General features: G+C 74.3%; 48 protein-coding genes, 1 tRNA gene and 1 riboswitch (1 of these 50 cut by a window edge). Of the genes, 16 read left to right on the forward strand and 33 right to left on the reverse strand.

What is annotated here, in order from left to right; all coding sequences use genetic code 11:
- Positions 1–123: 123 nt before the first annotated feature.
- The 3 genes from AB0442_RS25245 to ilvA form a co-directional block, all read right to left on the reverse strand.
- A complete protein-coding gene (locus AB0442_RS25245) occupies positions 124–984 on the reverse strand; it encodes an ABC transporter permease (RefSeq protein ID WP_366165517.1) in 861 nt (286 codons plus the stop codon).
- Between the two features lies 1 nt (position 985).
- Positions 986–1,996: an ATP-binding cassette domain-containing protein gene (locus tag AB0442_RS25250; protein WP_366165518.1), complete on the reverse strand. Its 1,011-nt coding sequence runs from the start codon at positions 1,994–1,996 to the stop codon at positions 986–988.
- A 161-nt stretch (positions 1,997–2,157) separates the two neighbouring features.
- Positions 2,158–3,369, reverse strand: a complete 1,212-nt coding sequence (gene ilvA, locus AB0442_RS25255) for a threonine ammonia-lyase (RefSeq protein ID WP_366165520.1) — start codon at positions 3,367–3,369, stop codon at positions 2,158–2,160.
- Positions 3,370–3,502: 133 nt separating this feature from the next.
- Between ilvA and AB0442_RS25260 the strand changes: the two genes are divergently transcribed.
- A complete protein-coding gene (locus AB0442_RS25260) occupies positions 3,503–3,976 on the forward strand; it encodes a MarR family winged helix-turn-helix transcriptional regulator (RefSeq protein WP_366165521.1) in 474 nt (157 codons plus the stop codon).
- 16 nt (positions 3,977–3,992) lie between these two features.
- Here AB0442_RS25260 and AB0442_RS25265 read toward each other — a convergent pair whose 3' ends face one another.
- The gene (locus tag AB0442_RS25265; RefSeq protein ID WP_030273652.1) at positions 3,993–5,147 is read right to left on the reverse strand and encodes a cystathionine gamma-synthase; all 1,155 of its coding nucleotides are present in this window, start codon (positions 5,145–5,147) and stop codon (positions 3,993–3,995) included.
- A gap of 304 nt (positions 5,148–5,451) precedes the next feature.
- Between AB0442_RS25265 and AB0442_RS25270 the strand changes: the two genes are divergently transcribed.
- The 3 genes from AB0442_RS25270 (at position 5,452) to AB0442_RS25280 (ending at position 7,993) form a co-directional block, all read left to right on the forward strand.
- Positions 5,452–6,141 (forward strand): hypothetical protein, encoded by a 690-nt coding sequence (locus tag AB0442_RS25270; protein ID WP_366165523.1) that lies wholly within the window; start codon positions 5,452–5,454, stop codon positions 6,139–6,141.
- The gene (locus tag AB0442_RS25275; protein ID WP_366165524.1) at positions 6,138–7,211 is read left to right on the forward strand and encodes a nucleotidyl transferase AbiEii/AbiGii toxin family protein; all 1,074 of its coding nucleotides are present in this window, start codon (positions 6,138–6,140) and stop codon (positions 7,209–7,211) included. The genes AB0442_RS25270 and AB0442_RS25275 overlap by 4 nt, the downstream gene beginning before the upstream one ends.
- A 416-nt stretch (positions 7,212–7,627) precedes the next feature.
- The gene (locus AB0442_RS25280; protein ID WP_344625791.1) at positions 7,628–7,993 is read left to right on the forward strand and encodes a cupin domain-containing protein; all 366 of its coding nucleotides are present in this window, start codon (positions 7,628–7,630) and stop codon (positions 7,991–7,993) included.
- Positions 7,994–8,053: 60 nt separating this feature from the next.
- On the opposite strand, the gene AB0442_RS25285 is transcribed toward AB0442_RS25280, so the two are convergent.
- From AB0442_RS25285 to AB0442_RS25295, 3 genes are all read right to left on the reverse strand, one after another.
- Entirely contained in the window at positions 8,054–9,337 is a 1,284-nt protein-coding gene (locus AB0442_RS25285) for an Ig-like domain-containing protein (RefSeq protein ID WP_366165525.1), read from the reverse strand.
- Between the two features lie 209 nt (positions 9,338–9,546).
- Positions 9,547–9,873: a hypothetical protein gene (locus AB0442_RS25290; RefSeq protein ID WP_366165526.1), complete on the reverse strand. Its 327-nt coding sequence runs from the start codon at positions 9,871–9,873 to the stop codon at positions 9,547–9,549.
- Positions 9,874–10,373: 500 nt separating this feature from the next.
- Positions 10,374–11,774, reverse strand: a complete 1,401-nt coding sequence (locus AB0442_RS25295) for a cystathionine beta-synthase (protein WP_366165528.1) — start codon at positions 11,772–11,774, stop codon at positions 10,374–10,376.
- 145 nt (positions 11,775–11,919) lie between these two features.
- Between AB0442_RS25295 and AB0442_RS25300 the strand changes: the two genes are divergently transcribed.
- The 3 genes from AB0442_RS25300 (at position 11,920) to AB0442_RS25310 (ending at position 15,548) form a co-directional block, all read left to right on the forward strand.
- Positions 11,920–12,999, forward strand: coding sequence for an SGNH/GDSL hydrolase family protein (locus AB0442_RS25300; RefSeq protein ID WP_366165530.1), 1,080 nt, complete (start codon positions 11,920–11,922; stop codon positions 12,997–12,999).
- A gap of 82 nt (positions 13,000–13,081) precedes the next feature.
- The gene (locus AB0442_RS25305; protein ID WP_366165532.1) at positions 13,082–14,302 is read left to right on the forward strand and encodes an acetyl-CoA C-acetyltransferase; all 1,221 of its coding nucleotides are present in this window, start codon (positions 13,082–13,084) and stop codon (positions 14,300–14,302) included.
- A 331-nt stretch (positions 14,303–14,633) separates the two neighbouring features.
- On the forward strand, positions 14,634–15,548 hold the full coding sequence (locus AB0442_RS25310) for a hypothetical protein (protein ID WP_363541349.1): 915 nt from the start codon (positions 14,634–14,636) through the stop codon (positions 15,546–15,548).
- An 80-nt stretch (positions 15,549–15,628) separates the two neighbouring features.
- On the opposite strand, the gene AB0442_RS25315 is transcribed toward AB0442_RS25310, so the two are convergent.
- From AB0442_RS25315 to AB0442_RS25330, 4 genes are all read right to left on the reverse strand, one after another.
- Positions 15,629–15,967 (reverse strand): hypothetical protein, encoded by a 339-nt coding sequence (locus tag AB0442_RS25315; RefSeq protein ID WP_366165533.1) that lies wholly within the window; start codon positions 15,965–15,967, stop codon positions 15,629–15,631.
- Between the two features lie 110 nt (positions 15,968–16,077).
- On the reverse strand, positions 16,078–16,965 hold the full coding sequence (locus tag AB0442_RS25320) for a Bax inhibitor-1/YccA family protein (protein WP_366165535.1): 888 nt from the start codon (positions 16,963–16,965) through the stop codon (positions 16,078–16,080).
- Positions 16,966–17,123: 158 nt separating this feature from the next.
- Positions 17,124–17,208 (reverse strand) — tRNA-Leu (locus AB0442_RS25325).
- 83 nt (positions 17,209–17,291) lie between these two features.
- On the reverse strand, positions 17,292–17,465 hold the full coding sequence (locus tag AB0442_RS25330) for a hypothetical protein (RefSeq protein WP_366165537.1): 174 nt from the start codon (positions 17,463–17,465) through the stop codon (positions 17,292–17,294).
- Positions 17,466–17,516: 51 nt separating this feature from the next.
- On the opposite strand from AB0442_RS25330, the gene AB0442_RS25335 reads away from it, so the two are divergent.
- Both AB0442_RS25335 and AB0442_RS25340 read left to right on the forward strand, forming a co-directional pair.
- Positions 17,517–18,290 (forward strand): ABC transporter ATP-binding protein, encoded by a 774-nt coding sequence (locus AB0442_RS25335; protein WP_344626818.1) that lies wholly within the window; start codon positions 17,517–17,519, stop codon positions 18,288–18,290.
- A gap of 50 nt (positions 18,291–18,340) precedes the next feature.
- Entirely contained in the window at positions 18,341–20,899 is a 2,559-nt protein-coding gene (locus AB0442_RS25340; RefSeq protein ID WP_366165539.1) for an FtsX-like permease family protein, read from the forward strand.
- A gap of 274 nt (positions 20,900–21,173) precedes the next feature.
- Here the strand turns inward: AB0442_RS25340 and AB0442_RS25345 are convergent, their stop codons facing one another.
- From AB0442_RS25345 to AB0442_RS25375, 7 genes are all read right to left on the reverse strand, one after another.
- Positions 21,174–22,547 (reverse strand): FAD-dependent oxidoreductase, encoded by a 1,374-nt coding sequence (locus AB0442_RS25345; RefSeq protein WP_366165541.1) that lies wholly within the window; start codon positions 22,545–22,547, stop codon positions 21,174–21,176.
- Positions 22,548–22,985: 438 nt separating this feature from the next.
- Positions 22,986–23,927 carry a Ppx/GppA phosphatase family protein gene (locus AB0442_RS25350; protein WP_366165542.1) on the reverse strand — a complete coding sequence of 314 codons (942 nt, stop codon included), beginning with the start codon at positions 23,925–23,927 and terminating at the stop codon, positions 22,986–22,988.
- Positions 23,924–24,574, reverse strand: a complete 651-nt coding sequence (locus AB0442_RS25355; RefSeq protein WP_366165544.1) for a DUF501 domain-containing protein — start codon at positions 24,572–24,574, stop codon at positions 23,924–23,926. The genes AB0442_RS25350 and AB0442_RS25355 overlap by 4 nt, the downstream gene beginning before the upstream one ends.
- Positions 24,571–25,005, reverse strand: a complete 435-nt coding sequence (locus AB0442_RS25360; protein WP_366165545.1) for a septum formation initiator family protein — start codon at positions 25,003–25,005, stop codon at positions 24,571–24,573. The genes AB0442_RS25355 and AB0442_RS25360 overlap by 4 nt, the downstream gene beginning before the upstream one ends.
- A gap of 105 nt (positions 25,006–25,110) precedes the next feature.
- Entirely contained in the window at positions 25,111–26,397 is a 1,287-nt protein-coding gene (eno, locus tag AB0442_RS25365) for a phosphopyruvate hydratase (protein ID WP_363495883.1), read from the reverse strand.
- A 204-nt stretch (positions 26,398–26,601) separates the two neighbouring features.
- The gene (locus AB0442_RS25370; RefSeq protein WP_366165547.1) at positions 26,602–27,432 is read right to left on the reverse strand and encodes a transglycosylase family protein; all 831 of its coding nucleotides are present in this window, start codon (positions 27,430–27,432) and stop codon (positions 26,602–26,604) included.
- Between the two features lie 4 nt (positions 27,433–27,436).
- A riboswitch (cyclic di-AMP (ydaO/yuaA leader) is annotated at positions 27,437–27,602 on the reverse strand.
- A 212-nt stretch (positions 27,603–27,814) separates the two neighbouring features.
- Entirely contained in the window at positions 27,815–29,104 is a 1,290-nt protein-coding gene (locus tag AB0442_RS25375; protein ID WP_366165549.1) for a cytochrome P450, read from the reverse strand.
- Positions 29,105–29,375: 271 nt separating this feature from the next.
- Between AB0442_RS25375 and AB0442_RS25380 the strand changes: the two genes are divergently transcribed.
- Positions 29,376–29,804, forward strand: coding sequence for an SDR family NAD(P)-dependent oxidoreductase (locus AB0442_RS25380; protein ID WP_263103896.1), 429 nt, complete (start codon positions 29,376–29,378; stop codon positions 29,802–29,804).
- Here the strand turns inward: AB0442_RS25380 and AB0442_RS25385 are convergent.
- The 5 genes from AB0442_RS25385 to AB0442_RS25405 form a co-directional block, all read right to left on the reverse strand.
- Positions 29,762–30,754, reverse strand: coding sequence for a MazG family protein (locus tag AB0442_RS25385; protein WP_363541364.1), 993 nt, complete (start codon positions 30,752–30,754; stop codon positions 29,762–29,764). The two genes, AB0442_RS25380 and AB0442_RS25385, sit on opposite strands and share 43 nt — an antisense overlap.
- A 65-nt stretch (positions 30,755–30,819) precedes the next feature.
- Positions 30,820–31,458 (reverse strand): SurA N-terminal domain-containing protein, encoded by a 639-nt coding sequence (locus AB0442_RS25390; RefSeq protein WP_366165550.1) that lies wholly within the window; start codon positions 31,456–31,458, stop codon positions 30,820–30,822.
- 153 nt (positions 31,459–31,611) lie between these two features.
- Positions 31,612–33,363, reverse strand: coding sequence for a protein kinase (locus AB0442_RS25395; protein WP_366165552.1), 1,752 nt, complete (start codon positions 33,361–33,363; stop codon positions 31,612–31,614).
- Positions 33,360–33,980 (reverse strand): hypothetical protein, encoded by a 621-nt coding sequence (locus AB0442_RS25400; RefSeq protein WP_366165553.1) that lies wholly within the window; start codon positions 33,978–33,980, stop codon positions 33,360–33,362. Before AB0442_RS25400 ends, AB0442_RS25395 begins: the two co-directional genes overlap by 4 nt.
- A gap of 108 nt (positions 33,981–34,088) precedes the next feature.
- Complete coding sequence (locus AB0442_RS25405; RefSeq protein WP_366165554.1) at positions 34,089–36,251, reverse strand: N-6 DNA methylase; 2,163 nt, start codon at positions 36,249–36,251, stop codon at positions 34,089–34,091.
- A gap of 231 nt (positions 36,252–36,482) precedes the next feature.
- On the opposite strand from AB0442_RS25405, the gene AB0442_RS25410 reads away from it, so the two are divergent.
- The 4 genes from AB0442_RS25410 (at position 36,483) to AB0442_RS25425 (ending at position 38,585) form a co-directional block, all read left to right on the forward strand.
- Positions 36,483–37,070 (forward strand): DUF4352 domain-containing protein, encoded by a 588-nt coding sequence (locus AB0442_RS25410; RefSeq protein ID WP_366165556.1) that lies wholly within the window; start codon positions 36,483–36,485, stop codon positions 37,068–37,070.
- Positions 37,071–37,295: 225 nt separating this feature from the next.
- Positions 37,296–37,709: a hypothetical protein gene (locus tag AB0442_RS25415; RefSeq protein WP_366165557.1), complete on the forward strand. Its 414-nt coding sequence runs from the start codon at positions 37,296–37,298 to the stop codon at positions 37,707–37,709.
- Between the two features lie 64 nt (positions 37,710–37,773).
- On the forward strand, positions 37,774–38,172 hold the full coding sequence (locus tag AB0442_RS25420) for a hypothetical protein (protein WP_366165558.1): 399 nt from the start codon (positions 37,774–37,776) through the stop codon (positions 38,170–38,172).
- Positions 38,169–38,585 carry a hypothetical protein gene (locus tag AB0442_RS25425; RefSeq protein WP_366165560.1) on the forward strand — a complete coding sequence of 139 codons (417 nt, stop codon included), beginning with the start codon at positions 38,169–38,171 and terminating at the stop codon, positions 38,583–38,585. Before AB0442_RS25420 ends, AB0442_RS25425 begins: the two co-directional genes overlap by 4 nt.
- Positions 38,586–38,634: 49 nt before the next feature.
- On the opposite strand, the gene mfd is transcribed toward AB0442_RS25425, so the two are convergent.
- A complete protein-coding gene (mfd, locus tag AB0442_RS25430) occupies positions 38,635–42,249 on the reverse strand; it encodes a transcription-repair coupling factor (protein ID WP_366165561.1) in 3,615 nt (1,204 codons plus the stop codon).
- A gap of 643 nt (positions 42,250–42,892) precedes the next feature.
- On the opposite strand from mfd, the gene AB0442_RS25435 reads away from it, so the two are divergent.
- Positions 42,893–44,869 carry a hypothetical protein gene (locus AB0442_RS25435; protein WP_366165563.1) on the forward strand — a complete coding sequence of 659 codons (1,977 nt, stop codon included), beginning with the start codon at positions 42,893–42,895 and terminating at the stop codon, positions 44,867–44,869.
- A 125-nt stretch (positions 44,870–44,994) separates the two neighbouring features.
- On the opposite strand, the gene AB0442_RS25440 is transcribed toward AB0442_RS25435, so the two are convergent.
- A complete protein-coding gene (locus tag AB0442_RS25440; protein ID WP_366165565.1) occupies positions 44,995–45,339 on the reverse strand; it encodes a hypothetical protein in 345 nt (114 codons plus the stop codon).
- Between the two features lie 187 nt (positions 45,340–45,526).
- Between AB0442_RS25440 and AB0442_RS25445 the strand changes: the two genes are divergently transcribed.
- Positions 45,527–46,840, forward strand: a complete 1,314-nt coding sequence (locus AB0442_RS25445) for a nucleotide sugar dehydrogenase (protein WP_366165566.1) — start codon at positions 45,527–45,529, stop codon at positions 46,838–46,840.
- Positions 46,841–46,855: 15 nt separating this feature from the next.
- On the opposite strand, the gene AB0442_RS25450 is transcribed toward AB0442_RS25445, so the two are convergent.
- From AB0442_RS25450 to AB0442_RS25485, 8 genes are all read right to left on the reverse strand, one after another.
- Positions 46,856–48,046, reverse strand: coding sequence for a hypothetical protein (locus AB0442_RS25450; RefSeq protein WP_366165567.1), 1,191 nt, complete (start codon positions 48,044–48,046; stop codon positions 46,856–46,858).
- A gap of 142 nt (positions 48,047–48,188) precedes the next feature.
- Positions 48,189–50,681 carry an SUKH-4 family immunity protein gene (locus AB0442_RS25455; RefSeq protein ID WP_366165568.1) on the reverse strand — a complete coding sequence of 831 codons (2,493 nt, stop codon included), beginning with the start codon at positions 50,679–50,681 and terminating at the stop codon, positions 48,189–48,191.
- Between the two features lie 22 nt (positions 50,682–50,703).
- A complete protein-coding gene (locus AB0442_RS25460; protein WP_344628083.1) occupies positions 50,704–51,705 on the reverse strand; it encodes an SMI1/KNR4 family protein in 1,002 nt (333 codons plus the stop codon).
- 101 nt (positions 51,706–51,806) lie between these two features.
- Positions 51,807–52,910, reverse strand: coding sequence for a DegT/DnrJ/EryC1/StrS family aminotransferase (locus AB0442_RS25465; RefSeq protein WP_366165570.1), 1,104 nt, complete (start codon positions 52,908–52,910; stop codon positions 51,807–51,809).
- Positions 52,907–54,460 (reverse strand): Rieske 2Fe-2S domain-containing protein, encoded by a 1,554-nt coding sequence (locus tag AB0442_RS25470; protein WP_366165572.1) that lies wholly within the window; start codon positions 54,458–54,460, stop codon positions 52,907–52,909. The genes AB0442_RS25465 and AB0442_RS25470 overlap by 4 nt, the downstream gene beginning before the upstream one ends.
- Positions 54,457–55,602: a DegT/DnrJ/EryC1/StrS family aminotransferase gene (locus AB0442_RS25475; RefSeq protein WP_366165574.1), complete on the reverse strand. Its 1,146-nt coding sequence runs from the start codon at positions 55,600–55,602 to the stop codon at positions 54,457–54,459. Before AB0442_RS25475 ends, AB0442_RS25470 begins: the two co-directional genes overlap by 4 nt.
- A gap of 35 nt (positions 55,603–55,637) precedes the next feature.
- Positions 55,638–56,618 carry an NAD-dependent epimerase/dehydratase family protein gene (locus tag AB0442_RS25480; protein WP_366165575.1) on the reverse strand — a complete coding sequence of 327 codons (981 nt, stop codon included), beginning with the start codon at positions 56,616–56,618 and terminating at the stop codon, positions 55,638–55,640.
- Positions 56,615–56,905: the end of a Gfo/Idh/MocA family oxidoreductase gene (locus tag AB0442_RS25485; protein WP_366165577.1), read on the reverse strand. The gene runs 939 nt beyond the window's last position; 291 of the gene's 1,230 nt are visible here — the last part of the coding sequence; its start codon lies off the right edge, out of view — the gene reads right to left on this strand; it ends in the stop codon at positions 56,615–56,617. The genes AB0442_RS25480 and AB0442_RS25485 overlap by 4 nt, the downstream gene beginning before the upstream one ends.

Consider the following 56,905-nt stretch of genomic DNA (forward strand, 5'->3'; position numbering starts at 1 on the left):
CTCTGGGGGCCCGGCTTTATTACTAGGGCTCCACCCCGCACGGGGGCTTGCCCCCGCCCCCCCCGGGGGGGGGGCCCCGGGGGCGGGGCGGGCCCCGCCCCTCGTGGTGCACCTGCCGCCCGGTCAGCCGGCCGCGGAGCGGTACTTGCGGACCGACAGCCAGGAGAACAGCGCCGTGATCACCAGCGACCAGACGATCGACACCGGCACCGCGTGCTGCATCGGCCAGGCGTCGTCGACCGGGCCGACCTGGTTGCCGAACAGGTCGCGGCAGGCCTGGACGGTCGCCGAGAACGGGTTCCAGTAGGCGATCGGCTGCAGCCAGCCCGGCATCGAGCTGATCGGCACGAAGGCGTTGGAGACGAAGGTCAGCGGGAAGAGCCAGATCAGGCCGGCCGAGGTGGCCGCCTCCGGGCTGCGCACGGACAGGCCGATCAGCGCGCCGATCCAGGAGAAGGCGTAGCCGAGCAGGAGCAGCAGCCCGAAGGCCGCCATCGCCTTCCAGAAGCCCTCGTGGATGCGCCAGCCGACCAGCAGGGCGACCAGGGCGAGCACCATCAGGATGAAGGCGGTCTGCACCAGGTCGGCGAGGGTCCGGCCGACCAGGACGGCCGAGCGGGTCATCGGCAGCGAGCGGAAGCGGTCGACCAGGCCCTTGGTCATGTCCTCCGCGATGCCGGCCGAGGCACCGGCGGTCGCGAAGGTGACGGTCTGCGCGAAGATGCCGGCCATCAGGAACTGGATGTAGGCGTCGTGGCTGGCCTGCGTCCCGGGGATCTGGATCGCGCCGCCCATCACGTACGAGAAGAGCAGCACGAACATCACGGGCTGGAGCAGCCCGAAGACCACGATCTCGGGGATGCGGAGCATCCGGCGCAGGTTGCGGCGGGCGACGACCCAGGAGTCGTGCAGCATCGCGGCGAGCCCGGTGCGCCGGCGCGGGACGGCGTGGCCGATGGCGTGCTCGGTGGCGGTGGTCGCCATCTCAGGACTCCTTTCCGTGGCCGTGGCGGCCCCGGGCCTGCTTCTGCGGTCCGTTCCCGCCGTTCTCCTCGGCCTCGGTGGCGTGGCCGGTGAGGGAGAGGAAGACGTCGTCGAGGGTGGGGCGGCGCAGGCCGATGTCGTCGATCTCGATCGAGCGGGCGTCGAGCTCGCGGATGACGTCGGCGAGCACCTTGGAGCCGCCGCTGACCGGGACGGTGATCCGGCGGGTGTTGCGTTCCACGGCCGGCTCGCCCTTGGCGTAGGGGGTGAGGGCGGCAACGGCCCCGGCGACCTCGTCCGGGCGGTGCACCACCAGTTCGATGCGTTCGCCGCCGATCGTCGCCTTGAGCTCGTCGGCGGTGCCGCGGGCGATCACCCGGCCGTGGTCGACCACCGCGATGTCGTGGGCGAGGCGGTCGGCCTCCTCCAGGTACTGGGTGGTGAGCAGCAGGGTGGTGCCCTGGTCGACGAGGTTCTCGATGACCTCCCACAGGGCGAGGCGGTTGCGCGGGTCGAGGCCGGTGGTGGGCTCGTCCATGAACATCACCGGGGGGCGGACGACCAGGGCGGCGGCGAGGTCGAGGCGGCGGCGCATGCCTCCGGAGTAGGTCTTGGCGGTGCGGTCGGCGGCCTCGGCGAGGTTGAACCACTCCAGCAGTTCCAGGGCGCGGGCCTTCGCGTCGCGGGCGCTCATCTGGTACAGCTCGCCGACCATCTGGAGGTTCTCGCGACCGGTGAGGTACTCGTCGACGGCGGCGTACTGGCCGGAGAGGCCGATCAGGCCGCGCACCTCGTTGGGGTGCCGGAGCACGTCCAGTCCGGCCACCGCGGCTCGGCCGGAGTCGGGTCGGAGCAGGGTGGTGAGCACCCGCACGGCGGTGGTCTTGCCGGCGCCGTTCGGGCCGAGCAGGCCCAGCACGGTGCCTTCGGGCACGTCGAGGCTGACGCCGTCGAGGGCGCGGACGTCACCGAAGGTCTTGACCAGGTCCTCGGCTTGGATGGCTGGCGCCATGGCCTGCCTCATCTCCTGTTTGTCCGGTATGTCGTCTGATCGTCACACAGGTGCCCGGCCGGGCGGATCCCGAATCTCGCGATGCATCGCGAGAGGATGGCAGCTTGCGATATATCGCGTCAAGGGGTGCGGCGGTGCGCCACCCGCACGGCGGAGCGGTCCTACTGCGTGACCACGTACCCCGCGGCGCGCAGCTCACCGGTCACCACCGCGCAGTGTTCCGGCCCCTTGGTCTCCAGGTGCAGGTCCACCTCGACCTCGGTCAGCCCCAGCCGCGGGTCGATCCGCACGTGCGCGACGTCCAGCACGTTGGCGTCCACCCGGGTGAGCACCCCCAGCAGGTCGGCCAGCGCCCCCGGCCTGTCCGCCAGCCGCACCCGCAGCGACAGGTAGCGGCCGGCTGCCGCCAGACCGTGCCGCAGCACCCGCATCATCAGCTGCGGGTCGATGTTGCCGCCGGACAGCACCGCCACCACCGGGCCCTCGAAGCCCTCCGGCCGCTCCAGCAGGGCCGCGATCGGGCTCGCCCCGGCCGGCTCCACCACCAGCTTCAGCCGCTCCAGGCCGACCAGCAGCGCCCGCGACAGCGCGTCCTCGGAGACCGTGCGGACACCGTCGGCCAGCGTGTTCACCACCTCGAACGGGATGTCACCGGGCCGGCCCACCATGATCCCGTCCGCCATCGTGGCGATCCCCGGCAGCGACACCGGGTGCCCGGCCGCCAGCGACGGCGGGTACGCGGCCGCGCCCGCCGCCTGCACCCCGACCACCCGCACGTCCGGGCGCAGCGGCTTCACCGCCGCCGCGATCCCGGCGATCAGCCCGCCGCCGCCGACCCCGACCAGGATCGTGCGGACCTCCGGGCACTGCTCCAGGATCTCCAGGCCCACCGTGGCCTGGCCGGTCACCACGTCCCAGTGGTCGAAGGGGTGGATGAACACCGCGCCGGTCGCCTCCGACCAGCGCTGCGCCGCCTGCAGGGCCTCGTCGACGGTGGCGCCGTGCAGCCGCACCTCGGCGCCGTAGTCGCGGGTCGCCGCCACCTTGGGCAGCGGGGCGCCGGTCGGCATGAAGACGGTGGCGGGCACCCCGAGCAGCGAGGCCGCCAGCGCCACGCCCTGCGCGTGGTTGCCGGCGCTCGCGGCGACGACCCCGCCGGCCTTCTGCACCGGCGTCAGCCCGGCGATCCGCACGTACGCGCCGCGCAGCTTGAACGAGCCGGTGCGCTGCAGGTTCTCGCACTTGAGGTGGACGGGCGAGCCCACCAGCGCGGACAGGTACCGGCTCGACTCCATCGGCGTCACCCGGGCGATCCCGGCCAGCATCTTCTGGGCGCCGCGGACGTCGTCGAGGGTGACCGGCCAGCTCTGCATGCGGATCAGCGTACGGCCGCGGGCTGCCTGCGACCGGCAGCGACCGGCGACGCCGGGCCTGTTCCCGGGCCGGGCCGTCGCGCGTACGCTGCTGGCTCCGAGCACCCGTACCGCCTCTGGAACGTGAGCCGCGATGACGACCCCCTCGCCCCCGGCCGCCCCCGGCAACGACCCCCTCCACAGCCAACTCCACTACCAGGTGGCGGTGTTCGCCCGTCGGCTGGAGCAGGCCCGGCACGGCGCGGTCGGCTCGCTGGACCGTGCCGCCTACCTGCTGCTGGACGAGCTGCAGCGCCGCGGCCCGGCCAGCGTGAAGACCCTCGCCGCGGCGCTCGGCGTCGACTCCTCCACCGTCACCCGGCAGGCCGCGCCGCTCGTCGAGGCGGACCTGGTCGGCCGGGTCCCGTACCCGGCCGACCGGCGTGCCGTGCACCTCGCCCTGACCCCGCTCGGCAGCCACAGGCTCACCGAAGTACGGGCCGGACGGGAGGAGTTGATGCGCCACCTGACGGCGGACTGGCCCGCCGACGAGCGGCGGGCCTTCTGCGCCCTGCTGGCCCGCTTCAACGACTCGCTGGAGTCGTACTCGGCGGGCCGTCAGTCCTGACCGGGCCGCGCGGGGCTCAGCCCAGCGCCTGGCGCAGGTCGGCGAGCAGGTCGTCGACCGACTCGATGCCGACCGAGATCCGCACCAGGTCGGCCGGCACCTCCAGCGCCGAACCCGCCACCGAGGCGTGCGTCATCCGGCCCGGGTGCTCGATCAGCGACTCCACGCCGCCCAGCGACTCGCCGAGGGTGAACAGCTGCGCCCGGTTGCAGACCTCGACCGCCGCCTCCTCGCCGCCGTGCACGCGGAAGGAGACCATGCCGCCGAAGGCCTTCATCTGCTTGGCCGCGATGTCGTGGCCGGGGTGCTCGGGCAGGCCCGGGTAGAGCACCTGGCTGACCTTCGGGTGGCCGGCCAGCAGCTCGGCGACCTTCTCGGCGTTGGCGCTGTGCCGGTCCATCCGGACGCCCAGCGTCTTGATGCCGCGCAGCACCAGCCAGGCGTCGAACGGGCCGGAGACCGCGCCCATCGCGTTCTGGTGGTACGCGACCTCTTCGCCGAGGCCGGCGTCGGCCAGCACCAGCGCGCCGCCGACCACGTCCGAGTGGCCGCCCATGTACTTGGTGGTGGAGTGCACCACGGCGTCGGCGCCGAGCGCGATCGGCTGCTGCAGGTAGGGGCTGGCGAAGGTGTTGTCCACCACCAGCAGGGCGCCGGCGGCGTGCGCCACCTCGGCCAGCGCGGTCAGGTCGGTGATGCCCAGCAGCGGGTTGGACGGGGTCTCCACCCACACCGCGCGGGTGTTCGGACGGAGCTGGGCGCGGACGTCCGCGAGGTCCTGGGTGTTGGCGACGGAGAACTCCACGCCCCACCGGGTGAGGACCTTCGCGAACAGCCGGAACGTGCCGCCGTAGGCGTCGTTCGGGATCACGATGTGGTCGCCCGGCTTGAGGATCGTGCGCAGCAGGGTGTCCTCGGCCGCGAGGCCGGAGGCGAAGGCGAGGCCGCGCGCGCCTCCCTCGATCGCCGCGAGGCACTCCTCCAGCGCGGTTCTGGTCGGGTTGGCGGAACGGCTGTACTCGTACCCGCCCCGCAGGCCGCCCACCCCGTCCTGCTTGTACGTGGACACCTGGTAGATCGGCGTGACGACGGCCCCGGTCTGGGGGTCTGCTTCCTGACCCGCGTGGATGGCGAGGGTCTCGAAGCCCTGGGGAAGCTGGTGCTCGGTCATGCCCATGAGCCTAGTCCGCGGGGGCCCGGCCGCACGGGCTGAGCGCACGTCCGGTGCCGCGCCGTCGGCCGGTGCGGCCGCGGCCGGTCGGGGCGGGCCCGCCGGCAGCTGCCCGGAGGACCCGGTCCGGCCTGGTAGATCCCTCCGTCCGCGGCCGGTCCGACCGCTACGATCGCGCGTCCGCACATCCGATCGAGAGATCCGATCGGCCGTCCCCGGGGGAACCGAAACCGTGGGCACGACCCCGCCGCCCGCCGTCGAGGCCCGCGGCGGCGCTGTCACAGCCGCCTGACAGGATGCGCGGGTGCCCGACACCCGTACACCGGTCCGCCCCGACTTCCGGGGCGACTTCGAGATCCACCTGACCGTCGCCCCGCAGCAGGGCCCGGCGCTCGCCGCCTGGGCCGCGGGGCGCGGCCTCAAGGTCGTCGACATCGAGCTCGCCCGGGGCGCCGCCCCGCGGCAGCCGATGCTCACCCTGACCGTCTCCGGCACCCTCGCCGAGGCCGAGGCGCTCGCCGCCCGGACGGGGGCGGAGGCCGACTCCGCCGGGTTCGCCGTGCTCCGCACCAAGATCGAGGCCGCGCCCTGGACGGCGGGCGTCCCCGCCAGCGACGGGCAGGCCCGGGCCCTCGGCCCGGCGTACTACTTCGAACACCACGTCAAACTGCTGCTGGACGCGCCGCCCGGGCCCGCGCTGGCCGCCGCGGCCGAGCGCCACGACGCCCACCTGTCCCGCAACGCCCGGCGCACCCGGCCCGACGGACAGGTCGAGTTCTTCGTCACCCAGCGCTGCCGCCTGGTCGGCGCCGACACCGCCGGCCGCCGCCTGGACGCCCTGCTCGCCGACCTCGCCGGCCACCGGATCGCCTCCGTCGAGCGGGAGTTCGCCGTGCTCGACACCACCGAGGCGCTGGACGCCGGCTGGATCGCGGAAGCCCGTCCCGCGGACGCCCACCCCACCCAGGACACCGCCGAAAGGACCTCCCGATGACCAACTCCTCCTGGCAGGAACTCGGCTACGGCCCCTGGAGCGAGCAGCTCAGCCTCCCGCACACGAACCCCACCGACAGCGAACGCACCGAGCTCGAACTCCCCCGCTCGATCCGGCCGGTGGCCGGCGAGGGCGTCGTCCAGCGGGCGGTCTTCGACCCCTCGCTGCGCGGCTACGTCAAGGCGATGCGGGCCGGCGACCCGGAGTTCGCCGACGCGGCCACCGGCGCCCGCTGGTACGCCGCCCGGCGGGAGGCCCTGGACACCGTGCTCGCCGCCGTCGCCTCCTCCCCCTGGGCCGGACACCTGGTGCTGCGCGGATCGGTGCTGCTCACCGCCTGGTTCGGGACGGACGCCCGCGAGCCCGGCGACCTCGACTTCATCGTCACACCGGCCGACTGGGAGCTCGACGACCCGCGCACCGACGGCCTGCTCACCGGGCTGGCGGCCGCCGCCGAGGCGCTCTCCGGCACCGTCCGGCTGCACGCCGACCGGGCCGTCCGGGACGAGATCTGGACGTACGACCGCGTCCCGGGGCGCCGCCTCGTCCTGCCGTGGAGCGCCGACGGCCTGCCCGAGGGCACCGTCCAGCTGGACTTCGTCTTCACCGAGCCGCTGGCCGCCGAACCCGTCCGCACCGCCGTGCCTCCGCTCTCCGGCTCCGGCACGCCCGCCGAACTGCGCACCGCCGACCGCGAGCTCTCGCTCGCCTGGAAGATCCTCTGGCTGGTCAACGACGGCTTCGCCCAGGGCAAGGACCTGTACGACGCCGTCCTGCTCGCCGAGTCCGCCCCGCTCCGCTACGAGCTGCTGCGGGACGTCTTCCTCACGTCCCACCCGTGGTGGGCCACCCGGCCTCTGGTCACCGATGACGTCGCCGAGCCGCTGGAGCGCGTCGAGTGGGACGAGTTCCGCAAGGAGCACCCGCAGGTCGGCACCGCCGAGGAGTACGGCGAGCGGCTGCTCGCCGCCCTCGCCCCGACCTTCGGCGGCCGCAGCGAGGAGGAGCTCCGCGCGGTGTGGCTGCCGCCGGAGTCCACCACGGGATCCGACGGCACCGGCGCGCGTTGAACCCACCGCGCACCCGACCCGCCGGACACCCGGAGCAGGCCTTGCTGTTCAACCGCCACAAGAGCGCTCTCGTCACCCGCCGACCAGGCGCTGCCCGGCCGAGCCCTACCACCAGCAGTACCTCTCCGAGGCCAAGAACCCCAACGGCTGCTGCGGCCTCGGCGGCACCGGCGCCCCCTGCCCGATCGGCGTCGCGCGGACGAACGGCTGACCGGCCGGTGACGACGGCCCGGGAGCTGTACCGGGCGATGCCGCGCGACGACGTCGCCCCGCGGCTGCGCGCCCTCCCCGGGCCCTGACCGGCGTTCGCGGGCCGGGCGGTCGCTTCTCCGTGGCAGCCGTGCGCGGCGCGGCGGAGACTGGGGGTGTCGGCAGGGTGGCCCGGGTGGGTCGCCCCCGTTCGGAGGAGATGCGCGATGGCCGGTCTTGTCCGCATGAGCCTGGACTCGCCCGAGGAGGTCCGTCCGTTCGAGGACGGCCGCGGCCGCATGGAACTGGTCAACCAGGAGGGCGGCGGCGTGGGCCGCGGCACCTTCGAACCCGGCTGGCAGTGGTCGAAGCACGTCAAGCCGATCGCCGGCACGGAGAGCTGCCGGGCCTCCCACACGGGGTACGTGGTCTCCGGCCGGATGAAGGTCGTGATGGACGACGGGCAGGAGGAGGAGTTCGGCCCGGGCGACTTCATGATCTGCCCGCCGGGGCACGACGCGTGGGTGCTCGGCGACGAGGCGTGCGTGGTGATCGACTGGCAGGGCTTCGCCGACTACGCCAAGCGGTCCTGACGGGCCGGCCCCGCCCGACGGCGACCCGCCACCGCGGGGCGCCGCCGGTCGCCGGGCGGATCAGACGGCGCTGCCGGCCGTCCAGGCGGCCCAGCTCAGGTTCCAGCCGTTGAGGCCGTTGGCCGGGTCGACCGTCCGGTCGCCGGAGTTGACGACCTCGACGACGTCGCCGACCAGCGACTCCTTGAAGAAGACGGCGCCGTCGGTCTGCGGGTCGCCCGCGCCCTTGACGTCGCGCAGCGCGATGCAGCCGTGGCTGAGGTTCTGCTCGCCGAAGGCGCTCCCGGGCGACCAGTAGTTGCCGTGGATGAAGGTGCCCGAGGTGGTGAGGCGCTGGGCGTGCGGCACGTCGGGGATGTTGTACTCGTCGCCGAGGCCGACGGTCTGGGAGTCCATCTTGGTCTGCAGGTACTGCTCGGCGATGACGAGCTTGCCGCCCCAGGTCCGGGTGGCGGGGGCGCCGCCGATGATCGGGTAGGTGGCGGTGACCACGCCGTCGGTGGTGACGGTGAGGGTGTCGGCGGAGAGGTCGGCGACGCTGGTGCGACTGCGGCCGACGGTGAAGCTGACGTCCTTGGACTGGGTGCCGTAGACGCCCTTGGCGCCCTCGACGTCCTTGAGCCGCAGGCTGAGGGTGACGACCGTGCCCTTGGCCCAGTACTCCTGCGGGCGGAAGTCGAGCCGGGTGCTGGAGTACCAGTGGCCGACGATCTCGACGCCGGGCCGGGCGGTGACGGTGATCGCCTCCTGGACGGCCTTCCGGTCGGTGATCGGCCGGCTGAAGTTGATCGAGACGGGCATGCCGACGCCGACGGTGGCGCCGTTGTCGGGGGTGAAGTGGCCGACGAAGGTGTTGGCGGGGGCGGCGGTGGCGAAGGCCGCGTGCGCGTCGGCCTCCAGCCCGTCCGGGTCGGTGGCGGCGGCGGCCACGGTGTAGCGGGTGCCGCTGCCGAGCGGGTCGGTGGAGGTCCAGCCGTGCCGGTCGGCGGAGAGGGTGCCGGCGACCGCCCGGCCCTTCTCGTCGGTGACGGTGACGGAGGTCAGGGTGCCCCCGGTGACGGCGACCTTGATCGGCCGGGTGAAGGGGGCCGTGGTGGCGCCGTCGGCGGGGGTGACGGTTATTCGGGCGGCCGAGGTCTTCGGGACGTCGGCGCCCTTGGTGGTGGCCGCCGCTCCGGACGGCCCGCCGGCGGCCTTCCCGGCCGCGTTGCCGCTGCCGTTGCCGCTGCCGGTGTCGCCGTTGCAGGCCGCGACCAGCAGGGCCGGGGCGGCGAGCAGACCGCCCAGGACGCCGCGCCGGGTCCAGTTGCTGCTCCCGGACTGCTGGTTCTCGGGTGCCGTCACGTGGTTCTCCCTGCTGCTCGGCGGCGCGCCCGGCGCCCGGTACGGATCGTGAGCATGGCGCAACAGGGCGAATACACCCGTTCGGCGCACATGTTCCAGATCGTACGAGAGTACTTGTCATACCTCCATATCGGACAAAAGGCCCGGTCCGGAAGGGTCCGGACCGGGCCTTGCCGCCGTGCGGCGGTGCCGCGCGGGCGCGACGAGGACTACTCGACGCTGTACTCGTCCCAGCTCTCCTCGTCCGGGTCGAAGTCGGTGTGCGCCGACTCCCAGGTGGCCGAGGTCAGCTCGATGCCGGGGACGTCGCCGAGCAGCGCGACCGGGTCGATGAAGTGGGCGAGCGAGCCGGACGGGTCCACCTCGATGGCCTCGACGGACTGGGCGCGCTCCTCGTCGTCGAGGTACTCGTCGTTCTCGACCTGGGCGAGGGCGGCGGCCTTGAGGGCCTGCTCGTCGGTGATCTCGGCGATGAGCTCGATCTTGAGCCGTACGTAACGCGGTGCGTCCTGCGCGGGCAGGTCAGTGCTGGTCATGGCGGCGAGCCTAGGTCAGCGGACGGGCGGACCCAAACCGGTGCGCCGGAACGCGCGGAAGGGCCGGCGGCCGGGCCCGCGGCGGGCGGCCGGCCGGGGAAACACGGGAGGGCCGGCCCCCTGCAACGGGGACCGGCCCTACCGCCTCCGCCGAAGCTCCCCCACCCGGGAGCCGCGGAGACGCGCCTCTCGGCGCGATGGGTGCCGCGGGGGCCGCCGCACCCTGTTGATCGGTCGGAACCGAACAGGGGCGGGACGACGGCAACCCCCGCGGGCGGGACACGGAGGGCCGGGTCAGGGCCGACCGACGTGTCCGTGGTGACTGCGGGACCGGGGAGCCGCTCCCGGCCTCCGCTGCCACCATGCTCGGCGTCTTGCCGTTGACCAATACGATGCAGGACCGTTGTTAACGGCCTGATGCGCCGAGGTGACGTCGGTGTACCAACTGGTGGGACGACGTCCCTTCACCCGGTCGGCCCACCGGGTCCGGTGACACGGGGTCAGTGACCGGCCCGGCTGGTGAGGAAGGCCAGCAGGTCCTGCCGGGTGACGATGCCCTGCGGCTTGCCCTCGACCAGCACGACCACCGCGTCGGCCTTCTCCAGGACCGTCATCAGGTTGGTCACCGACTCGCCGGAGCCGACCACCGGCAGCGGCTTGGACATCACCTTGTCGAGGCTGTCGGTCAGCTTGATCTGCTGCGAGAACAGGCCCTCCAGCAGCTCCCGCTCGACGATCGAGCCGATGACCTCGCCGGCCATCACGTCGGGGTGGCCGGCACCCGGCGACACGATCGGCATCTGGGAGACGCCGAAGTCGCGCAGCACCTGGACGGCCTCGGCGACGGTCTCGTTGGGGTGCATGTGGACGAACTGCGGGATGCCCTCGTGCTCCAGCGCGTCCTTGCGGGCGAGCACCTCGCCGATGTGCGCCTCGTCGGTGGCGGTGGGCAGGAAGCCGTAGTCGGCCATCCAGTCGTCGTTGAAGATCTTGGAGAGGTAGCCGCGGCCGCCGTCCGGCAGCAGCACGACGACCACGTCGTCCGGGCCGAGCCGCTTGGCGACCTCCAGGGCGGCGACCACGGCCATGCCGCAGGAGCCGCCGACCAGCAGGCCCTCCTCCTTGGCGAGGCGGCGGGTCATCTGGAAGGAGTCCTTGTCGGACACGGCCACGATCTCGTCCGCGACGGTGCGGTCGTAGGCGGTGGGCCAGAAGTCCTCGCCGACGCCCTCGACCAGGTACGGGCGGCCGGTGCCGCCGGAGTACACCGAGCCCTCCGGGTCGGCGCCGACGACCTGGACCTTGCCGTCGGAGACGTCCTTCAGGTACCGGCCGGTGCCCGAGATGGTGCCGCCGGTGCCGACGCCCGCGACGAAGTGGGTGATCTTCCCGTCGGTCTGCTCCCACAGCTCCGGGCCGGTCGAGTGGTAGTGCGAGGCCGGGTTGTCCGGGTTGGAGTACTGGTCCGGCTTCCAGGCGTTCGGGGTCTCGCGCACCAGGCGGTCCGAGACGTTGTAGTACGAGTCCGGGTGCTCGGGCGCGACGGCGGTCGGGCAGACCACCACCTCGGCGCCGTACGCGCGCAGCGTGTTGATCTTGTCGGTGGACACCTTGTCGGGGCAGACGAAGATGCACTTGTAGCCCTTCTGCTGGGCCACGATCGCCAGACCGACACCGGTGTTGCCGGAGGTGGGCTCGACGATGGTGCCGCCGGGCTTGAGCGCGCCCGAGGCCTCGGCGGCCTCGATCATGCGCAGCGCGATCCGGTCCTTCACGCTGCCGCCCGGGTTGAAGTACTCGACCTTCGCGAGCACGGTGGCGCTGATGCCCTCGGTGACCTTGCTCAGCTTCACCAGCGGCGTGTTGCCGACCAGCTCGATGATCGAATTGCTGTACCGCACGGGGGTCCTCCCGATAGTGGCGCGTGTGACTGTGGGTGTCTAAAGGGTATGGCCCCGGATGGCCGACGGCCGCCGATAGCGGTAGGGCCGGGAGGGGTACTACGGGGTTACGAGGACTCTGGAAGACCGCACAAGGGGGTGCAGGATGCCAGGGGCACAGGCTTCGCGGGCCCGGGTGGCCCGCCGGATCGCCACGGCGGCCGCATACGGCGGCGGTGGGATCGGGCTGCTGGGCGTGGGGCTCGCCGGACTGCTGCTGACCGAGAGCAGGATGGCGATCCGGGCGATCGGGCTGCTGGACGGCGATCCGCCGCGCGCGGACGGCGTGTACGGCGACGCCTTCACCGACGCGGGGACGATCGCCCCGGCCTCGGACGAACCGCCGCTGGTGCTCGCCTTCCTCGGCGACTCGACCGCGGCCGGCCTCGGGGTGAACCGCGGCCGGGAGACCCCGGGCGCCCTGCTGGCCTCCGGCCTGGCCTCGGTGGCCGAGCGCCGGGTGCGGCTGGTGAACGTCGCCAAGTCGGGGGCGCGCTCGGAGGACCTGGCGGACCAGGCGGCGCTCGCCCTGCCGCACCGCCCCGCGCTCGCGGTGATCATGATCGGGGCCAACGACGTGACCCGGCACAGCCCGGCGGCGCAGTGCGTGCGGCAGCTGGGCGACGCCGTGCGGATCCTGCGGTCGACCGGGTGCGAGGTGGTGGTCGGCACCTGCCCGGATCTCGGCACCATCAAGCCGGTGCGGCCGCCGCTGCGCTGGGTGGCCCGGCGCCTCAGCCGGCAGCTCGCCGCGGCGCAGACGATCGCCGTGGTGGAGGCCGGCGGGCGGACGGTGTCGCTGGGCTCGCTGCTCGGGCCGGAGTTCGCGACCCGGCCGGAGCTCTTCGCCGCCGACCGCTACCACCCGTCGGCGCAGGGCTACGCGACCGCGGCGATGGCGATGCTGCCCTCACTGTGCGCCACGCTGGACCTGTGGCCCGACGAGGAGGACACCGCCGCCGAGCCGCCGGCCGCGCAGGCGGTGCTGCCGGTCGAGGTCGCGGCCGCGGCCGCGGCGGGCCACTCGGGCACCGAGGTCGCGGCGGCCGGCACCGGGCCGGCGGCTCGGCGCTGGGCCCTGATGCGGCACCGGTTGCGGCTCGGCCTGCCGGGCACGCCGGAGCCCGAGGCGGCGTCGGCCAGCTCACACCCCGGATCGGGTGACGCCGGGGCTACTAAACGGTAATTTTCCTCCCGAGTGTCGTTGGGAGCCGATACGCGGCCTCAAGTGAATGCTCGCTAGCCGGCCGATCTGCGAGGAGCCCACCATGCCCGAAGCCGTCATCGTCAGCGCCGCCCGTTCGCCGATCGGCCGGGCCTTCAAGGGCTCGCTGAAGGACGTCCGCCCGGACGACCTCACCGCCCAGATCATCGCCGCCGCCCTCGCCAAGGTCCCCGAGCTGGACCCGCAGCAGATCGACGACCTGATGCTCGGCTGCGGCCTGCCCGGCGGCGAGCAGGGCCACAACCTCGGCCGGATCGTCGCCGTGCAGATGGGCATGGACTACCTCCCGGGCACCACCATCACCCGCTACTGCGCCTCTTCGCTGCAGACCACCCGGATGGCACTGCACGCGATCAAGGCCGGCGAGGGCGACATCTTCATCTCGGCCGGCGTCGAGGCCGTCTCCCGGAGCATCAACGGCACCTCCGACGGCATGCCGAACACCCCCAACCCGCTCTTCGACGACGCCCAGGCCCGCACCGCCCGCCGCGCCGCCGAGGGCGGCGGCGAGTGGCACGACCCGCGCGAGGACGGCATCCTCCCCGACGCCTACATCGCCATGGGCCAGACCGCCGAGAACCTCGCCGCGCTCAAGGGCATCACCCGCGCCGAGCAGGACGAGTTCGGCGTCCGCTCGCAGAACCTCGCCGAGAAGGCCATCGCCGCCGGCTTCTGGCAGCGCGAGATCACCCCGATCACCACCCCCGACGGCACCGTCGTCTCCCAGGACGACGGCCCGCGCGCCGGCGTCACCCTGGACGCCGTCTCCGGCCTCAAGCCGGTCTTCCGCCCCGACGGCACCGTCACCGCCGGCAACTGCTGCCCGCTCAACGACGGCGCCGCCGCCCTGGTGATCATGTCCGACACCAAGGCCCGCGAACTCGGCATCACCCCGCTCGCCCGGGTCGTCTCCACCGGCGTCTCCGGCCTCTCCCCCGAGATCATGGGCTACGGCCCCGTCGAGGCCACCAAGCAAGCCCTCGCCCGCGCCGGCATGACCATCGGCGACATCGACCTCGTCGAGATCAACGAGGCCTTCGCCGCCCAGGTCATCCCCTCCTACCGCGACCTCGGCATCGACATCGACCGCCTCAACGTCAACGGCGGCGCCATCGCCGTCGGCCACCCCTTCGGCATGACCGGCGCCCGCATCACCACCACCCTGATCAATTCCCTCCAGTGGCACGACAAGCAGTTCGGCCTGGAGACGATGTGCGTCGGCGGCGGCCAGGGCATGGCGATGGTGATCGAGCGGCTGAGCTGAGCCGCAGCGCGACAACGGACACCGGCGGCCGAGCCGATCACGGGCGACACGCCGCACGAGGGGTGGGGGACCACCCGTTCGGAGTGACACTCCGTAATTGAGGGCCGGATCACACGCGAAACGTGGTCCGGCCCTCGATTTTGCATTTCCGGGCCGTTTCGTCGACGGAGCGGAATGGCTCGACTCCGCTCCGCCGATAGGTAGTACCTAACAATTTGGGGACAAGAGCGGAAGTTCCCCATTAATGGGACATCCACCACTGCAGTAACCGCCCCTCATACGGCAGTGTGGACGTGCAACCCCGTTCCACTCCTCGCAAGGAGTACATTCCGTGAGCGTCGTCTACATCTCTCTGCTGCTGATCCTGATCGTCGTCGCCACTGTCGTGCTGCTCCAGGTCCGGGCGCTCTCACGGCGGTTGGAGGAGCGGCAGGCCGCACCGGCCGGCACCGCCCTCGACGAGGCGTCGATACGCCGCGCGGTCACCGAGGCACTCGCGGCGGACCGGGAGCGGGAGATCACCGAGGCCCGGGCGTTCTGGGCCGAGCAGGAGGCGCGCGCCGCGGAGGACGCCCCGATGTTCGAGGGCCCGTTCCTGAGCGTCGGCGAGGAATGGCCGCTGTTCTTCCCCCGGCCGACCGGCCCGGAGACCGCGGCGGACAACGGGACGATGGATCCGGGGTTCGGCGAGGCGCTGCGCAGCGCGCTCGAGGACATCATCAACGAGGGCGGCCCCGAGGGCGGCGTGCACCCCGGCCACCCCTCGCAGGGCGGCTCCCCGGTGCCGGCCGAGGCCGGCGCCGACGCCCGCGCCCGTCGCGAGGCCGACCTGATCGCGACCGGTCTGGAGGCCGGCCTGCTGGACGCCGAGGCGGAGGCCGAACCGGCCGTCGCGCCGGACCCGCGCCGCCACCCCTCGCACCCCGACTTCGTGCCGAGCCAGACCCCGTCCCGCGAGTGGACGGACACCCGGCTCGCCGTGCTGGCCGACGAGAAGATCGCCCTCACCGACGTCCGCCCCGGCCCGCTGGGCACGCTGGACGTGTACGCCTTCGCCGACGGCACCACCCTCTGCGTGGCGCCCGGCGACCGCGAGGCGGCCTACCGGCTGATCGACGCCGTCCAGGCCGGCGAGGACGTCCGGCTGCTCGGCGGCTCCCGGTTCTCCGGCTCGTACTCGCTGACCTTCTCCACCGACGACGACGCGGTGTACGTGCTGGCCGACCGGGTGGTCGCGAGCATCTGAACCACCGACGACGGACACCGGCCGAGGGCCGGTCGGGCAGCACCCGGGCTGCCCGACCGGCCCTCGCCGTTCCCCGCGCCTCAGGCGGTGAGCCGCTCGGTCTCCCGGACGGCGGTCAGCGCCGCGGCGACGGCCTCCGGCCGGCCCTGCGCGGCGATCACCAGGTCGTGCCCGGCCACGGCGAGCTGGTCGCCGACCGCGAACGGGCCCGCGTCCGGGACCTCGCGCGGCGGCTCGCCCTCCAGTTCCAGGGCGGCCGCGGCCAGGCCGCGGGCCAGCTCCAGGCCGGCCGCCGCACGGGACGGGTGGCCGGGCACCGCGGCGAGCAGTCGGCTCTGCGGCATCGAACGGAACCGGTCCGCGAGGCGGTCGACGGCCTCGACCAGGGCGGCGGCGGACAGCGGGGGTGCGTCGGACATGCAGCGAGGGTATCGGGCACGCCCGCCGGTGCGTCCGGCGCGGCCCGGACGTGCCGCAGCCCCCGGGGGCGGTGCTCCCGGGGGCTGCGGCGGCGTGCAGGGGCGAGGGGTCAGTCGTCGCCGCGGAGGATGGCGATCAGGCGCAGCATCTCCAGGTAGATCCAGACCAGCGAGAGGGTGAGGCCGAAGGCGGCGCGCCAGGCCTCGCGCTCGGGGGCGCCGTTCTGGATCGCGTGCTCGATCTCGGCGAAGTCCAGCGAGAGGAAGAACGCGCCGAGGGCGATGCCGATCAGGCCGACCACGATGCCGAGCGGGCCGGAGCGCAGACCGAGGTCGGCGCCGAACATCGAGGCGATCATGTTGACCAGCAGCAGGCCGACGAAGCCCATCGCGATGGCGAGGCCGATCCGGGTGTACCGGGGGGTGACCCGGATCCGGCCGCTCTTGTAGGCGATCAGCATCGCGCCGAAGACCACCGCGGTGCCGAGCACGGCCTGGACGGCGATGCCGGGCCAGATCGTGTTGAAGACCTTGGTGATCGCGCCGAGGAAGAAGCCCTCCAGGGCGGCGTAGGCGAGGATCAGCGGCGGGCTGACGCTGCGTTTGAAGGTGATGACCAGGCCGACCACGAAGGCGGCGAAGGCGGCGCCGGCCGCGAAGGCGTAGCCCTCGTCCGGCAGCGCGAACCAGGCGACGGCGCCGGCGCCGACCAGGGCGAGCAGGGTGAGCGTCGTCCGGGCGACCACGTCGTCCATGGTCATCCGGCCGGTCTGCATCGGGCCCGCGGAGGGGGCCCGGTACATCTCGGCCAGCTGGCCGTCCGTCAGCTGGGAGCCCTCGGGACGCGCGTACGGGTTGGCGCCGTAGGGGTTGGCCGCGTAGGGGTTGTTGGCGTACGGGTCGGCGGCGTGGGGCTGCCGGGTGGCGTCGAACCCCGCGTATCCGGTGTCGCGGGTGAAGGACCCCTCCCGCGAGAAGACCGGGTTGCTGCTTCTCATCTCATTCCCTCCGGGGCGGCACGGCGCTGCCCACCGGACCAGGGTAATGGTTTGGCAAAGGCGTGCGCGTACGCCGCGAGGAGGATCTCCGGCGGAGGACCGGGCGGGCCGCGCGGGGCCGGCGGCGCCGCGTGCCCGGTCAGGGGTGGTGCGGGATGTGGTGCCCGGGGCCGGACTCGAACCGGCACGGCCTCGCGGCCAAGCAGTTTTAAGCTGCCCGTGTCTGCGTTCCACCACCCGGGCGTGAACCGCGCGCCCGTGTGCGGGCTGCCCCCGAGCCTAGTCGCCAAGGTCCCCGTTTCGCATGTTCCGGCCACCGGAAGTTGTCATGTTTCCTTGCCATCTGACGAACAGTCCGTGATTCGGCCACCGACCGGGCGATATCCGGCCACCCCGCCCTCAGGGTCGGTGTCATACCGCAGGAGGAGAAGTGCGGCCTGCGGATACGCCTGGCGGTGGTCGGCGCAACCGTTCGGCGGATCGACGGATTCCATGATCACGTGCGGGAGGATCGTAAGGACGATCCCGCACCCTCCCGACAGGAGTCCCCCGTGACCACGACGACCGCACCCGCCGCCCGCACCGGCCAGGCGGCCGCCCGCGCCACCGGTCTGAGCAAGGTCTACGGGGAGGGCGAGACCCGCGTGGTCGCCCTCGACAGCGTGAGCGTGGCCTTCGGGCAGGGCGAGTTCACCGCGATCATGGGCCCGTCCGGCTCCGGCAAGTCGACCCTGATGCACTGCATGGCCGGCCTGGACACGGTCTCCTCGGGCTCCGCCACGATCGGCGGGACGGAGCTCGTCGGGCTGCGCGACAAGCAGCTGACCAAGCTCCGCCGGGACAAGATCGGCTTCATCTTCCAGGCGTTCAACCTGCTGCCCACGCTGACCGCGCTGGAGAACATCACCCTGCCGATGGACATCGCCGGCACCAAGGCCGACCGGCAGTGGCTGGACCGCGTGGTCGACACCGTCGGCCTCTCCGGCCGGCTCTCGCACCGCCCCTCCCAGCTCTCCGGCGGCCAGCAGCAGCGCGTGGCCTGCGCCCGCGCCCTGGCCTCCAAGCCGGAGATCATCTTCGCCGACGAGCCGACCGGCAACCTCGACTCCCGCTCCGGCGCGGAGATCCTCTCCTTCCTGCGCAACTCGGTGCGCGAGCTCGGCCAGACGGTCGTGATGGTGACGCACGACCCGGTCGCGGCCTCGTACGCCGACCGCGTGGTGTTCCTCGCCGACGGCCGGATCGTCGACGAGCTCACCGCCCCGACCGCCGACTCCGTCCTGGACCGCATGCGCCGCTTCGACGCCAAGGGCCGCACCAGCTGACACGGCGTCCGCCGCCCGCCCGCACCCACACCTCCAGGACACACACAGCCATGTACCGCACCGCACTGCGCAACGTGCTGGCCCACAAGGGCCGACTGCTGATGACGGCGCTCGCCGTCCTGCTGGGCACGGCCTTCGTGGCCGGCACCATGGTCTTCTCCGACACGCTCGGCGAGGCCATGAAGAACAGCCTCTCCAAGAGCTACTCGGACATCTCCGTCCTGGTCACCGACCCGGTGGCGGACTCGCCCTTCCGCGCCAAGGACCGGAGCGGCCCGAACCGGGGCAAGCTGACCGACGACACCGTCGCGAAGATCGCCGCGCTGCCCGGCACCGAGCGCGCCCGCGGCAACGTCAGCGGCTTCGTCGGCGTGGCCGACCGCAAGGGCGACCTGATAGGCCAGGGCTGGAGCTCCCGCGGCAGCAACTACGCCCCGGACGCCTCCGGCAAGGACACCCGCTACCCGATGGCCGAGGGCCGCGGCCCGCAGGCCGAGCGGGAGATCGCGCTCGACCGCCGCACCGCCGAGAAGGGCGGCTACCACGTCGGCGACACCGTCCGGATCGCCTCCGACGGCCCGGCCACCGAGCGCACCCTGGTCGGCGTCTTCACCACCGACGACCCGGAGGTGGAGTCGGGCGGCACGCTGACCCTCTTCGACCGGGCCACCGCGCAGAAGCTGCTGCTCGCCCCCGGCCAGTACAGCACCGTCGCGGTCACCGCGAAGCCCGGCACCTCGCAGGACGAGCTGCTGCGGAGCATCACCGCCGTGCTGCCCGGCGAGGGCCAGATGCAGGCCGAGACCGGTCAGGAGCTGACCGACCGCCAGACCCGGATGATCGCCGACGGCACCACCGGCATGAAGACTGCGCTGCTCGCCTTCGCCGGCATCTCGCTCTTCGTCGGCATCTTCATCATCGCCAACACCTTCACCATGCTGGTCGCCCAGCGCACCCGTGAGCTGGCGCTGCTGCGCGCGGTCGGCGCCGGCCGCGGCCAGGTGACCCGCTCGGTGCTGATCGAGGCGCTGCTGATCGGCGTCATCGCCTCGGCGGCCGGCCTCGCCACCGGCATCGGGATCGGCGCGGGCATGCGGGCGCTGCTCGACGCGCTGGACGCGGGCCTGCCGGCCGGCCCCCTGGTGGTCGCGCCGGCGACGGTGGCGGTCTCGCTGGTGGTCGGCGTCGTCGTGACGACGCTCTCCGCGCTGCTGCCCGCCGTCCGCGCCTCGCGGATCGCCCCGGTCGCCGCGATGAGCAGCGGCGACCAGCCCGCCCCGCAGAAGAGCCTGATCGTCCGGAACGTCATCGGCGGTCTGATCGCGGCCGGCGGCCTCGGCCTGGTGGCGCTCGGCGCCGCGTCCGGCGACTCCTCCGGCCGGGTGCCGGTGGCGGCCGGCGCGGGCCTCGCCCTGATCGGCATCTTCATCCTGCTGCCGCTGCTGTCCCGCCCGGTGATCGCGCTGGTCGGCCCGCTGCTGCGGGCCTCCGCGGGCACCGCCGGCCGGCTGGCCCAGCAGAACGCGGTGCGCAACCCGCGCCGCACCGCGGCCACCGCGGCCGCGCTCACCATCGGCCTCGCCCTGGTCAGCTCGCTGACGGTGCTGGGCGCCTCGGTCGGCGACGCCGTCGACCGGTCGGTCACCAGCAGCATGACGGCGGACTACAGCATCAAGACCGCCAACGGCATCTCGCCGGACCCGAAGCTGGCAACCGCGGTCGCCAAGGTCCCCGGGGTGGCCGCGGTCAGCCCGATGTCGGACGTCTACTGGAAGCTGGGCGGTTCGGAGCGGGCGATCAGCGGCGTCGACGCCGGCGCGGTCGACAAGGTCGTCGCGCTCACCCTGGACAGCGGCTCCGCGGCCTCGCTGAAGGAGGGGCAGGTCCTCGTCCAGGCCGAGACGGCGAAGGGCAACGGCTGGGCGGTCGGCACCGTCCTGCCGGTCGAGTACCCGGACGGCAGCACCGCCCGGGTCACCGTCGGCGGCGTCTTCCGGAAGAACGAGCTGCTCTCCCCGGTCGTGATGGCCAACACCGAGGTCTTCAAGCACAGCGAGGACCCGTACGTCACCCAGATCCTGGTGAAGGCCACCGACGGCCCGAGCGACGGCCTGCGCAAGGCCATCAAGGACGCCACCGGCAGCAACCCGGTGATCGACGTGAAGACCAAGCAGGACATCCGGGACGAGTTCAGCAAGATCATCACCTTCATGCTGAACCTGATGTACGGCCTGCTGGCGATGTCGGTGCTGGTGGCGGTGCTCGGCGTGGTGAACACGCTGGCGATGTCGGTCTTCGAGCGCAAGCGGGAGATCGGCATGCTGCGGGCGATCGGCCTGGACCGCCGGGGCGTCAAGCGGATGGTCCGCCTGGAGTCCGTGGTGATCTCGATGTTCGGCGCGGTGATCGGCGTCCTGCTCGGCTGCTTCCTGGCCTGGGCGGTCAACGGCACCCTGGAGTCGAGCCTGCCGGGCCTCGCCACCGTCCTCCCCTACGGCAAGCTGCTGCTCTTCCTGGCGCTGGCCGGGCTGGTCGGCATGGTGGCGGCCATCTGGCCGGCCCGCCGGGCCGCCCGCCTGGACATCCTGGGCGCCATCAAGACGGACTGACGCACCGTCCGCAGGGCCCCGGCACCGAGGAGGTGTCGGGGCCCTGCGGCGTTCCCGGGCCTGCCGCGGCCCCGCGCCCCGGTGCGGTCGCTCCGCGGAGGGGCCCGGGCACGCCGAAGGCCCCCGCCCGGTTACGGCGGGGGCCTTCGGTCACTTCTGTACTCCGCCCGGCTCGCACGGCCGGCTGAGCACCACGGAGGTCGTGGTCCGGCCACGTTGCCGGGCGGAGGGCCTCCGACTCATCCCCGGCCTTGCCCGGCCGGGGCCACAGTCGCTACTTGCTGGCGGCCAGCTCCTTCTCGGCGGCGGGCTTCGCCTGGGCCGGGATCGCCTTGGCGGGCCCCGCGGCCTCCTGGAACGCCTCGAACGGCTTCTCCATCTCGGCGAGGCCGACGGTCTCGCGCTTGAGGAACATCGCCAGCGTCCAGTCGGTGAAGACCCGGATCTTGCGGTTCATGGTCGGCACCCGGCTGCCGTGGTACAGGCGGTGGAACCACCAGGCCGGACGGCCCTTCAGCTTGTACTTGCCGAAGAGGATCGCCACGCCCTTGTGCAGGCCGAGACCGGCGACCGCACCGAGGTTCTTGTGCTTGTACTCCTTCTGCGGGAAGCCCCGCATGCCGGAGACCACGTTGTCGGCCAGGACGAGCGCCTGACGGACCGCGTGCTGGGCGTTCGGCGGGCACCAGGCGCCCTCGCCGACGGCGAGGTCCGGCACCTGGGCGTTGTCGCCGGCGGCCCAGACGTAGTCGAAGCCCTGGACCTGCAGGGTCGGCGCGGTGTCCACGTGGCCGCGGGGGCCGAGCGGGAGGCCGAAGTTCGACAGCACCGGGTTCGGCTTGACGCCGGCCGTCCAGACGATGGTGGAGGCATCGGCCTCGACACCGTTCTTCAGGACGACGTGCTGGTCGACGCAGGAGTCCATCGAGGTCTCGATGTAGATCTCGATGTTGCGCTCTTCGAGCTTCTCCTTGGTCCACAGACCGAGGTCCGGGCCCATCTCCGGGAGGATGCGGTTGGCCGCCTCCACCAGGATGAAGCGCATGTCGTCGCGGCTGACGGTCTTGTAGATCTTCGCCGCGTCGCGGGCCATGTCCTCGATCTCGGCGATCGTCTCGACACCCGCGAAACCGCCGCCGACGACCACGAAGGTCAGGGCCTTGCGGCGGACGTCCGCGTCCGTGGTGGACTCGGCCTTGTCGAGCTGGGCCATGACGTGGTTGCGGAGGCTGACCGCCTCCTCGACCGTCTTCATGCCGATGCCGTGCTCGGCGAGGCCGGGGATCGGGAAGGTGCGGGAGACCGAGCCGGTGGCCACGACCAGGTAGTCGAAGGGCAGCTCGTACGAGTCGCCGGCCGCGGGCTGGATGGTGGCGACCTTGCGGGCGTGGTCCACACCGGTGACAGCACCGGTGAGCACCTCCGCCCTCTTGAGGGCGCTGCGCAGCGGCGCGACGAGGTTGCGGGGCGCGACGTTGCCGCCGGCCGCCTCGGGAAGGAAGGGCAGGTACGTCATGTAGGACCGCGGGTCGACGACCGTGACGGTCGCCTCCCCGTAGCGCATCTTCTTGAGGATGCGCATCGCGGCATACAGGCCGACGTAACCACCGCCGACAATGAGGATGCGAGGACGCTCCGTGGTGCTCATATCGGAAAGTATCCACCCCCATCTGACGGGCACTTCGTGAGGCCCGTCACAAGCCTCTGGACACCCCCTGCTACACTGCGCGCCCGCATTTCGGGGGTGTGGCGGCCCGCTCACGGCGGCGGCGGGCGCGGAGTGATGCCGCGGGGGGTCACGGCCCTGCTGAGCAGCAACGATCCCGGCGGCGCCCGAGTTCCCGGGCGGAATTTCGAATCCATCGGCCATTGGTGAGCCCTGCCTGCGATCCGCTGGCCGAACACGGAGGGCGACCTTCGGTCCCACATAACGGACGGAGCGGACACCGGGGTGCGTCGAAAGGCTGGTCGGCCATGTGAAGAAATTCACGAAGGTTCTGGCGGCACGCCGCGCAGCAGGCGGCCCCGGGCGCCTGCCGGGTGGCATCTCGGCGCTCCGGGGCCGTTCGGGCAAGCCCCCGCATGGTCAGCGGGCAATGCTCCAGGCGATGCCGTCGAGGATGTCGTGCTCGCTGACGACCACCTCGGCGGCGCCGGTGCGCTCCATGATCTCCAGCAGCACGAGGGCGCCGGCGGCGATCACGTCGGCCCGGCCCGGGTGCATCACCGGGATCGCCATCCGCTCGGCGTGGGTGGAGTGCAGCAGCCGGGTCGCCGTCGCGCGGACCTGCTCGACGTCCAGCCGGGCGTGGTGGATCTTCGCGGAGTCGTACTCCGGGAGGCCCAGGACGATACCGGCCACGGTGGTGACGGTACCGGCCAGGCCGACCAGGGTGGCCGCCTCGGTGAGCGGCACCGTCTCGGCGGCGGTGTCCAGCGCGGCGAGGATGTCGGTCTTGGCCCGGGCGATCTGATCCTCCGTCGGCAGCTCGGCGCCGCCGAAGTGCCGCTCCGTCATCCGGACGCAGCCGATGTCGACCGAGCGGGCGGCCTGCACCTCGTCGCCGCCGAGCACGAACTCGGTGGAGCCGCCGCCGAGGTCGAAGACCAGGTACGGGGGCTTGAGGGAGCCGCCGGTGAGCTCCTTGGTGGCGCCGGTGAAGGAGAGCCGGGCCTCCTCGTCGCCGCTGACCACCTCGGGGACGACTCCGAGGATGCCGCGCACGCCCTCGGTGAACTCCGCGGCGTTCTCGGCGTCGCGGGAGGCGCTGGTGGCGACGAAGCGGATCCGCTCCGGGCCCACCCCGTGCGCCGCAATGATCTCCGCGTACTCGCGGCAGGCGGCGAAGGTGCGCTCCAGGGCGTCCGGGTGGAGCCGGCCGGTGGAGTCGACGCCCTGGCCGAGCCGGTTGATGATCATCCGGCGGTCGAGGTCGGCGATCTCCCCGGTCGCCGGGTCGAGGTCGGCGATCAGCAGCCGGATCGAGTTGGTGCCGCAGTCGATCGCGGCGACCCGGGTGGCGGTCACTGGTCCTCCTCCTCGGCGCGGGCGCGCTTGGCCGCGCGCTCGGCGGTCTTCTGCTCCTTGGCCGCGATGACCGCGGCGTGGTCCTGCTCCTTGGCCCGGTTGCGCAGGACCCGCTCGCCGGCCGCCTCGACCTCGGCCGGGGAGACGCACGGGCCCTTGGACCACCAGTCCTCCAGCATGCCGATGGCCTCGTCGCCGAGCGGGTTGACGCCCTCGCCGGCCGCCAGCGAGTGGCCGACCAGCACGTGCAGGCACTTGACCCGGTCGGGCATGCCGCCGGCGCTGGGGAAGCCCTCCAGCACCTCGATGGCGTCGCGGCGGGCGATGTAGTCCTCGTGGGCCGCGCGGTAGGCGGCGGCGAGCTCCGGGTCCTCGGCGAGGCGGGCGCTCTGGTCCTTCATCACGCCGTCGGCCTCCAGGGTGCCGATCAGCGAGGCCGCCTTGGGGCAGGTCAGGTAGTAGAGCGTCGGGAAGGGCGTGCCGTCGGGCAGCCGGGGTGCCGTCTCGACCACGTCGGGGTTGCCGCAGGGGCACCGGTGGGCCACCCCGCGCAGCCCGCGCGGGACCCGGCCGAGCTGGGCGGCGATGGCGGCGACGTCGGCGTCCGACACGGTGCCGTCGGTGGCGGGATGCTGTTCAGAGGTCATGGCGTGCTGTCTTCGTGAGGAGCGGGCGTCGAGTCGGCCAGGTCGACCGACTCGAGGACGGTGGTGTACCAGGGCTTGGCCGCCCTGACCGGGCCGGTGGGCAGTGCGTCGGCGGAGGCCGGGCCGGGGCGCGCGGAGGGGTCGACCGAGACGAACGGGGTCTCGCCGGGCATCGCGAAGTGCAGCCGCTCGCGGGCCTGCGCCTTCACGTACTCCGGGTCCTGCCAGCGGGCCTTCGCCCGCCGGAGCTCGTCGACCTGCTGCCGGGCGTGCTCCGCCCTGGCCCGCTGGTCGGCGATCTCCGAGCGCTGCGTCAGGAACTGCCGGGTGGGGTAGGCGAGTATCGCCACCAGCGAGCACAGGACGAGCACGAGCACGGTCGCGCGGCTGGTGAAGCGCGGACGCCCCGCCAGTCCCGGGATCTTCCACATCGCTCGTACCCCTCCTGCTCACGCCGGTGCCCCGGCCCCCACCCTACGGGGTGGTTGCCGGGGCACCGGGCCAGCGGCCGTGTGTCAGCCGCGGGGTGTCAGGGCTCAGCCTTCGAACTTGAACCGCGGGAACGCGCCCCGGCCGGCGTACTCGGCGGCGTCGTCGAGGATCTCCTCGATGCGCAGCAGCTGGTTGTACTTGGCGACGCGCTCGGAGCGGGCCGGGGCGCCGGTCTTGATCTGGCCGCAGTTGGTGGCGACGGCGAGGTCGGCGATGGTGACGTCCTCGGTCTCGCCGGAGCGGTGCGACATCATGCAGCGGTAGCCGTTGCGCTGGGCCAGCTCGACGGCGTCCAGGGTCTCGGTGAGCGAGCCGATCTGGTTGACCTTCACCAGCAGCGCGTTGGCGGTGCCGGTCTCGATGCCGCGGCGCAGGCGCTCCGGGTTGGTGACGAACAGGTCGTCGCCGACCAGCTGGACCTTGTCGCCCAGCTTGTCGGTCATGGCCTTCCAGCCGTCCCAGTCCGACTCGTCCAGCGGGTCCTCGATGGAGACCAGCGGGTACGCGGCGACCAGCTCGGCGTAGTAGTCGATGAGCTCGGCGGAGGAGATCGCCTTGCCCTCGAAGGTGTAGGCGCCGTCGTTGTGGAACTCGGAGGAGGCGACGTCCAGGGCGAGCGCGACGTCCTTGCCCGGGGTGTAGCCGGCCTTCTTGATGGCCTCGACGATCAGGTCGAGCGCCTCGCGGTTGGAGTCCAGGTTCGGCGCGAAGCCGCCCTCGTCGCCGAGGCCGGTGGACAGGCCGCGCTCCTTCAGCACGCCCTTGAGGGTGTGGTAGACCTCGACGCCCCAGCGGACGGCCTCGGAGAAGGACTCCGCGCCGATCGGGGCGATCATGAACTCCTGGATGTCGACGTTGGAGTCCGCGTGCGAGCCGCCGTTGAGGATGTTCATCATCGGGACGGGCAGCACGTGGGCGTTGGGGCCGCCCAGGTAGCGGAACAGCGGCAGGTCGCTGGCCTCGGAGGCGGCGTGCGCCACGGCGAGGGAGACGCCGAGGATCGCGTTGGCGCCGAGCGAGGACTTGTCGGGGGTGGCGTCCAGGTCGAGCATGGCCTGGTCGATCAGGCGCTGCTCGGTGGCGTCGTAGCCGACCAGCTCCGGGCCGATCTGCTCGATGACGGCGAGGACGGCCTTCTCCACGCCCTTGCCGAAGTAGCGGTTCTTGTCGCCGTCGCGAAGCTCCAGGGCCTCGAAGGCACCGGTGGAGGCACCGGACGGGACAGCGGCACGACCGGTGCTGCCGTCGTCGAGGCCGACCTCGACCTCGACCGTGGGGTTACCGCGGGAGTCGAGGATTTCGCGGGCTACGACGACATCAATGGACGGCACGAGGCATCTCCTAGCGGAAGCGGATGAGGGTCGTTACGACCAGAGCCTAACCGCACGGGCCCACCGGGCCGTGCCGCGCATGGCCCTGTCTCACCGTGTGGCCGGTCTACTCGCCGGTAGTTCACCTGAAGGACCACGAAACCGGCCGTCCGCCCGCGGGTGCCGCCCCGCGGGCGGACGGACCGTTCGTACCGTGCCGGACCGTCAGGCCAGGCGCAGCTGCTGGCCGGGCAGGATCAGGTCCGGATCGGCGCCGACGGCCTCGCGGTTGTTCGCGTACAGCTGCTCCCAGCCGCCGGACAGCCCGTGCGCGGCGGCGATGCCGGACAGCGTGTCGCCCTCCTGCACGGTGTACTGCTCGCGGCCGAGGGAGGGCACCGGAACGGCCTGCAGGGTGCGGGCGCCCTCGTCGGCGCCGCCGTCGGCCGGGTCGGCCGGGTCGGCCGGGTCGGCCGGCCCGGTGGGCGCCGGCGGCAGGTGGCGCTCGTAGACCTCCTGGTGTGCCGTCCAGTACCACTGGTCGTCCTTCTGGTACCAGTACACGCCGGAGTCGGCGTCGAAACCGCCCCGGCCGGGGAACTGCGGCGACGGCGACGACGGGGCCGCCGGGGCCTGCGCCCGTCCGGTGCCGCTGCGCGTCCCGCCGCTCCCGGCGGACGCGCGGGTCAGGCCGGCGCGTTTGGAACACACCGGCCACGCGCCGGGCCCCTGGGAGGCCAGCACCTTCTCGGCGACGGCGATCTGTTCGCTCTTGCTCGCCTGGTGGGCGAGCGGGGCGTACCGGGCGCCGCCGAACCCCTTCCAGGTCCGGGCGGTGAACTGCAGCCCGCCGTAGAAGCCGTTGCCGGTGTTGATCCTCCAGTTGCCGCCGCTCTCGCACTGGGCGACCTTGTCCCAGATCGAGACGGGGGCGGCATGGGCTCCGCCCGCGGTGAGCAGCGGCAGGGCGAGGCCGACACCCGTGACACCCGCGACGGCGACCGCCTTCTCGGCGGACGTCCTGCGGCGGTGGCGGCCAGGTCCGGTGAAGAGCATGGGTTGTCCCTCTCCGAACGCCTGCGAGGTGAGCTGTCGGGTTCGGACCGGGAGGCTGGCCCGGCCGCGGCCGCAGGAGGGGCCCTGCTGACGCGGCTTCACCCCTAGCCGTGGGGACGGCGACGAACGTGGTTCCCCCGCCCCTGTCCTGGGTCTCGGTCGTGAGGCCCGGGCACGGCGGACAGGATTCGGCGTTGCCGTGCCGGGGTCCGCGGCTGCGGACTGTTCGGGAGAGTAAGCAGATCGAACGACCGATCACAAGCTCATATCGCGGGTATCACGAAGCAATTACGGAGACCTGATTATCGCCCACGAACGATGCAGGTGTTTCCTGATTGACGAGTGTTCAGTTCCGACCGGATCCGACCGGTGCGACACACCGTCAGACCGGGTCGCGCCGCCCGGACGGCCCCACCGGGGTGAAGGCGACCGGCAGCTCGCGCAGGCCCCGCATGATGAGGCCGCCGCGCCAGCGCAGGTCCGCCGGGTCGGCGTCCAGGGCGAGGTCCGGCAGCCGGGTCAGCAGCGTCGCCAGGGCGGCCCGGCCCTCCAGGCGGGCCAGCGGGGCGCCGATGCAGTAGTGGATGCCGTGGCCGAAGCCCAGGTGCGGATTGTCGGCGCGGGCGAGGTCCAGGGTGTTCTCGTCGGAGAACCGGGCCGGGTCGCGGTCGGCCGCCGCCAGCACCACCAGCACCGGGTCGCCGACCGGGATCTCCACCCCGCCGATCGTCAGCGGCCGGGTCGCGAACCGCCAGGTGGCCAGCTCCACCGGCCCGTCGTAGCGCAGCAGCTCCTCGATCCCGGTCTCCAGCAGGCCGCTCTCGCCGCGTGCCACCGACTCCTGCAGCAGCGCCCGCTGCCCGGGGTTGCGCAGCAGGGCGTGCAGGCCGTTGCCGATCAGGTTGACGGTGGTCTCGAAGCCGGCGAACAGCAGGATGAAGGCCATCGCCGCGGCCTCGTTCTCGGTCAGGTGCTCGCCGTGGTCACTGGCCCGGATCAGGCCGGAGATCAGGTCGTCGCCGAGGTCGGCCCGCTTGCGGTGGATCAGCTCCGCCAGGTACGTGCGGATCCGCTTCACGGCCCGGCCGACGCCGCCGCGCTGCCCGCCGGGCTGGCCCGGCTTCGTGTGTCGCAGCATCATGCCGGCCCAGTCCCGGAAGTCGTCCTGGTCCTCCGGCGGCACGCCGAGCAGGTCGCAGATCGCGTAGATCGGCAGCGGGAAGGCGAACTCGTGGATCAGGTCGGCCGTGCCGCGCCCGGCGAAGGAGTCGATCAGCCGGTCGGTGAGCTGCTGCACCCGCGGCTCGAACTCCGCCACCCGGCGCGGCGTGAACGCCTTGGAGACCAGCCGGCGCAGCCGGGTGTGGTCCGGCGGGTCGATGTTCAGCAGGTGGGTCATCAGGTCGGCCTGCCGCTCGCCCGGGATGCCGACCCGGCCGGAGCGGTGCGCCTGCTCGCTGTGGTGCACCGGGTTCTTGGAGAGCCGGGCGTCCGCGAGGGCCTGCCGGGCGTCCGCGTACCGGGTCACCAGCCAGGCGTCCACCCCGCTGGGCAGCGTGGTGCGGTGCACCGGCGCGTGCTCGCGCAGCCAGGCGTACGCGGGGTAGGGGTCGGCGGCGAACTCCCAGGTGAAGAGTTCGGGTCGGTCGTCGGGTCGGGGGGTCTCCGGCATGCCCCGACCGTATCCGCTGCCGGGCGCCCCTCCCGACGGTGCCCGCCCGGCCCGCCCGGTCCGGCCGGCCCGCGCGGGCGCCGTCGGGAGGGGCTGCCCGAGGGCCCGTGCGGGACGGCCGGATCCGATCGGCCCGGACGGGCGTGAGCCTGGTCACCCGGGGGGTAATCCCTGTTGCGGAGGGTCGCGAGGTGCCTACGATCCTCCGATAACCGTGAGGGCGGACGTGCGGAGCCGCCCGCGGGGTGTCGTGCTCAGAGAGGAGCAGGCCGTGCGAGTAGCCGGGGCAGTGGTCGTCATCGCCGTACTGAGCGGGGGCGAGGGGGCCGACCTGGCCCGCCGCTTCGCCGCCGCGGGCGCCGCGGGCATGCTCGTCGCCGATCTGCGCCCGGGTGTCGCGGAGGACCTCGCCACCGAGCTCGACCGCCCCGGCTGCCCGGTCGTCGGCGTCAGCGGCGACGTCCACCAGCCCAGCGACGTCGCCGCCCTGGTCGACACCGCGAGCAAGCACCTCGGCCGGATCGACCTCTTCGCCGTCGCCGGCCCGCACGGCGAGCGGATCGTCTCCTTCGCCGACCTGGACGACAACCTCGCCCCGCTGGCCGAGCTGCTCGCCCTGGTCGGCGAGGCGATCAGCGAGGTCGTCCCGCCGCAGCGTCAGTCCGACAGCCCCTCGGCCGTCCGCACCGCCGTCCGGTAGCGCCGCGCGGCACCGCGCAGCGCCGCGTCGACGTCCACGCCGGCGTCGTAGGCGCGCTGCGCCACGGCCAGCAGCAGCTCGCCGGCGCTCTCCGCGGTCAGCTCCCGCGGCAGCTCGTACGGGGCGTCCGGCACGGCGGTGAAGCCGGCCCGGCGCACCCGGGACACCAGCTTGGCCGCGTACGCCAGCGCGGGCAGGCCCGACGGGACGCCGTCCAGCACCGACTCCCGCTGCTTCTCGGCGGCCTTCAGCTGCTCCCAGTTGGCCTCGACCTGGGCGGAGCCGGTGGCCTCCACGTCGCCGAAGACGTGCGGGTGGCGGTACATGAGCTTCTCGACGATGTCGCCGGCCACGTCGTCGACGGAGAACGGGTCCTCCGGGTGCTCCTCGGCGATCCGCGCGTGGAAGAAGACCTGCAGCAGGACGTCGCCGAGCTCCTCGCGCAGCGTCTCCCGGTCGCCCTCCTCGATCGCCTCGACGAGCTCGTACGCCTCCTCGACCAGGTACTTCACCAGCGACTCGTGGGTCTGCTCGGCGTCCCAGGGGCAGCCGCCGGGCGAGCGCAGCCGGTCCATCACCGAGGCGAGGTCGAGCAGCCGCGCGCCCGGCAGGTCGTAGGAGCCGGGCAGCAGCTCGATCTCGGGGACGCCGCCCGCCTCCTCCACCGCGAGCCGGGCCAGGGCGTCGGTGAGACCCGGGTCGCCGTCCGGGCTGCCCAGCCAGACCACCGGGGCGGCCTCGGCCAGCATCCGGGCGAGCGCCGGAGCGGACGTCCGCTCGACGGTCTCCACCTCGACGCCGGCCTGCCGCAGCGCGGGCAGCTGCGGGTGCTCCGGGTCGGCGGCCAGCACCCGGCCGGCCGACCGCAGGGCCTCCCAGGCGGGCCAGGACAGCAGGCCGGGGGCGACCCGGTGGGTGGTGGTCAGCAGGATCAGCTTCGGAGTCTCCACACCCCGAACCTACCGTCCCCCGGCGGCGTCCCGACGCGTCCCGCCGGGCGCCGCGGGCGGACCGGTCAGGCGGACGGCGCGCGCTGCGGCAGCCAGTCGGTGGTGCTGTCGACCAGGGCGATCTGCTGCGGGTCCCAGCGGCCGTAGCGGGGGTTGACCTCGACCCGGAGCTCCCGGCCGGCGTCGGCGAGGGCCTTGCGGACCACGGCGTCGCCCTGCTCGGTCCGGGCGTCCTGGCCGGCCGCCGAGGCGATCTTCTTGATGCCGATCTGCTGCCGGTAGAAGCCGGGGACGTCGGCGGGGGCGACGCCCTGGCGGAGCAGCAGCTGGCGCTGCAGGGCCGCGTCGCCGCCGAGCAGCTGGGCGTCGGCCTGCCGGGCCTGCGCGATCTCGCCCTCGGAGACGGTGAGGCCGCGGTCGGCGAGGGCGCGGGCGATCACCCGGTCGAGGACGAGTTCGGCGACCGTCCGCCGGACCAGGCCGGCCTGCTCGGTGCCGCCGCCGCCCGGGGAGGCCGCGGCCGCCGCGTCCCGCAGTTCGGTGACCTTGGCCTGCACGGCCGCGATCGGGATCCGCTCGTCGCCGACCACCGCCGCCGAGCCCTGGTGGGCCGGCGAGCCTCCGCACGCGGTCAGCACGGCGGCCGCGAGCAGGATCCCGGCGGCCGTCCGGGCCGGGCGGGGGACGGAGCGGGTGCGGATCACGTGGGGCCTCCCGTGCGGTGGGTGGGGCTGTGTGGGTCCGTGCGCGGGGCGCGACGGGCGCCCGGTGGTTCTCCTGACTGGAGTGAACAATAGGCAGCCGTCCGCGTGTTGCCCAGACCCCCGCCGCGGGGACGGAGGGCGGGCCGTCCGGGCTCAGCCGCCCGAGGCGTACGGGTTGCCGGGCACCGGGGTCGGCGGCGGCGTGGCCGGGCCGAACAGCCGCGGGTCGGGCCGTCCGGCGCCCGGCGGCCCGGCGGGCAAGGAGGGGGCGGGCGGCGCGGGGGCCGCCCGCGGGGTCGCGCCGGGCAGCGGGGTGGCGGTGCGCAGGGCGCCGATCCGGTCGAGCAGCGCCCGCAGCCGGCGGACGTCGGCGTGGTGCGGGCCGCGGCGGCGCTCGGTGTCCAGCAGGAGTTCGAGCAGGGTGTGCCAGGCCCCGTCGTGGTCCCCGGCGGCGGTGAGCAGCCGGCCGGTGCGCTCGCGGACCTCCAGCGCTCGGTCGGAGTCGGGCTGCAGGGCCGCGGTGAGCGCCCGGTACTCGGCGAGCGCCTCGCCGGCGCGGCCGAGGCGTTCCAGGCAGTCGGCGGCGCGCTGCCGGTGGTCGAGCGCCGCCGGGTCGTAGGGGCCGCGCTCGGCGGCGGTGGCGGCGGCGAGCACCCGGTACTCGGCGAGCGCCTCCTCGGCCCGCCCCTCCTCCAGCAGGGTGCGGGCGCGGATGGTCCGGACGGTGTGCAGCAGCGGGGCGCCGTCGCCCTGGGCGGCGGCGATCCGGGGCAGCAGTCCGGCGGCGAGGTCGACGACCTCGGTGTGGCGCCGGGCGGCGACCAGGTCGGAGAGCCTGGCGCAGTCGGCGGCGAGGTCCTCGTCCGGCTCGGCGGCCTGCGGCGGGACGGCCGCCATCAGCACGGGGACCGGGTCGGCCGGGGTCGCCGGGGCCGGCAGTGTCAGCCGTGCGGGGGCGGGGGCGGCGGTGCGGGCGGGGGCCGGGTGGTGCGGGTGGCGGAAGGGGCGGGCCGGGTCGGGCAGCGGGCCGTAGGGCGGCTGCGGTCCGGCGGACGGTCCGGGGAGCAGCGGCAGCAGCACCGCGTGGACCTGCTGGGCGTCGGCGGGTCGGTCGGCGGGCTGCTTGGCGAGCAGCGCGAGGACGAGGTGTTCCAGGGCGGCCGGGACCTCGGGGCGCAGCTCGCGCAGCGGGGGCGGCGGCTCGTCCACGTGCCGGCGCAGCACGCCGAGGGCGGTGGGGGCGGTGAACGGGGCGTCGCCGGTGAGCATCTCGTGCAGCAGGCAGCCGAGCGCGTAGAGGTCGCTGCGGGGGTCGACGCCGGCGGCGAGTGCCTGCTCGGGGGCCATGTAGGCGGGGCTGCCGATCGGGGTGCCGGTGAGGGTGAGCCGGGTGGCGTCCGGGTCGAGGGCGGTGGCGATGCCCAGGTCCAGCAGGACGGTCCGGCCCTCCGGACGGACCATCACGTTACTGGGCTTCAGGTCGCGGTGGACGACCGGGACGGCGTGCACGGCGGCGAGCGCGGAGCAGAGCTGGGCGGCGGTGGCGACGGCGCGCTCGACGGTCAGCGGGCCGTCCTCGGCGAGCAGGTCGGCGAGGCTGACGCCGGGCACCTGCTGCATGACGAGGTAGAGCTCGCCGCCGTCGGTGCCGGCGTCGAAGACGGTGACCAGCCCGGGGTGGTCGAGGGCCGCGCTGATCCGGCTCTCCCGCAGGAAGCGGCGGCGCAGTTCGTCGCCGCGGCTGCGGGTGGCGTCCTCGGGGCCGAGCAGGTCGGTGCGGAGCAGCTTGACGGCGACCCTGCGGTCGAGCCGCTGGTCGTGGCCGGCCCAGACCTGGCCCATGCCGCCGTGGCCGATCTTCTCGGTGAGCCGGTAGCGGCCGTCGACGACCCGCGCCCCGGTCACGGCCGGCCGTCCCCGGCCTGCCGGCGCAGCAGTTCACCGAGCTGCTGCAGGTCGTCGCTGCCGGGGGCGGCCCGGACGGTGGGCGGGTGCGGGGCGGGCGCGGTCTGCTGCGGCCGGTGGGGCGGCTGGTGCTGTTGCGGCTGCGGCTGGTGCTGCTGCGGTTGGTAGTACGCCGGGGCCTGCTGGACCGGCCCCGCCTGGGTGGGGGCGCCGGGCGGGTACGGGCTCGGCAGGAGGAGGCCGTTCGGCAGGTGCGGAGCGGGCGCGGCCTGGCTGCCCCGGCCCCAGATCGCCGCACTGTCCATGATCAGGAAGTGGGCGGGTGCGCCGATCCAGAGCACGATCGCGGTCAGCCCGGTCACGTCGGCGTACCAGGTGCCGGTGGTCTCCTTCGGCGAGAGGCCGAGGACGACGTACATGGTCAGTTGGACGAGCCCGAAGAACACCGCGCCGAGCACGTCCACGGCCCGGCGGCGGCGCGCGGCGAGCAGGACCGACGGCGTCATGCCGAGCAGACCGAAGGTCAGCAGCGGCACCAGGCAGACGAGGATCCTGTGGAGCAGGCTGAACGGGCCACCGGCGCTGGGCGCCGGCTGCCCGTACAGGGGGCCGGACATGGGCGCTCCTGTGCGGGGTCGAGGGTGTGTCGCACACCGTACCGTCACACCGCCCGACCCAGCAGGGCCTTTCCGCCCCGCGGCGCGCCCGCCCCGCCCGACGTGCGGTCAGGCCCGCCCGGACGGGCGCCACCGCTCCGTCAGACCGCCCGCGGTCAGACCGTCGGTGAGCCCCTGGGCGAGGCTGCGGCCGAGGGCGGCGGCCCGGTCGAGGGCGGCCTCGAAGTCGGCGATCCGGCGGAAGGCCGCGCCGAGTGCGCGCTGGCGCTCGGGCGGGACCCTCGGCAGCTCCACCCGGCGGACGTCCAGCCGGGTGGTGGTGGAGGCGTAGCTGCTGGCCCGGCGGGCGCTGCCGGTGGCCCGCAGCACGCCCGCCAGGAAATCCGGGTCGAGCTGGGCCGGGTCGGGGCGCAGCAGGTGCAGGCGGGGCCCGAGGGCGACGCCGTCCAGCGGGTCGCCGTCCCGCACCACCCGGGCGGTGCCGCCGCCGAGGGCGGGGACGAGGACGTCGCCGGGGCGGGTGGTGAGCGGGGTGCCGCCGGCCGGCGCGGTGGCGGTGGGGGCGGCGCCGGTGAGCAGGTCCTGGTCGGTGAGGACGGGGATGCCGGGCGGGCCGTCGCCGGACGCGGCCGGCAGCACGCCCTGGCCGCTGGAGTGCACCTCCAGGGCGCCGGCACGGGCGAGTTCGCCGACGGTCACCAGCGGCGCGGCGGCGGGTGACGGTGTGTCGGAGACGGCGGGCAGGGCGGCCGCCGGGTCGGCCGGGCCGGCCAGCAGCTCCGCGAGCCGGGCCTGCAGGTGGTGCAGGGCGGCCGCGCCGCCGTCCGGGGCCGCGGTGGGCAGGTGGCGGGCCGGCGAGAGGTCGGTCTCGTCGTCGAGCAGGTCGAGGGCGGGCGCCGCGCGGTGGACACCGGGCCGGTCGGCGGGCAGCGGTGCGCCGGTGCGGGCGGCGGCGTCGAAGGCCCGCCAGGTGTCGAGGACGGTGCGGTGCAGGGCGGGCCAGTCGACCCGGTCGCGGCCGCCCTCGGCCGCGGGGTGGGCCGCGACGGCGTCGAGCAGCAGGACCCGGCGGAAGTCGTCGCCCGGGCGGGGGCCGCGCAGCAGCCACAGGTGCAGCGGGACGCCGTACGGCGGGGCGGTGCCGGCGGGCAGGGCGACGACGGCGCGCAGCGCGCCGGAGCGGACGAGTTCGGCGCGGATCCGGCGGCCGGCCCGGCGGGAGGCGACGGTGGGCGGCAGCAGCAGGGCGGCGAGTCCGCCGGGACGGGTGTGCGCGAGGCAGTGCAGCACCCAGGCGAGTTCGGACTCGCCGCGCGGCGGGACGAGCCCGCCGGGCCAGCGGGAGTCGTACTGGAGCTCGTCGTGGCCCCAGTCGCGCTCGTTGTAGGGCGGCTGGCAGAGCACGGCGTCGGCGGCGAGGCCGGGGTGGGCGTCGGCCCGGAGCGAGTCGCCGGGGCGGAGGTCGAGGGCGAGCGGGCCCGGCGTGCCGGGCGGGGTGTGGAGGGCGAGCCGCAGCAGGGTGAGGGCGGTGTGCACCGGGTCGAGGTCCTGGCCGCGGCGGTCGGCGCCGGGGCCGGCGGCGAGCAGCAGGGCGCCGAGTCCGCAGGCCGGGTCGAGGACGGTGTGCGGGGTGCCGCCCGCGTCGGGGGGACCGTCCGGGTCGGCCGGGGCGGCCAGCTCGGCCAGCAGCGCGGCGGCCTCGGGCGGGGTGGCGGTGCTCGGCCGGGCGGCGGCCTCGCCGTGCCGGGCGAGCAGGTGCTCGTACGCGCCGGTGGGGCCGTGCTCGGCGGCGAGCCGTTCGAGCATCCGGACGAGGTCGAGGTAGGTGGCGCCGGCCAGCCGGGGCAGGGCGAGCAGGGCGGCGCCGTCCGGGCCGAGCGCGGTCTGCGCGGTGTGCTGCAGCAGGCGGGGCAGGGCGGTGGCGAGCCGGGTGTCGGGCTCCTCGCGCAGGGCCTGCCAGCCGACGGGGTCGCGGTGCAGTTGCAGCAGCAGGGCGCCGGCGGCGATCAGGGGCGCGGCCGGGTGACCGTCCGGGTCGCGGAGGGTCTCCAGCTGCTGCCGGGCGCGTTCCAGCAGGGGCAGTTCGGCGATCTTGCCCTGGCTGCGGAGCCAGTGCTCCACCTCGTCGAGGCGGAAGGTCGGGCTGGTGTCGGTGCCGCCGGCGGGCTGCGGGAAGTCGGGGTGGCGGCGGCGCCAGTTGCTCACGGCGGCCCGCCCGACCCCGGCCAGGCGGGCGATCTCGACGGCGGTCACCTCGGGACGGTCCGGCATCGGGGCTCCTCGGTCGGGCGGCGGCGGGGCCGGAGGAGGCGGTGCTGCCGTCCACGGCGCGTGTGTGACCGCCCAGCATAGCCATGCGTGAACCCGCCACCGTTCACACGTGAACAGAGGCGTTTCATGAATCGCCGTTGACAGCGTTCACAAGCCATGGTGTGATCTGGTCATCGCCGAAACGGCCCGCAGCCGCGGCGAATCAACCCGCCACCGTTGGGAGTTCACGCCATGAACCGCAGCACCGCCCGCCGCTCCGCCGCCGCCCTGCTCGCCGCCTCGCTGGTCGCGCTGGGCGCCACCGCCTGCAACACCGGCGGCTCCTCGGTCTCCACCGAGGCCAAGAAGCCCGCCGCCGGCGCACCGGCCGCCGCCGGCGGCGCCGCCAAGCCCGCCGCCGCGGCGCCCGCCAAGGTCGGCGACACCATCGCGCTCAAGGGTTTCGAGAAGACCACCACCGCCGACGTCACCGTGGTCAAGGTGGTCGACAACGCCGAGGGCGAGGACGAGTTCAGCAAGCCCGCCGACGGCAAGCGCTTCGTCTCCGTCCAGTTCCGGATCAAGCCCACCGGCAAGGCCTACAGCGATGCCCCCGCCAACAGCGCCAAGCTGCTGGACGCCCAGGGCCAGTCCTTCACCACCAGCCTCTACGACACCAAGGCCGGCCAGGGCTTCTCCGGTTCGGTGAACATCGCCCCCGGCGAGAGCGGTCTCGGCTTCCTGACCTTCGAGGTGCCCAAGGACGCCGTCCTCGACAAGGTCCAGTTCACCCTGGACAGCGGCATGGCCGACCAGACCGGCCAGTGGAAGCTCGCCTGACCGGGTAACGGTCCCGACCTGATCGCGCGACAGTCCGACGACGGGGCAACGCCCCGGCCTCGCGTTGTCACCCCGCCCCGGCAGGATCGGGACCGCATGTGCCGTCGTCAGCGGCACAGCGGCAAGGGGGGAACTGTGAACGACATCCACGTCCGCACCGGGACACCGCAGGATTCGGCGGCCGCCGACCGGGCCCCGGCGGAGCGGTGAGGCACCGCCTCCCGCATGGCAAGCCGTCACGCACCGTCGCTCCGGGCCCGAGCCCGCGGCCCCCTTCTGCTGATGCTCGCGGGCTGGGCCTGCACCGTCCCCGCGTTCACGTCGGACAGCGCCGTACAGGCCGTGGTCTCCCGGTGCCACGACAGCCCGGGAGCCCCGTGGTACGTGCTGCCGCTGGCCTGGGCGGCACTCGCTGCGGGCACCACCGCCGCCCTCTGGGGCGGATGGCTGCTGGCGGTGGTCTTCCGTGCCCGTTCCCGCCCGGTGGGCGCCGGGCACGCCCTGCTCTGCGCGATGCTGCCGCTGGCCGTGGCCGGCGTGCTGTTCCAGGCGGAGGGCGTCCGCACGGCCGACCTGCGGACCGGCCACCAGGACAGCGCCTGCTCCGGTCTCGAGCGAGCGGCTCCGCCGGCCCTGTGACGGAGCCGAAGGTCAGGGTCCTGAAGGAGCACGGCGTCCCCGTCGCACCGGACGGGGGCCGACCATGAGGCACACCGGAACCGGGGCAGCCTCCCGGAGGTGGAACCGCCAGGCGGTCCTGCTCACCGCCGCCGTCCTGCTCGGGCTCGCCTGCTCGCTCTGCGCCGAGGCCGCGGACGGCCGGTTCGTGACGGCGCCACTGGCGGCGTGCCTCGACAGCCCCGGGCTGCCCGCCGCCGCGCTGGCCGCTGCCTGGGCCGGTCCGGTGCTCGGCGGCGGCGCCGTCGCCGTCCTCCCGGTCCTGCTCTGGACGGGTAGCCGGGGTTCACGTGGCGAGCGGCCCCTGCTGGTGCCGCTGCTGCAGACGATGGTGACCGTCGGGCTGCTGTGCCTCGCCGTCGAGGCGATGACGCTGCACGACCTCCTCCCCCACGTCGGCCCGCACCACGCGAGGTGCCTGTGACCGCGACCGACCGCACCACCGGCCTGCCCGACGGCCGGAACCGGCAGCGGCGGACACTGCGGGCGGCCCTCGCCCTGGTACCGGCCGGGCTCGTCTGCTCCCTGTACCTCGCCGCCCAGCGCGTCGGCCACCGCGCGGTGGCGGCGTGCGCCCCCGACCCCGGGATCCCCGTCACGGCCCGGGTCGTCGGCCTGGCCGGGCTGCTGGCGGGCGCCGCCGCCCTCGCGCTGTGCCACCGCCTGGTGGCGGCCGGGAAGCTGCCGAAGGCAGCGCGGAGCCGAGGCGCGGCGATCGGGCTGCGGATCCTGCTCGGCCTCGCCGCGGTGTGCGTCGCGGTCGAGGTGGTGCAGCTCCACCTGGCCGCACCGCACTTCCTCTCGCGGCCGCCGCTCGGCCCGTGCGACCTGCCGTGATCGCGGACGGACCGGCCCGCCGGGGCAGGCCGGTCCGTCCACGGAGGCGTCAGCGCTTCGCGCCCGCCAGGTCGTCGAACATGGTGGTGAGGAACTCCGTGCTCCAGGCGAGGAGTTCACGGCCGAGCAGCGGCTTGCCGCCGATCCGGCCGCCGCTCACCGGCCGCGGCACCAGCAGCTGCGAGGTGGCCGCCTTGATCTGGGTGCGCGGGTAGAGCCGGTTCAGCCGCAGCTGCTGCGACTCGCGCAGTTCCACCGGTCCGAAGCGGACGAAGTTGCCCTGCAGGGTGATGTCGGCGATGCCGCACCGCCGGGCGTACAACCTGAGGCCCGCCACCATCAGCAGGTTCTCCACCGGCTCCGGCAGCTTGCCGTAGCGGTCGGTGAGCTCCTCCCGGACGTGGACGATGTCCTCCTCCGAGTTGACCGCCGCGATCGAGCGGTACGCCTGCAGCCGCAGGCGCTCGCCGGGGGCGTAGTCGTGCGGCACGTGGGCGTCGACCGGCAGCTCGATCTTCACCTCCAGCGGCTCCTCCTCCGGCTCGCCGCCGCTCTCCAGCGACTCCCGGAACTCCGCCACCGCCTCGCCGACCATCCGCATGTAGAGGTCGAAGCCGACGCCGGCGATGTGGCCGGACTGCTCGCCGCCGAGCAGGTTGCCGGCGCCGCGGATCTCCAGGTCCTTCATGGCGACGTACATGCCGGCGCCCATCTCGGTGTGCTGGGCGATGGTGGCGAGCCGCTCGTGGGCGGTCTCGGTGAGCGGCTTCTCCGGCGGGTACAGCATGTAGGCGTAGCCGCGCTCCCGGCCGCGGCCGACGCGGCCGCGCAGCTGGTGCAGCTGGGAGAGGCCGAAGGTGTCGCCGCGCTCCACGATCAGGGTGTTGGCGTTGGAGATGTCGATGCCGGACTCGACGATCGTCGTCGACACCAGGACGTCGAACTCCTTCTCCCAGAAGTCGACGACGACCTTCTCCAGCTGGGTCTCGCCCATCTGTCCGTGCGCGGTGGCGACCCGCGCCTCGGGGACGAGGTCCTTCAGCCGGGCGGCCGCCTTGTCGATCGACTCGACCCGGTTGTGGATGTAGAACACCTGGCCCTCGCGCAGGAGTTCACGGCGGACGGCGGCGGCGATCTGCTTCTCGTCGTACGGGCCGACGAAGGTCAGCACCGGGTGCCGCTCCTCCGGCGGGGTGGTGATGGTGGACATCTCGCGGATGCCGGTGACGGCCATCTCCAGGGTGCGCGGGATCGGCGTCGCCGACATGGTCAGCACGTCGACGTTGGCCCGGAGCTTCTTCAGCTGCTCCTTGTGCTCGACGCCGAAGCGCTGCTCCTCGTCGACGATGACCAGGCCGAGGTCCTTGAAGCGGGTCTCCGAGGAGAACAGCCGGTGGGTGCCGATGACCACGTCCACCGAGCCCTCGAAGAGGCCCTCCAGGACGGCCTTCGCCTCGCCGTCGGTCTGGAACCGGGAGAGCGCCTTCACGTTCACCGGGAAGTTGGCGTACCGCTCGGCGAAGGTCGAGAAGTGCTGCTGGACGAGCAGGGTGGTCGGCACCAGCACCGCGACCTGCTTGCCGTCCTGCACCGCCTTGAAGGCCGCGCGCACCGCGATCTCGGTCTTGCCGTAGCCGACGTCGCCGCAGATCAGCCGGTCCATCGGGACGGACTTCTCCATGTCGGCCTTGACCTCGCCGATGGTGGTCAGCTGGTCCGGGGTCTCCGCGTACGGGAAGGCGTCCTCCAGTTCGCGCTGCCACGGGGTGTCCGGGCCGAAGGCGTGGCCGGGGGCCGCCATCCGGGCCGAGTACAGCTTGATCAGGTCGGCGGCGATCTCCTTGACCGCCTTCTTGGCGCGCTGCTTGGTCTTCGCCCAGTCCGCGCCGCCGAGCCGGTGCAGGGTCGGTGCCTCGCCGCCGACGTACTTGGTGACCTGGTCGAGCTGGTCGGACGGCACGAACAGCCGGTCGCCGGGGTGGCCGCGCTTGGCGGGCGCGTACTCCAGCACCAGGTACTCGCGGGTGGCACCCTGCACGGTGCGCTGCACCATCTCCACGTACTTGCCGACGCCGTGCTGCTCGTGCACCACGAAGTCGCCGGCGGTCAGCGCGAGCGGGTCGATGGCGTTGCGGCGCCGGGACGGCATCCGGCGCATGTCCTTGGTGGAGGAGCGCTGCCCGGACAGGTCGGTCTCGGTGACGACGGTGAGCTTCAGCGCCTCGTCGACGAAGCCGTGCTCGATCGATCCGCAGGAGACGTGCACGACGTCGCGGGTCGGCGCCTCGGCGAGGTCGGCGACCAGCCGGGCCGGGATGCCCTCGCCGGAGAGCACCTCGGCGAGCCGGGAGGCCGGGCCGTGGCCCTCCGTCACCATGACGACCCGCCAGTCGGCGTTCAGTCGCTCCTTGGCGTCGGCGATGGCCCGGGCGGTGTCGCCGCGGTAGGCCTCCACCGCGTGCATCCCCAGCGTCAGGGTGTCGGCGTCGAACTCGAGGATCTCGCTCACCGCGGAGTCGCTGGTGGCGAACGGGCTGACCGACCACCACGGCAGCCCGATCTCCGCGGCGTGCTCGCGGACGTCCGCCAGCGACCACAGCGAGGCCGCCGAGACGTCGATCTCCTCGACGTCGATCGGCCGGTCGCCGCCGGCCGCCGCGGCCACCCAGGACGCCTGCAGGAACTCGTGGCTGGTCGCGACCAGGTCGGCCGCCCGGGTGCGGACCCGCTCCGGGTCGCAGACCACCGCGATCGAGCCCTTGGGCAGCACGTCCAGCAGCAGTTCCATGTCGTCCACCAGGACGGGCGCGAGCGACTCCATGCCCTCGACCGCGATGCCCTCGGCGATCTTGTCCAGGATCTCCGCCAGCCCCGGTTGCCGGACGGCCAACTCGGCGGCCCGCGCCCGCACCTCGTCGGTCAGCAGCAGCTCGCGGCAGGGCGGGGCCCACAGCCCGTGCTCGGCGATCTCCAGCGAGCGCTGGTCGGCCACCTTGAAGTAGCGGATCTCCTCGACGTCGTCGCCCCAGAACTCCACCCGCAGCGGGTGTTCCTCGGTCGGCGGGAAGACGTCCAGGATGCCGCCGCGCACCGCGAACTCGCCGCGCTTCTCGACCAGTTCCACCCGGGCGTAGGCGGCCGCGGCCAGCCGGTGCGCGACGGCGTCCAGGTCGTGCTGCTCGCCGCGCTGCAGCGCCACCGGCTCCAGCTCGGCCAGCCCCTTCACCTGCGGCTGCAGCACCGAGCGGACGGGCGCCACGATCACCTGCACCGGCCCGGCCGCCGCGTCGTCGGCCCGCGGGTGGACGATCCGGCGCAGCACCGCGAGGCGGCGGCCGACGGTGTCCGAGCGCGGGGAGAGCCGCTCGTGCGGCAGGGTCTCCCAGGCCGGGAACTCGGCGACGGCGTCGGCGGGCAGCAGCGAGCGCAGGCTGGCCGCGAGGTCCTCGGCCTCCCGGCCGGTGGCGGTGACGGCGAGCACCGGACGGCCGCTCTCGCCGGCCTTCGCGGCCAGCGAGCGGGCCAGCGCGGCGACGGCGAACGGCCGCGCGGCCGGCGGGCCGACGAGGTCGAGGTGCTGCCTGTGGCCCGTGGCCGCCGCTTCGATCGCCTCGGCGAGGGCGGCGTCCCGTACGACGACATCGAGCAGTCCGGACAGGCTCATGCTTGTTGGCTCCACGGCTGGAGGGCCCGGCGCCGAGCGGTCGGCCGGGCAACGCGAACGGCCCGGCACGCGGAACGCCCCGGGGGTGTCCAGCCTACGCCGCGCCGCCCCCGGACACCCCGCGCGGCGGCGGGGCGGGCGGCACACAGCAGGGCAGAACGTCAAGAACTCGACATACTCCTGTCACTGCCCGTCCATGGACGGCGCGCAGGATGGTTCACGTGCCCGCCGCACCCAACCGTGGGGGATGGCTGCAGCGGCGCCGTCGCAGCCCGATGGGGGTCGGGAGTGCGAAGGCCGGACGGCCCTGGGTGGGGGCGGCCGGCAGATGTGGAGGCCCGGGCGGCCCCTTCGCGGGGGCGCCCGGGCCTCGCCCTTCCCGTGGTGCGCGCCCTGCCCTCCGGGCCCGGTCCGCAGCCCTTCCTGCCCCCCGGCCCGCCCGGAGAGGCGCACAGCAATGTTCTGAATGCTCCCTTTGCGCCCCTTTTTTCACGATATGAGCATGACAGCGGGGGGAACCCTCCCGGCGTCGGCAGGGCGCCCGTACTCCCGGAGCGAGCCCCCTGGTCTCCGGTGACGGCACGGCGTCCGGCCGGCCCTCCCTGCACGAAACCCACCCGAACATGCGAACAGGAGCCACGCCATGGCCGGCGACCTGAACATCCACGAACTCGCCGTGATGGACGCCCGTGAGGCGCCCCCGGCACCCCCCGACCCGCAGACCGCCCTCCCCGAGGCGGCCCCGGTGCTGCACCGCTACGGCCGCGTCAACGTCGTCCAGCCCACGGGCGGGAGCAACGGCGCCACCGAGGTCCCGGACGCCGAGCTGCCGCTGATGACCCAGGTGGAGGCGCTGGGCGTCAAGGCGCTGAGACTGCGCGAGACCCCGACCTACCGTGCGGTGAAGCGGGCCCGCCCGCGCGACGGCGAGCTCTGGACCTCCCTCGGATCCTGCACCACCGTCGTCCCCACCCCCGAGGTCGACCTCGGCGCCCCCGGCTTCGCCGGCGCCCCGGCACCCGCCCCCACCAGCTCCTACCTGGAGGGCAGCGTCGCCGTCGGCATCGTGATCGTCGAGGGGCCGACGGCCGACCTGCAGTTCACCGAGGCCGAACGCACCAAGGTGGTGGCCGAGGTCCAGAACGGCCTCAGCTGGTACTCGACCACCAACCCGGCCGCCGGGATCACCTTCACCTACGACATCCAGATCGTGCGGATCGACACCGCGGCCGACCCGGGCGCCGCCGACCTGGAGGCGCTGTGGCGCGACCCCGCCATGGGGGCGCTCGGCTACAGCGCCGACTGGAACGGCGTGGTGTCCTACGTCAACGACATCCGCAACCGCTTCGGCACGCGGTGGACCTACTGCGGCTTCTTCACCAAGTACCCGCTGGTGCACTTCGCGTACGCGTCCATCGGCGGGCCGCGGATCGTCATGAACTACGCCAACGACGGCTGGGGCCCGGACAACATCGACCGGGTGTTCGCCCACGAGACCGGGCACATCTTCGGCTGCCCCGACGAGTACGCCTCCAGCGGGTGCGACTGCGGCGGCAGCTGGGGCCGGTTCGGCACCCCCAACAGCAACTGCGAGAACTGCGCGGCGGACGGCGTCGACTGCCTCATGCGGGCCAACACCTTCGCGCTCTGCCCGCGGACGCCGAGCCACCTCGGCTGGGCCACCAACGTGGCGGGCAACCCCGCACTGCTCCAGGGCCGGTTCGGCCTCAACGGCAACTTCGAGCTCACCGTGCCCTCGGCCTACGACGGCGTCGACTTCCTGTGGCGCGACAACGACGACCCGAACCTGCCCTGGGGCGAGCCGACCCAGTTCGGCCAGGAGCTGGGCCGGGTCGACGCCCTCACCATGATCCAGAGCAACTACGGGTCCCCGGGCAACCTCGAACTCATCGCCCGCGTCCGCGACACTCTGCAGTTCTTCTGGCGCGACTCCGGACCCGACTTCCACTGGAACGGCCCGTACCAGATCGCCGCCGGCGCCGCCGGCAACCCCGCCCTCGTCCAGAGCCGCTTCGGCCAGCAGGGCAACTTCGAACTCGTCTTCCCCGCGGCCGGCGGCGGCATCAGCTTCATGTGGCGCAACAACGACGACCCCGCCATGCCCTGGAGCGCCCCCTTCACCTTCGCCCAGGACCTCGGCCAGGTCGACGCCCTCACCATGATCCAGAGCAACTTCGGATCCCCGGGCAACCTCGAACTCATCGCCCGCGTCCGCGACACCCTGCAGTTCTTCTGGCGCGACTCCGGACCCGACTTCCACTGGAACGGCCCGTACCAGATCGCCGCCGGCGCCGCCGGCAACCCCGCCCTCGTCCAGAGCCGCTTCGGCCAGCAGGGCAACTTCGAACTCGTCTTCCCCGCGGCCGGCGGCGGCATCAGCTTCATGTGGCGCAACAACGACGACCCCGCCATGCCCTGGAGCGCCCCCTTCACCTTCGCCCAGGACCTCGGCCAGGTCGACGCCCTCACCATGATCCAGAGCAACTTCGGATCCCCGGGCAACCTCGAACTCATCGCCCGCGTCCGCGACACCCTGCAGTTCTTCTGGCGCGACTCCGGACCCGACTTCCACTGGAACGGCCCGTGGCGGCTCCTGTGACCCGGTACCCCGGGTGACCGGCCGCTGCCGGTGACCGTGCCCCGCGGGCGGCCCGTCCCAGGACGGGCCGCCCGTCGTCAGCAGTGGCCGAGCGTTCGGGGCCGCCGGGCGTCAGGACCGGTCCGTCAGGACGCCCCGCCCGTCGGCCGGTCCGGCGGCCGGAAGCCGGGGTCGTCCCAGGCCAGCCCGTCGCCGGGCCGTTCCTTGGGCCGGGCCCGCGCCTCCCAGGCCGAGACGAACAGCTGCTCCCCCGGCGAGAAGACCCGGCGGGCGGTGTCCGGCACGGCGTCGGTGTAGACCCCGAGGACTCCGGGCAGTGCGAGGACCTTCTCCCGCTGCCCCTCCCCGACCACGGCCAGGACCACCCGCTGCGAGCCCAGCTGGGTCACCGCCACCAGCTCCCGCAGGCGGTCGAGCACCCCCTCGACGGGGGCGAGCAGGACCAGTGCCTCGTGCGGCGGCTCGTTCATACGTCCATCCCATGACCGTCGGCACGCGCTGTCAACCGCTGGGCCCGAAGGCCCGGTTGTGCCGGACGCACGCGTTTGCGCGAAGCCGCCCGCGCACCGGCACGCCCTCCGTACCCTCGTGTGAAGAAGGTGTGGGCCCGCCCCGCAGAGGGTGCGCGCGCCGTCGCGATGGAGGGGGTACTTCGTCATGCGCGTGGTCATCGCAGGGCAGGGCTACGTCGGACTGCCGCTGGCCGTCCGGGCCGCCGAGGTCGGGCACACCGTGGTCGGGTACGACGTCGACGAGCGGCGGATCAAGCGGCTCGCGGTCGGCGAGTCCTACGTCGAGGACATTCCCGGCAGCCGGCTGCAGCCGCTCCTCGACAGCGGCGCCTACCTGCCCTCGGCCGACCCCTCGGACGTGGCCGGCTTCGACATCGCGGTGATCACCGTGCCCACCCCGCTGCGCGACGGCGCCCCCGACCTGTCGTACATCGAGGCCTCCGCGCACCTGCTCGCCCGCCACCTGCGGCCCGGCGCGACCGTCGTCCTGGAGTCCACCACCTACCCGGGCACCACCGAGGAGCTGCTCGCCCCGCTGCTGGAGGAGGGCTCCGGGCTGCGGGCAGGGGACGACTTCCACCTCGGCTACTCCCCCGAGCGGATCGACCCGGGCAACCCGCGGTGGCGGCTGGAGAACACCCCGAAGGTCGTCTCCGGCACGACGGCGGAGGGGCTGGCCGCGGTCGAGGGCTTCTACGGGCAGCTGGTGGAACGGACCGTGCCGGTCTCCTCCTGCAAGGAGGCCGAGTTGACCAAGCTGCTGGAGAACACCTTCCGGCACGTGAACATCGCCCTGGTCAACGAGCTGGCGATGTTCGCCCACGACCTCGGCATCGACGTGTGGGAGGCCATCGACGCGGCCTCCACCAAGCCCTTCGGCTACCTCCGCTTCACCCCCGGGCCGGGAGTCGGCGGCCACTGCCTGCCGATCGACCCGTCCTACCTGTCCTGGCGGGTGGAGCGGACCCTCGGCCGGTCCTTCCGCTTCGTGGAACTGGCCAACGACGTCAACAGCCACATGCCGGACTACGTGGTGCAGCGGCTCACCGAGGCGCTCAACGAGCGGCGCCGCTCGGTCAACGGCTCCCGGATCCTCGTCCTGGGCCTCGCCTACAAGAAGAACACCGGCGACGCCCGGGAGACCCCGGCCGCCCGGGTGGTCGAGCTGCTGACCAGGATGGGCGCCGAGGTCCGCGCCGCCGACCCGCACGTGGTGGTCGGCGTCCACGTCGCCGAACCCACCGTCCCCGGCCGGCGGACCGCCTCCCCCGACCACGAGGGCGACCCCCTGGCCACCGTCCGCCGCGTCGAGGCGACGCCGGAGGAGCTGGCCGCCGCCGACGCGGTGGTGCTGCTGGCCGACCACGACGAGTTCGACTACCCGGGCATCACCGAGCACGCCCAGTACGTCCTGGACTGCCGGCGGCGGCTGACGGGGGCTGCGGTCGAGGTGCTGTGAGCCCCGGGCGGCCGCTCAGCCGCGGCGGGTGACCCGGTGGGGGCGGGTGTCGTGGTCGATGCCGTCGTCCACGATGACGATCTTGGGGACGATCTTCGGCTCGGCCCCGGGCTCCTCGGCCGCGCTCTCCACCGGGGCGGGCTGCTCGGCGGCCCCGGTGCGCTCCTCGGCCGCAGGCTCCTCGGGGACGGCCGTCGGCTCGGCCTCGACGGCCGGCGACTCCGCGGCCGGCAGCGGCTTCTTCAGCAGCAGGTCGAGGGTCAGCTCGGGCTCGTTCGCCTCCTTGGCCGCGGCCTCCAGGGCGGCCGGGCGGCTGCCGGGCTCGATGCTGCCGAGCGCGGCGCCGGTCAGCTCCGCGAGGGTCTGCTTGACGGCGTCGAGGCGCTCCTGCATCTCGGCGTGCCGCGCGGCGAAGTCGGACTGGTCCGACTCGCTGTTGGAGCGGATGTTCTCGGCCTTGCGGCGGGCGGCGGCGAGCAGGTCCTCGGCGCGCTTCTGGGCGGCGCCCTCGATGGCGCGGATCTCCGCGAGGATGTCCTCGCGGTGCTGCTCGGCCTCCCTCAGGCGGCGCTCCGCACCGGAAGTGATCTTGGCCTCCTCGGCGTCGGCCTGGGCCTCCGCCTCGGCGAACATCTCGTCGGAGCGGCGCCGCAGCTCGGCCAGCTTGTCCTCGGCGCGCTCCTCGGCCTCGGCGGCGGCGACCCGGGTGCGGGCGGCGTCGGCGGTGGCGGTGTCGTGGGTGGTCCGGGCGTCCTGTTCGGCCTGGTCGAGGATCGACTCGGCCTCGGCGCGGCTGCGGTCCTCGGTGGCCCGAGCGGCCTGCTCGGCCTCGCCGCGGACGGTCGCGGAGTACGTCTCGGCCGCGCGGGCGGCGGACCGGCCGGCCTGCTCGGCGTCGGCCCGGGCCTGCTCGGCGTCGCGGGCGGCGTTGTCGCGGACGGCCGCGGCCTCGTTCTCGGCGATCAGCATGAGCGCGCCGGCCTGGGCGCTGAGCCGTCCGTAGTCGGGCTCGGGCGCGTCCTCCTTGGCCCGGAGGATCTCGCCGAGGCGCTTCTCCATCTCCCGCAGGCCGGCCCCGAGCACGCTGAGCCGCTCCCAGGCCTCGTCGCGGTCGGCGGTCAGCGCCCGGAGGGTCGCGTCGACCTGCTCCATGGCGTAGCCGCGGCGGGCCACCGTGAAGCCGTGCTGGGAGACGGCGTCGCTCATCGGCTCTTCCCCTTGTGCTGTGGGTGTGCATCTGTTCGCGGGCGTCCCAGGGGGCGCCCACTTGACCTATTTTGCGCAGGTACGGTCGAAAGCCCAACAAGGCGAGGCCGGGGGCGGGACCGTACGGCCCGCCCCCGGGCTGCTACATCAGACCGTCCCAGAGCTGCTCCAGGAGCACCGCCCACCAGCCCTCGGGCGTGTGCAGCGCCGCCGGGTCGACCGCCAGCAGCTGGGCCTGCAGGTCGGTCGTCCAGCGACCGGCCTGCTCCGGCGTCAGGCCGTACCGGAGCCGCCACATCCGGCCGAGGACGGCGAGGCTGCGGACGAACTCCGGCACGCCGGTGTTGACGAAGCGGGGCGGCTCACCGGTTCCCTCCAGGTCGACGGCGACCACCGCGGCGGTGCCGTACTGGACGCACAGCTGCCGTCCGTAGTCGTTGCCGAGCACCAGGTAGCCGCCGAAGTCCGGGCCGGCCGGGCGGCCGCGTTCGGCGGCCAGCTCGGCCAGCGTCGGGATCGGCCGACCCTCCTGGGCCTGCGCCCAGAAGAACGGCGGGAACTCGCGCGGCAGACCGGCCCACATCAGCGTCTGGGCGACCGCCTCGGGCACGCCCTGCCGGGAGACGGCGCGCTGCTCGAAGCGGAACACCGCACCGCCGAACGCCTGCCCGAGCTCCGCCCCGAGCTGCTGCGGGGGGATCGGCGGCAGCTGCGGGACGGCACCGGGCGGCGGCAGCGGCGCCTGCACCGGCCGGGGCCGCTGCGGGGCGGCGGCCAGCTGGTGCAGCTGGTCCAGGTGGTCCAGCAGCATCGCCATGCCGGCCTGCCGGGCCTGCCGGTCGCGGCCGTACGGGACGGTGTGGGTGATCCGCACGTTCGGCCAGGAGGACTTCACCATCCGGGCGCAGTAGCCGCCGGGCAGGTCGCACAGCTCCAGCTCGGTGTGGAACTCCAGCACCTGGTCCGGCGGCACGCCGAGGCGGCGCATCTCCTGCAGCGCCTTCCACTCCGGGTGCGGGGTGCCGGGCTCGCTGGCCATCACCAGCGACTGCTCGGAGCCGTCCGGACGGCGGTAGCTGATCACGGCCTGGGTGCCGGGGCCGATGGTCGGCACCCCCGCGGCGGGCGGCGGCACCGGGGCGGCCTGCGGCGCGGGGGCGGGCGGCGCGGGCACGGCCGGCGGGGCGCCCACCGGACCGGCGCCGGGGTAGCCGTAGCCGGGCGGCGGCGGTCCCGGGACGGGGGCCATGCCGGCCGGCGGCGGGGGCATCGCGGGGCCTGGCGCGGGCGCACCGGGTCCGGACGCGCCGGGGCCGCCGGGCAGGTCGATGGCGTGCGCCAGCTGGGTGGCGGCGTGCGCCACCCCGGCGGCGTCCGGTGCGGGCCGGGCGGGGGCGGCCCGGCCGCCCTGGGCGAGCGAGGCCAGGGCGGGCGGCGGCGGGGCGGACGGTGCCGAGCGGCCCGTCCCCGCACCGGCCGGACCGGCTCCGCCGCGGAGCTCCGCGGGCGGGGGCGGCGGCGGGGCGGACGGCGCGGAACGGCCCGTCCCCGCACCGGCCGGACCGGCTCCGCCGCGCAGCTCGCCCGGCGGGGGCGGCGGCGGAGCGGACGGGCCGGAGCGGCCGAGCTGGACGCCGGCCGGCGGGGTGCCGGGGGCGCCGGGCAGGCCCATCAGTCCGGGCGGGCCGTCGGTGGCGAGCACGGTCGGTGCGTACGCCACGCCCGGGCCGGAGGCGCCCTGACCCGAGGCGCCCTGACCGGGGGCGCCCGGGCCGGCGGCACCGGGGCCGGGCGGGACCGGCGGCAGCTGGTCCGGCGTGGCGAGCACGGTCGGCGCGTGCTCGACCGCGACCGGGGGCACCGGGGTACCGGCCGAGGGCGTGCCCGGCCCGGGGAACGGCGGTGGGGCGGTCGGCGGGACGGCGGGCGGCGCCGGCGGCGCGGCGGGCGGCACGTCGAACCCGAAGCCCTCGGGCATCGCGACGGTGGCGGCCGGCGGGGCGGCGGCGGGCATCGCGGTGGCCGGCATGGGCACGGTGAGCCCCTCCGAGCCGGGCGGCGCCGCCTCGGCGGACCGCTCCCGCAGCCCGTCCAGCTGCGAGGGCGGGGCCAGCATGGTCGGCGCGTCGCCGGCCGGCCGGTCGGAGGCGGGCGGCATGGTCTGCACGGCCGGGGCCGCCGGGACGGGCTCCGGCACGGCCGCCGCGGCGGGTGCCGCGGGCGGCTCGGCGGCGGGCGTGCCCAGCCGCTCGTTCTCGGCGGCGATCGCGGCCGCCCCGGCCTCCTGCAGCCACTGCGGCGGGCTGAGCAGGAACGAGGTCGCCTCGACCGCGCCCGGCACCGGCCGGGCGGCGCCGGCCGGGTTGGGCTCCGTCCGGCCGCCGTACGTCTCCTCGAACTGGCGGACCACCTCGTTGACCGGCAGCGGCGGCCAGAGGGTGCTCGCCCCGCTGTCCCGGGCGATCACCAGCCGCACCTCGCCGCCCTCCGGGGGCTCGCCCTCGGCCCCCTCCACCGCCCAGCAGACGAAGCCCAGGTCGAACTCCCGCACCCGTACCTCGCGCTGCCGGGAGCGCGGCACGCCGGCGTTGATCCAGTCCTCGGCGATCTCCTGCGCCTGCGCGTACGTCACCACGCCCGGCTCACCCCTCCGTTGCTCAGTTCACCGGGACGGCCCGGGCGAACCCGCCGTCCACCATCAGCTCCGCGACCGTCTCCAGCTCCGGCGGACTGCCCGCCAGCCGGAGCAGGAACGCGTCGAAGCTCTCCCCGCAGGGCAGCAGCAGCCGCGCCACCCTCTCCTCCGGCGGTTCCGTGCCGCCGCCGTCGCGCGCGTCGTCGTACGGGCAGAACCAGACCGAACCGGTCCGTTCGCCCCGCACCTTGAGCGCGAGCAGACCGCCCTGGACGTAGGCGATGCCCAGGTAGTCCTTGGTGAGGTGGTCGCGCAGGCACTTGTTGGCGTACACCAGGTCGTGCACGCCGTACTCCTCGCTCAGCGTCAGGAACGGCTGGTCGAGGAGGACTCCGTAGTCGGCGTCCAGGGCGACGCCGGCCGGGGCGCGGCCGCCGGCGATCTTCAGGAAGCTGCGGTAGGCGCCGGGCAGCGGGTGCCCGAGCCGCTGCTCGGCGCGCTGCACCAGGTCCTCGGACACCGCGACCGGGTCGCCGCCGTCCATGGCCAGCGGGAAGTGCACCGGCCGGCGCTCCTGGAGCGGGCGGGTGCCGCGGCGGGCGTGGTCGGCGGAGGAGCGGGCGAGGCCGCCGTGGTGCCGCAGCAGCGCCTTGACCTCGACGGGGACGAGCTCCATCCGGCGCCAGCCGGGCGCGGCCCGGCCGACGGCGTGGTGCCAGGTCCAGCCGGGCGGGGTGGCGACGGCGGTCGTCAGGTCGGCCCACAGCTCGTGGCCCTGGGTGAACAGCGCGGCGTTGGCGGAGACGTAGTCGGTGAGCCGCAGCTCGTCCACGCCGAAGCCCTCCGGCGGGTCGGCCACCTCGGCGGCCGCGGCGGCGTACGGACCGAAGTCCGGGAAGCCGTACTCGTCCACGCGGACACCGGCCGGGTGCTTCTCGGCCCGGATCGGGTCCGGGAACTGCACCACCTGGCCCGCGTACGCCGAGTTGGGCGCGGCGGCGGCGCCGGGCCGACCTGTCGTCATCAGGGCTCCCCCACTGGCTCTGCACTGTTGCGGGCACCAGCGTAGGGGAAGGGACACCCCTGGAGACCAGGGGCGTCACTCCCGTTCCGGGCGGCACCGCGTCAGCGGCGCACCGCCTTGGCCAGCACCTCCGTCACCCGGCTCTGCTGGTCCTCGGTGATCTGCGGGAAGAGCGGCAGGGTGAGCAGTTCGGCGGCGGCCCGCTCGGCCACCGGGAAGGCCCCCTCGGCGTGGCCGAGGCCGCGGAAGGCGGGCTGCAGGTGGACGGGCACCGGGTAGTGCACCCCGGCGCCGATCCCGGCGGCCTGCAGGTCGGCGAGGACGGCGTCGCGGCCGCGTGCCACCCGGACGGCGTACAGGTGCCAGACGTGCTCGTTGCCGGGCAGGGTGCGCGGCAGGGTGAGGCCCTCGACGCCGGCGAGCAGCGCGTCGTAGCGGGCGGCGGCGGCCCGGCGGGCCTCGTTCCAGGCGGGCAGCCGGCGCAGCTTGGCGCGCAGCACGACGGCCTGCAGGGTGTCCATCCGGGAGTTGAAGCCGAACCGCTCGTGCACGTACTTGCGGCCGGAGCCGTGGTCGCCGATCAGCCGGACGGCGGCGGCGAGGCCCTCGTCGTCGGTGACCACCGCGCCGGCGTCGCCGTAGGCGCCGAGGTTCTTGCCGGGGTAGAAGCTGGTGGCGGCGATCCGGCCCCAGGAGCCGGAGACCCGGCCGTCCTGCCGGGCGCCCTGGGACTGTGCGCCGTCCTCGACCACGGGCAGCCCGCCGGCGACCTCCAGCAGCGGCGCCATCGGGGCGAGCTGGCCGTTGAGGTGGACGGGCAGCAGCACCGCGGCGCCGGGCAGCGCGTCGGCGACGGCCGCCGGGTCGATCAGGAGGTGCTCGGGGTCGACGTCGACCAGGACGGGCCGCAGCCCGGCCCGGACGACCGCCTCGGCGGTGGCGACGAAGGTGTTGGCGGGCAGCACCGCGCCGGAGCCGGGCGGCAGGTCGAGGGCACGCAGGGCGAGTTCGAGGGCGTCGGTGCCGTTGGCGGTGCCGACCGCGTGCCGCACCCCGGAGAAGGCGGCGTACTCGGCCTCGAAGGCGGCCACGTCGGGGCCCTTGACGTAGGCGCCGCTCGCCAGGACGGCGTCGAAGCCCGCGCGCACCTCCTCGGCGACCTCGGCGTGGGCGGCGTGCAGGTCGACGAGCGGGATGTCGGTCATGGGATTCGCCCCTCGGCGGGTTCGGTGGACGGTGCGGGCACGGGTACGGCTTCGGGCTCGGCGGGCTCGGACTCCACGCGCAGCGGGAGGCTGCCGCCGGAGAGGCAGACGCCGGTCGCGGCGTCCCACCGCCAGTGGTGGCGGGGGCACTCGACGACGCCGTCGGCGATCACGGCGTGGGCGAGGTCCTCGCCGGCGTGCGGGCACCAGCGCTGCAGCCGCAGGCCGTCGCGCCGGACGGTCTCGTCGGAGGCGGTGCGCTCGTGCACCAGCCGGCGGGTCTGGGCGGGCTGGTGGCCGTACCGCAGCAGCGAGAGCAGGGTGAGGTCGAAGACGTCCGGGTCGCGGTGCAGGGCGAGGCGCATGGAGAGCAGGGCCTCCTCCCAGCCGGCCCGGCCGTCGAGGACGGCGCGCAGGGCGCGCGGCGGGACGCGGATGGTGTAGCCGGGGTCGACCGGTTCGTCCTCCAGGTCGACCCGGGCGGCGAGGTCGCCGAGGGCGATCCGCCAGGCCTCGCCGCCGGCCTCCAAGGCGAGCCGGCCGCGGTAGTCGGCGAGCAGCGGGCGGTTGAGCCGGCGGAGCCGGTCGAAGTGGGCGTCGACCTCCTCGGCGGTGGGCGGCGCGGACCCGCCGCGGTGGTACGCCTGCCACTCCTCGCGGCGGCGTTCGCGGTAGTCGGCGAGGTACCCGGCCGGGTCGGTGAGCCAGCGGCCGGGCGGGGCCGGGGGCACCTCCCGGCCGTCGGGCCCGGGGAGCGCGCCGACGGTGTCGCCGGGGGCCGTCCGGACGACCTCGACCCCGGGACAGGCGGCGGCGAAGTCGGCGGCGACGTCCTCCCAGTGCGGGAAGATCGTCCGTTCGCGGTCGTTGAACCGGTCGAGCTCCGGGTCGAGGAAGCAGGCCGGGCCGGCCGAGGGCAGGTAGCGGCGGGCGCCGGTGAGCCGGACCTTGCGGACCAGACTGTCCATCAGGTCGGCGCGGACGGCGGCGGTCTTGGCGGCCATCCGCGCGGGCGGGTAGTCGTAGGCGTTGGGGTACCACATGGCGCCGGAGTACTGGGCGGCCAGCAGGTCGACGCCGCCGGGCAGGTCGGACAGCGGCGGGTTGCAGTCGTTGAGGTCGAGGAAGCGGAAGCCCCCGAGGTCCAGCAGCAGGCCGCTGTCCTCCTTGTGGCTGGTGTCCAGCAGCATGGTGGCGGTGGCGTCCGGGCCGAGCCGGTGGGTCTCCCGGTGGCCGAGCGGCACCTGCCGGGTGAAGCCGAGTGCGGCGAGCCGGCGCTGCAGCGACCGGGTCCGGTAGCGGGGCACCAGGACGGCGGTGTCCCGGGAGAGCCGGTCGAGCAGCCGCTCGTCGAGGTGGTCCTCGTGGGTGTGCGAGACGTAGAGGTAGTCCCAGCGGCCGGCCACCACCTCGGGCAGCAGCGGCCGGTTGTCCGGGTACGGGAACCAGGCGCCCAGGAACGCGGGGTGGAACCACGGGTCGATCAGCAGCCGCAGGCCGGCGTGCTCGACCGCGAAGCCGGCGTGCCCGAGGTGCCTGGTCGAGGTCACCCGACGGCCTCCCGGAGGGCCGCGACGACGCGGTCCTGCTGCTCCTCGGTGAGGGTGTGGAACAGCGGCAGGATCAGCGAGCGGTGGGTGATCAGCTCGGTGGCGGGCAGCGGCACCCGGGCGGTGCCCTTGTACGGGGCCTCCAGGTGGGCGGCCATGATGCCGCGCCGGGCGGAGACTCCGGCGGCGGCGAGCCGGGCGAGCACCTCGGTGCGGTCGGGGGCGCCTTCCGGCAGCAGCAGCCAGCAGGCCTGGTAGTTGCCGGTGCCGTGGGCGGGGTCGGCGACCAGCCGTGCGGCGAGCGGGCCGAGCAGGCTGCGGTAGCGCTCGGCGAGTTCGCGCCGCCGGGCGACCATGGCGGGCAGCTTGCCCAGCTGGACCAGGCCGACGGCGGCCTGGATGTCGGTCATCCGGTGGTTGAAGCCGATCTCGTCGTAGGTCTCGACGACGGCGGCGCCGCCGGAGGCACTGTGCCGGTCGGAAGCGGAGACGCTCATCCCGTGCTCGCGCAGCCGGCGCAGCCGGGCGGCGAGGTCGGCGTCGTGGCAGGTGACCATGCCGCCCTCGCCGGTGGTGAGCAGCTTGCGCGGGTGGAAGGAGTAGGCGGCGATCGCGGCGGCGGCGCCGACCGGGCGGCCCCGGTACACGGAGCCGGCGCCGCAGGCGGCGTCCTCGACGACGGTGGCGCCGCGGGGTTCGACCAGGGCCCGGATCGCGTCGAGGTCGACCGGGACACCGCCCTGGTCGACGGCGATCACGGCCCTGGTGCGGTCGGTGAGCACGGCGGCGACCGTGTCGGCGGTGAGGTTGCCGGTGGCGGGGTCGACGTCCGCGAAGACCGGGACGGCGCCGACGTAGGTGACGGCGTTGGCGGTGGCGACGAACGAGAGCGAGGGCACCACCACCTCGTCGCCGGGCCCGACCCCGGCGCCGATCATGGCGAGGTGCAGCGCGGTGGTGCAGGAGGAGACGGCGACCGCGTGCGGGACGCCGAGGTGCTCGGCGAAGGCCCGCTCGAAGGCGGCGACCCGCGGGCCCTGGGCGACCCACCCGGAGCGGACGGCCTCGGCGGCGGCCTCGGCCTCCTCCTCGCCGAGCCACGGCACCATGACGGGGATGACGGCCGCGGGGGTACTGGACACGGGGGTGCTCCGAACTGCTCGCGGGTCGGTCGTGGTCACTGCGCGCGCCACCAGGCGACGAGCCGGCGCAGGCCCTCGTCGAGGCCGAGGTCGGGCTTCCAGCCGAGGTCGCGTTCGGCGGCGGAGATGTCGGCGAGCCGGCGGACCACGCCGCCCGCGGTGCCGCGGGCCGGGCCGTGCTCGACGTCGAGGTCGCTGCGGTCCATCGCGGCGAGCAGCGCGTCGGCGAGGCCGCGCAGCGAGACCTCGCTCGCGGAGGCGATGTTGTAGACCCGGTCGGTGACCGGGGCCGCGGCGGCGAGCAGGTTCGCCCGGGCGATGTCCTCGGTGTAGACGAAGTCCATGGTCTGGGTGCCGTCGCCGAAGATCAGCGGGGGTTCGCCGGAGGCGATCCGCTCCATCCAGCGGATGAACACCTCGGTGTACCGGCCGTGGACGTCCATCCGGGGCCCGTACACGTTGAAGTAGCGCAGCGCGACGTAGTCCAGGCCGGTCATGGCGTGGAAGCTGCGCAGCATGCCCTCGTTGAACGCCTTGGCGGCGCCGTAGAAGGTGTCGTTGTTGTAGGGGTGCTGGGTCTCCGGCGTCGGGAAGGTGTCGGCGAGGCCGTAGACGGAGGCGGTGGAGGAGGCGATCAGCTTGCGGACGCCCTTCTCGGCGGCGGCCTCGACGACGTCGAAGGTGCCGTCGACCATGATCTCCAGGGCGAGTCGGGGTTCGGCGGCGCACTGGGTGATCCGGATCGCGGCGAGGTGGAAGAGCAGGTCGGTGTCGTCGCCGAGGAGTTCGCGCAGCAGGGCGCGGTCGCGGATGTCGCCGTCGACGACCCGCAGTCGGCCGGGGGCGGCGAGCTCCCGGGCGCGGGCGAGGTTCTCCGTGCGTCCGCGGACGAAGTTGTCGAGCACGACGACCTCGCGGGCACCGGCCTCGATCAGCTGGTCGACGACGGTGGAGCCGATGGTGCCGGCGCCTCCGGTGACCAGGCAGCGGGAGCCGGGGACGGGGACTGCGTTCATCGGGCGGCGGCCCTCTCCTGTGCGGTGGACGACGGTGCGGGGCTCGGCGGTGCGGGGCTGGGCAGTGCGGTGACGGGGCCGGTGCCGGCGGCCGGGCCGACGGGCACGGTGGCGCCGCCGAGTTCGAGGCTGCGGGAGGCGGCGTGCAGCAGGCGCAGCACCCGCAGGCCGGAGCGGCCGTCGGTGAGCGGGGCCCGGCCCTCGGTGACGGCGGCGGCGAACTCGGCCATCACGTTGCGCAGCGCCTCCTGTTCGACCAGGGCGGGGGCGACCATGTCGCCGACCCG

The organism is Kitasatospora sp. NPDC085895, from assembly GCF_040702125.1.
Lineage (GTDB): Bacteria > Actinomycetota > Actinomycetes > Streptomycetales > Streptomycetaceae > Kitasatospora > Kitasatospora arboriphila.

Excerpts from the sequence above, each read along its gene's own strand:
- AB0442_RS25245 (WP_366165517.1), bottom strand. The coding sequence starts at position 984 with ATGGCGACCACCGCCACCGAGCACGCCATCGGCCACGCCGTCCCGCGC.
- AB0442_RS25250 (WP_366165518.1), bottom strand. The coding sequence starts at position 1,996 with ATGGCGCCAGCCATCCAAGCCGAGGACCTGGTCAAGACCTTCGGTGAC.
- ilvA (WP_366165520.1), bottom strand. The coding sequence starts at position 3,369 with ATGCAGAGCTGGCCGGTCACCCTCGACGACGTCCGCGGCGCCCAGAAG.
- AB0442_RS25260 (WP_366165521.1), top strand. The coding sequence starts at position 3,503 with ATGACGACCCCCTCGCCCCCGGCCGCCCCCGGCAACGACCCCCTCCAC.
- AB0442_RS25265 (WP_030273652.1), bottom strand. The coding sequence starts at position 5,147 with ATGACCGAGCACCAGCTTCCCCAGGGCTTCGAGACCCTCGCCATCCAC.
- AB0442_RS25275 (WP_366165524.1), top strand. The coding sequence starts at position 6,138 with ATGACCAACTCCTCCTGGCAGGAACTCGGCTACGGCCCCTGGAGCGAG.
- AB0442_RS25280 (WP_344625791.1), top strand. The coding sequence starts at position 7,628 with ATGGCCGGTCTTGTCCGCATGAGCCTGGACTCGCCCGAGGAGGTCCGT.
- AB0442_RS25290 (WP_366165526.1), bottom strand. The coding sequence starts at position 9,873 with ATGACCAGCACTGACCTGCCCGCGCAGGACGCACCGCGTTACGTACGG.
- AB0442_RS25300 (WP_366165530.1), top strand. The coding sequence starts at position 11,920 with ATGCCAGGGGCACAGGCTTCGCGGGCCCGGGTGGCCCGCCGGATCGCC.
- AB0442_RS25305 (WP_366165532.1), top strand. The coding sequence starts at position 13,082 with ATGCCCGAAGCCGTCATCGTCAGCGCCGCCCGTTCGCCGATCGGCCGG.
- AB0442_RS25315 (WP_366165533.1), bottom strand. The coding sequence starts at position 15,967 with ATGTCCGACGCACCCCCGCTGTCCGCCGCCGCCCTGGTCGAGGCCGTC.
- AB0442_RS25320 (WP_366165535.1), bottom strand. The coding sequence starts at position 16,965 with ATGAGAAGCAGCAACCCGGTCTTCTCGCGGGAGGGGTCCTTCACCCGC.
- AB0442_RS25340 (WP_366165539.1), top strand. The coding sequence starts at position 18,341 with ATGTACCGCACCGCACTGCGCAACGTGCTGGCCCACAAGGGCCGACTG.
- AB0442_RS25345 (WP_366165541.1), bottom strand. The coding sequence starts at position 22,547 with ATGAGCACCACGGAGCGTCCTCGCATCCTCATTGTCGGCGGTGGTTAC.
- AB0442_RS25355 (WP_366165544.1), bottom strand. The coding sequence starts at position 24,574 with ATGACCTCTGAACAGCATCCCGCCACCGACGGCACCGTGTCGGACGCC.
- AB0442_RS25360 (WP_366165545.1), bottom strand. The coding sequence starts at position 25,005 with ATGTGGAAGATCCCGGGACTGGCGGGGCGTCCGCGCTTCACCAGCCGC.
- AB0442_RS25370 (WP_366165547.1), bottom strand. The coding sequence starts at position 27,432 with ATGCTCTTCACCGGACCTGGCCGCCACCGCCGCAGGACGTCCGCCGAG.
- AB0442_RS25375 (WP_366165549.1), bottom strand. The coding sequence starts at position 29,104 with ATGCCGGAGACCCCCCGACCCGACGACCGACCCGAACTCTTCACCTGG.
- AB0442_RS25400 (WP_366165553.1), bottom strand. The coding sequence starts at position 33,980 with ATGTCCGGCCCCCTGTACGGGCAGCCGGCGCCCAGCGCCGGTGGCCCG.
- AB0442_RS25405 (WP_366165554.1), bottom strand. The coding sequence starts at position 36,251 with ATGCCGGACCGTCCCGAGGTGACCGCCGTCGAGATCGCCCGCCTGGCC.
- AB0442_RS25410 (WP_366165556.1), top strand. The coding sequence starts at position 36,483 with ATGAACCGCAGCACCGCCCGCCGCTCCGCCGCCGCCCTGCTCGCCGCC.
- AB0442_RS25415 (WP_366165557.1), top strand. The coding sequence starts at position 37,296 with ATGGCAAGCCGTCACGCACCGTCGCTCCGGGCCCGAGCCCGCGGCCCC.
- AB0442_RS25420 (WP_366165558.1), top strand. The coding sequence starts at position 37,774 with ATGAGGCACACCGGAACCGGGGCAGCCTCCCGGAGGTGGAACCGCCAG.
- mfd (WP_366165561.1), bottom strand. The coding sequence starts at position 42,249 with ATGAGCCTGTCCGGACTGCTCGATGTCGTCGTACGGGACGCCGCCCTC.
- AB0442_RS25435 (WP_366165563.1), top strand. The coding sequence starts at position 42,893 with ATGGCCGGCGACCTGAACATCCACGAACTCGCCGTGATGGACGCCCGT.
- AB0442_RS25440 (WP_366165565.1), bottom strand. The coding sequence starts at position 45,339 with ATGAACGAGCCGCCGCACGAGGCACTGGTCCTGCTCGCCCCCGTCGAG.
- AB0442_RS25445 (WP_366165566.1), top strand. The coding sequence starts at position 45,527 with ATGCGCGTGGTCATCGCAGGGCAGGGCTACGTCGGACTGCCGCTGGCC.
- AB0442_RS25450 (WP_366165567.1), bottom strand. The coding sequence starts at position 48,046 with ATGAGCGACGCCGTCTCCCAGCACGGCTTCACGGTGGCCCGCCGCGGC.
- AB0442_RS25460 (WP_344628083.1), bottom strand. The coding sequence starts at position 51,705 with ATGACGACAGGTCGGCCCGGCGCCGCCGCCGCGCCCAACTCGGCGTAC.
- AB0442_RS25465 (WP_366165570.1), bottom strand. The coding sequence starts at position 52,910 with ATGACCGACATCCCGCTCGTCGACCTGCACGCCGCCCACGCCGAGGTC.
- AB0442_RS25480 (WP_366165575.1), bottom strand. The coding sequence starts at position 56,618 with ATGAACGCAGTCCCCGTCCCCGGCTCCCGCTGCCTGGTCACCGGAGGC.